At 69.5% G+C, this 55,915-nt stretch carries 52 protein-coding genes and 1 pseudogene (1 of these 53 running past the window's edge); 26 read left to right on the top strand and 27 right to left on the bottom strand.

Going from position 1 to position 55,915, the window contains the following annotated elements:
• Positions 1-272: the 3' end of a hypothetical protein gene (locus tag ASG60_RS08350; RefSeq protein WP_056384981.1), read on the top strand. Its footprint begins 493 nt before the window's first position; the window shows 272 of its 765 coding nt (coding positions 494-765); its start codon lies off the left edge, out of view; its stop codon occupies positions 270-272.
• Between the two features lie 246 nt (positions 273-518).
• Entirely contained in the window at positions 519-1,439 is a 921-nt protein-coding gene (locus ASG60_RS08345) for a hypothetical protein (protein ID WP_056384979.1), read from the top strand.
• 272 nt (positions 1,440-1,711) lie between these two features.
• Here ASG60_RS08345 and ASG60_RS08340 read toward each other — a convergent pair whose 3' ends face one another.
• A complete protein-coding gene (locus ASG60_RS08340) occupies positions 1,712-3,427 on the bottom strand; it encodes a DEAD/DEAH box helicase (RefSeq protein WP_056169822.1) in 1,716 nt (571 codons plus the stop codon).
• A 282-nt stretch (positions 3,428-3,709) separates the two neighbouring features.
• Here ASG60_RS08340 and ASG60_RS08335 point away from each other — a divergent pair, with 282 nt between their 5' ends.
• Positions 3,710-4,831, top strand: coding sequence for a calcium:proton antiporter (locus ASG60_RS08335; protein ID WP_056169819.1), 1,122 nt, complete (start codon positions 3,710-3,712; stop codon positions 4,829-4,831).
• 13 nt (positions 4,832-4,844) lie between these two features.
• Positions 4,845-5,933, top strand: a complete 1,089-nt coding sequence (locus ASG60_RS08330; protein ID WP_056384977.1) for an NAD(P)/FAD-dependent oxidoreductase — start codon at positions 4,845-4,847, stop codon at positions 5,931-5,933.
• Positions 5,934-5,943: 10 nt separating this feature from the next.
• Here ASG60_RS08330 and ASG60_RS08325 read toward each other — a convergent pair whose 3' ends face one another.
• The 3 genes from ASG60_RS08325 to ASG60_RS23415 form a co-directional block, all read right to left on the bottom strand.
• A complete protein-coding gene (locus ASG60_RS08325) occupies positions 5,944-6,651 on the bottom strand; it encodes an FAD-binding oxidoreductase (protein ID WP_056384975.1) in 708 nt (235 codons plus the stop codon).
• A 1-nt stretch (position 6,652) separates the two neighbouring features.
• Positions 6,653-7,258, bottom strand: a complete 606-nt coding sequence (locus ASG60_RS08320; protein ID WP_056384974.1) for a sulfite oxidase-like oxidoreductase — start codon at positions 7,256-7,258, stop codon at positions 6,653-6,655.
• A gap of 76 nt (positions 7,259-7,334) precedes the next feature.
• On the bottom strand, positions 7,335-7,499 hold the full coding sequence (locus tag ASG60_RS23415) for a YqaE/Pmp3 family membrane protein (protein ID WP_244472960.1): 165 nt from the start codon (positions 7,497-7,499) through the stop codon (positions 7,335-7,337).
• Positions 7,500-7,702: 203 nt separating this feature from the next.
• On the opposite strand from ASG60_RS23415, the gene ASG60_RS08315 reads away from it, so the two are divergent.
• Complete coding sequence (locus ASG60_RS08315; RefSeq protein ID WP_162238642.1) at positions 7,703-8,572, top strand: DUF2336 domain-containing protein; 870 nt, start codon at positions 7,703-7,705, stop codon at positions 8,570-8,572.
• A 43-nt stretch (positions 8,573-8,615) separates the two neighbouring features.
• The gene (locus tag ASG60_RS08310; protein WP_056384972.1) at positions 8,616-9,362 is read left to right on the top strand and encodes a hypothetical protein; all 747 of its coding nucleotides are present in this window, start codon (positions 8,616-8,618) and stop codon (positions 9,360-9,362) included.
• 51 nt (positions 9,363-9,413) lie between these two features.
• Here the strand turns inward: ASG60_RS08310 and ASG60_RS08305 are convergent, their stop codons facing one another.
• From ASG60_RS08305 to ASG60_RS08285, 5 genes are all read right to left on the bottom strand, one after another.
• Positions 9,414-10,670 carry a DUF4167 domain-containing protein gene (locus ASG60_RS08305; RefSeq protein WP_056384970.1) on the bottom strand — a complete coding sequence of 419 codons (1,257 nt, stop codon included), beginning with the start codon at positions 10,668-10,670 and terminating at the stop codon, positions 9,414-9,416.
• Between the two features lie 488 nt (positions 10,671-11,158).
• Positions 11,159-12,025, bottom strand: coding sequence for a peptide chain release factor N(5)-glutamine methyltransferase (prmC, locus tag ASG60_RS08300; RefSeq protein WP_156398841.1), 867 nt, complete (start codon positions 12,023-12,025; stop codon positions 11,159-11,161).
• 25 nt (positions 12,026-12,050) lie between these two features.
• On the bottom strand, positions 12,051-13,136 hold the full coding sequence (prfA, locus tag ASG60_RS08295) for a peptide chain release factor 1 (protein WP_056169796.1): 1,086 nt from the start codon (positions 13,134-13,136) through the stop codon (positions 12,051-12,053).
• An 81-nt stretch (positions 13,137-13,217) separates the two neighbouring features.
• Positions 13,218-15,479 carry a phosphoenolpyruvate--protein phosphotransferase gene (ptsP, locus tag ASG60_RS08290; RefSeq protein ID WP_056169793.1) on the bottom strand — a complete coding sequence of 754 codons (2,262 nt, stop codon included), beginning with the start codon at positions 15,477-15,479 and terminating at the stop codon, positions 13,218-13,220.
• Between the two features lie 164 nt (positions 15,480-15,643).
• Positions 15,644-16,879, bottom strand: a complete 1,236-nt coding sequence (locus tag ASG60_RS08285) for an aspartate kinase (RefSeq protein WP_056169790.1) — start codon at positions 16,877-16,879, stop codon at positions 15,644-15,646.
• A 206-nt stretch (positions 16,880-17,085) separates the two neighbouring features.
• Here ASG60_RS08285 and ubiG point away from each other — a divergent pair, with 206 nt between their 5' ends.
• The 3 genes from ubiG (at position 17,086) to ASG60_RS08270 (ending at position 19,496) form a co-directional block, all read left to right on the top strand.
• Entirely contained in the window at positions 17,086-17,829 is a 744-nt protein-coding gene (ubiG, locus tag ASG60_RS08280; protein ID WP_056384966.1) for a bifunctional 2-polyprenyl-6-hydroxyphenol methylase/3-demethylubiquinol 3-O-methyltransferase UbiG, read from the top strand.
• A 47-nt stretch (positions 17,830-17,876) separates the two neighbouring features.
• Positions 17,877-18,449 carry a YbhB/YbcL family Raf kinase inhibitor-like protein gene (locus ASG60_RS08275; protein WP_056169785.1) on the top strand — a complete coding sequence of 191 codons (573 nt, stop codon included), beginning with the start codon at positions 17,877-17,879 and terminating at the stop codon, positions 18,447-18,449.
• Positions 18,450-18,521: 72 nt separating this feature from the next.
• Positions 18,522-19,496 (top strand): NADPH:quinone oxidoreductase family protein, encoded by a 975-nt coding sequence (locus ASG60_RS08270; RefSeq protein WP_056304417.1) that lies wholly within the window; start codon positions 18,522-18,524, stop codon positions 19,494-19,496.
• Between the two features lie 21 nt (positions 19,497-19,517).
• Here ASG60_RS08270 and ASG60_RS08265 read toward each other — a convergent pair whose 3' ends face one another.
• From ASG60_RS08265 to ASG60_RS08250, 5 genes and pseudogenes are all read right to left on the bottom strand, one after another.
• Positions 19,518-20,531: an adenosine kinase gene (locus ASG60_RS08265; RefSeq protein ID WP_056384964.1), complete on the bottom strand. Its 1,014-nt coding sequence runs from the start codon at positions 20,529-20,531 to the stop codon at positions 19,518-19,520.
• Positions 20,532-20,633: 102 nt separating this feature from the next.
• Positions 20,634-21,023, bottom strand: a pseudogene (locus ASG60_RS08260) (Uma2 family endonuclease); the annotation flags it as partial.
• A gap of 14 nt (positions 21,024-21,037) precedes the next feature.
• A complete protein-coding gene (locus tag ASG60_RS23850; protein ID WP_347379656.1) occupies positions 21,038-21,199 on the bottom strand; it encodes a hypothetical protein in 162 nt (53 codons plus the stop codon).
• 46 nt (positions 21,200-21,245) lie between these two features.
• Positions 21,246-21,536, bottom strand: a complete 291-nt coding sequence (locus ASG60_RS08255; RefSeq protein ID WP_056169773.1) for a hypothetical protein — start codon at positions 21,534-21,536, stop codon at positions 21,246-21,248.
• An 89-nt stretch (positions 21,537-21,625) separates the two neighbouring features.
• Entirely contained in the window at positions 21,626-22,555 is a 930-nt protein-coding gene (locus tag ASG60_RS08250) for a protein-methionine-sulfoxide reductase heme-binding subunit MsrQ (RefSeq protein WP_056384962.1), read from the bottom strand.
• Positions 22,556-22,747: 192 nt separating this feature from the next.
• Here ASG60_RS08250 and ligA point away from each other — a divergent pair, with 192 nt between their 5' ends.
• Both ligA and ASG60_RS08240 read left to right on the top strand, forming a co-directional pair.
• A complete protein-coding gene (gene ligA / locus ASG60_RS08245) occupies positions 22,748-25,210 on the top strand; it encodes an NAD-dependent DNA ligase LigA (protein WP_056384960.1) in 2,463 nt (820 codons plus the stop codon).
• A 22-nt stretch (positions 25,211-25,232) separates the two neighbouring features.
• Positions 25,233-26,138, top strand: coding sequence for a 3'-5' exonuclease (locus ASG60_RS08240; protein WP_056384958.1), 906 nt, complete (start codon positions 25,233-25,235; stop codon positions 26,136-26,138).
• Positions 26,139-26,141: 3 nt separating this feature from the next.
• On the opposite strand, the gene ASG60_RS08235 is transcribed toward ASG60_RS08240, so the two are convergent.
• Positions 26,142-26,663 (bottom strand): hypothetical protein, encoded by a 522-nt coding sequence (locus ASG60_RS08235; protein WP_056384956.1) that lies wholly within the window; start codon positions 26,661-26,663, stop codon positions 26,142-26,144.
• A gap of 168 nt (positions 26,664-26,831) precedes the next feature.
• Between ASG60_RS08235 and ASG60_RS08230 the strand changes: the two genes are divergently transcribed.
• Positions 26,832-27,947, top strand: a complete 1,116-nt coding sequence (locus ASG60_RS08230) for a PA0069 family radical SAM protein (RefSeq protein WP_056384954.1) — start codon at positions 26,832-26,834, stop codon at positions 27,945-27,947.
• Here ASG60_RS08230 and ASG60_RS08225 read toward each other — a convergent pair.
• The 3 genes from ASG60_RS08225 to ASG60_RS08215 are packed head-to-tail and all read right to left on the bottom strand — an operon-like array spanning position 27,898 to position 30,518.
• On the bottom strand, positions 27,898-28,551 hold the full coding sequence (locus ASG60_RS08225) for a ribonuclease HII (protein WP_082483426.1): 654 nt from the start codon (positions 28,549-28,551) through the stop codon (positions 27,898-27,900). The two genes, ASG60_RS08230 and ASG60_RS08225, sit on opposite strands and share 50 nt — an antisense overlap.
• Positions 28,552-28,608: 57 nt before the next feature.
• Complete coding sequence (locus ASG60_RS08220; RefSeq protein WP_056384952.1) at positions 28,609-29,697, bottom strand: glycosyltransferase family 1 protein; 1,089 nt, start codon at positions 29,695-29,697, stop codon at positions 28,609-28,611.
• The gene (locus tag ASG60_RS08215; RefSeq protein WP_056260488.1) at positions 29,694-30,518 is read right to left on the bottom strand and encodes a UDP-2,3-diacylglucosamine diphosphatase; all 825 of its coding nucleotides are present in this window, start codon (positions 30,516-30,518) and stop codon (positions 29,694-29,696) included. The genes ASG60_RS08220 and ASG60_RS08215 overlap by 4 nt, the downstream gene beginning before the upstream one ends.
• Positions 30,519-31,258: 740 nt before the next feature.
• Here ASG60_RS08215 and ASG60_RS08210 point away from each other — a divergent pair.
• The 9 genes from ASG60_RS08210 (at position 31,259) to ASG60_RS08170 (ending at position 42,333) form a co-directional block, all read left to right on the top strand.
• Positions 31,259-32,467 carry an aminotransferase class V-fold PLP-dependent enzyme gene (locus tag ASG60_RS08210; protein ID WP_056169756.1) on the top strand — a complete coding sequence of 403 codons (1,209 nt, stop codon included), beginning with the start codon at positions 31,259-31,261 and terminating at the stop codon, positions 32,465-32,467.
• Positions 32,468-32,557: 90 nt separating this feature from the next.
• Positions 32,558-33,496 carry a D-2-hydroxyacid dehydrogenase gene (locus ASG60_RS08205; protein ID WP_056384950.1) on the top strand — a complete coding sequence of 313 codons (939 nt, stop codon included), beginning with the start codon at positions 32,558-32,560 and terminating at the stop codon, positions 33,494-33,496.
• A 143-nt stretch (positions 33,497-33,639) separates the two neighbouring features.
• Positions 33,640-34,500, top strand: coding sequence for an NADP-dependent methylenetetrahydromethanopterin/methylenetetrahydrofolate dehydrogenase (locus tag ASG60_RS08200; RefSeq protein ID WP_056169750.1), 861 nt, complete (start codon positions 33,640-33,642; stop codon positions 34,498-34,500).
• Between the two features lie 3 nt (positions 34,501-34,503).
• On the top strand, positions 34,504-35,130 hold the full coding sequence (gene fchA, locus ASG60_RS08195) for a methenyltetrahydrofolate cyclohydrolase (RefSeq protein WP_056169748.1): 627 nt from the start codon (positions 34,504-34,506) through the stop codon (positions 35,128-35,130).
• Between the two features lie 249 nt (positions 35,131-35,379).
• A complete protein-coding gene (locus ASG60_RS08190; protein ID WP_056169743.1) occupies positions 35,380-36,573 on the top strand; it encodes a malate--CoA ligase subunit beta in 1,194 nt (397 codons plus the stop codon).
• An 18-nt stretch (positions 36,574-36,591) separates the two neighbouring features.
• Positions 36,592-37,485: a succinate--CoA ligase subunit alpha gene (gene sucD / locus ASG60_RS08185; RefSeq protein ID WP_056260480.1), complete on the top strand. Its 894-nt coding sequence runs from the start codon at positions 36,592-36,594 to the stop codon at positions 37,483-37,485.
• Positions 37,486-37,781: 296 nt separating this feature from the next.
• Entirely contained in the window at positions 37,782-40,541 is a 2,760-nt protein-coding gene (locus ASG60_RS08180) for a phosphoenolpyruvate carboxylase (RefSeq protein ID WP_056384949.1), read from the top strand.
• Positions 40,542-40,675: 134 nt separating this feature from the next.
• Entirely contained in the window at positions 40,676-41,650 is a 975-nt protein-coding gene (locus tag ASG60_RS08175; RefSeq protein WP_056169734.1) for a CoA ester lyase, read from the top strand.
• Between the two features lie 248 nt (positions 41,651-41,898).
• Positions 41,899-42,333, top strand: a complete 435-nt coding sequence (locus ASG60_RS08170) for a heme-binding protein (RefSeq protein WP_056169732.1) — start codon at positions 41,899-41,901, stop codon at positions 42,331-42,333.
• A gap of 106 nt (positions 42,334-42,439) precedes the next feature.
• Here ASG60_RS08170 and ASG60_RS08165 read toward each other — a convergent pair whose 3' ends face one another.
• Positions 42,440-43,324 carry a porin family protein gene (locus ASG60_RS08165; protein ID WP_056169729.1) on the bottom strand — a complete coding sequence of 295 codons (885 nt, stop codon included), beginning with the start codon at positions 43,322-43,324 and terminating at the stop codon, positions 42,440-42,442.
• A gap of 236 nt (positions 43,325-43,560) precedes the next feature.
• On the opposite strand from ASG60_RS08165, the gene ASG60_RS08160 reads away from it, so the two are divergent.
• On the top strand, positions 43,561-43,740 hold the full coding sequence (locus ASG60_RS08160) for a hypothetical protein (protein ID WP_056169726.1): 180 nt from the start codon (positions 43,561-43,563) through the stop codon (positions 43,738-43,740).
• A gap of 9 nt (positions 43,741-43,749) precedes the next feature.
• On the opposite strand, the gene ASG60_RS08155 is transcribed toward ASG60_RS08160, so the two are convergent.
• The 5 genes from ASG60_RS08155 to ASG60_RS08135 form a co-directional block, all read right to left on the bottom strand.
• The gene (locus ASG60_RS08155; protein ID WP_056385280.1) at positions 43,750-44,496 is read right to left on the bottom strand and encodes a molybdopterin-binding protein; all 747 of its coding nucleotides are present in this window, start codon (positions 44,494-44,496) and stop codon (positions 43,750-43,752) included.
• A 117-nt stretch (positions 44,497-44,613) separates the two neighbouring features.
• Positions 44,614-44,790, bottom strand: coding sequence for a DUF3606 domain-containing protein (locus ASG60_RS08150; protein ID WP_156398840.1), 177 nt, complete (start codon positions 44,788-44,790; stop codon positions 44,614-44,616).
• Positions 44,791-44,940: 150 nt separating this feature from the next.
• Positions 44,941-46,371: an MATE family efflux transporter gene (locus ASG60_RS08145; protein WP_156398839.1), complete on the bottom strand. Its 1,431-nt coding sequence runs from the start codon at positions 46,369-46,371 to the stop codon at positions 44,941-44,943.
• Positions 46,364-48,253: a monovalent cation:proton antiporter-2 (CPA2) family protein gene (locus ASG60_RS08140; RefSeq protein WP_056384947.1), complete on the bottom strand. Its 1,890-nt coding sequence runs from the start codon at positions 48,251-48,253 to the stop codon at positions 46,364-46,366. Before ASG60_RS08140 ends, ASG60_RS08145 begins: the two co-directional genes overlap by 8 nt.
• A gap of 172 nt (positions 48,254-48,425) precedes the next feature.
• On the bottom strand, positions 48,426-48,743 hold the full coding sequence (locus ASG60_RS08135; protein WP_056260476.1) for a DUF1127 domain-containing protein: 318 nt from the start codon (positions 48,741-48,743) through the stop codon (positions 48,426-48,428).
• Between the two features lie 123 nt (positions 48,744-48,866).
• Between ASG60_RS08135 and ASG60_RS08130 the strand changes: the two genes are divergently transcribed.
• From ASG60_RS08130 to thrB, 3 genes are all read left to right on the top strand, one after another.
• Positions 48,867-50,270 carry a PLP-dependent aminotransferase family protein gene (locus ASG60_RS08130; RefSeq protein WP_056384945.1) on the top strand — a complete coding sequence of 468 codons (1,404 nt, stop codon included), beginning with the start codon at positions 48,867-48,869 and terminating at the stop codon, positions 50,268-50,270.
• A 100-nt stretch (positions 50,271-50,370) separates the two neighbouring features.
• Positions 50,371-51,372: a 4-hydroxy-3-methylbut-2-enyl diphosphate reductase gene (gene ispH / locus ASG60_RS08125; RefSeq protein WP_056260472.1), complete on the top strand. Its 1,002-nt coding sequence runs from the start codon at positions 50,371-50,373 to the stop codon at positions 51,370-51,372.
• Positions 51,373-51,459: 87 nt separating this feature from the next.
• Positions 51,460-52,425 carry a homoserine kinase gene (thrB, locus tag ASG60_RS08120; protein WP_056384942.1) on the top strand — a complete coding sequence of 322 codons (966 nt, stop codon included), beginning with the start codon at positions 51,460-51,462 and terminating at the stop codon, positions 52,423-52,425.
• 13 nt (positions 52,426-52,438) lie between these two features.
• Here the strand turns inward: thrB and ASG60_RS08115 are convergent, their stop codons facing one another.
• Both ASG60_RS08115 and ASG60_RS08110 read right to left on the bottom strand, forming a co-directional pair.
• The gene (locus ASG60_RS08115) at positions 52,439-52,876 is read right to left on the bottom strand and encodes a nuclear transport factor 2 family protein (protein ID WP_056260468.1); all 438 of its coding nucleotides are present in this window, start codon (positions 52,874-52,876) and stop codon (positions 52,439-52,441) included.
• Positions 52,877-53,103: 227 nt separating this feature from the next.
• Positions 53,104-53,586, bottom strand: coding sequence for a peroxiredoxin (locus tag ASG60_RS08110; protein WP_056169705.1), 483 nt, complete (start codon positions 53,584-53,586; stop codon positions 53,104-53,106).
• Positions 53,587-53,750: 164 nt separating this feature from the next.
• Between ASG60_RS08110 and ASG60_RS08105 the strand changes: the two genes are divergently transcribed.
• Positions 53,751-54,359: a YqgE/AlgH family protein gene (locus ASG60_RS08105; RefSeq protein WP_056384940.1), complete on the top strand. Its 609-nt coding sequence runs from the start codon at positions 53,751-53,753 to the stop codon at positions 54,357-54,359.
• A gap of 118 nt (positions 54,360-54,477) precedes the next feature.
• Here the strand turns inward: ASG60_RS08105 and ASG60_RS08100 are convergent, their stop codons facing one another.
• The gene (locus tag ASG60_RS08100) at positions 54,478-55,464 is read right to left on the bottom strand and encodes a hypothetical protein (RefSeq protein WP_056384938.1); all 987 of its coding nucleotides are present in this window, start codon (positions 55,462-55,464) and stop codon (positions 54,478-54,480) included.
• Positions 55,465-55,915: the final 451 nt, after the last annotated feature.

Below are 55,915 nucleotides of genomic sequence, written 5' to 3'. Positions count from 1 at the left end.
CGACCGCGCCGATCCCCTCCGGTCTGGTTCCGTGCGCCCATCTCCATCCGCCACACCCGTGCCGCGACGCGAACGGGCGACCGATCGCGTTCGACCGCGCGCACCATGACGCGTTCCAGGCGCTGCTGACGTGCTGGGGCGATCCGGGCCGGGTCGCCCTCAAGGCCCGGCTCCTGGCGGGCGAGGCCTTGCCGAAGGGCGCCGACCGCGCGGACCGCGGCGTGGCCCGGGTGGTGGCGGCGCAGGCCGACTTCATCGAGCGAGCGTCCTAGCCGGGGGCGCGACGCACCTCTGCAAGATGGTGCCTGCGTCGTCCCGGGACGTGACGAAGACGAACCGCGATACCACTCCTTAAAGCCTCCGGACTAACACAGATCTAATCCGGGTAATCTCGGGCTTCGACTGTCGATACGGTGCCGGACATCTTCATGCCCCATTGTCGGGATCAGTTCACGGGCACGGCACCGCGTCATCGACCGGACGCGACCGCCGGGTGTGTTCGGGATGAGTCCACGCTGATGTCGATTGCCATCGATCCGACCGAGCGGCGCATCGCCGCCGAAGGGCGCGCGCCCGCCGAGCCCAAGGCACCATCGCGCGTCATGCGCGCCGCGCTGATCGCGGTTCTGGGCGGTGTCGGCCTCGTCGGCCTGTCCGCCGGGGCGTATTCGATGCTCTCGGGTCTCGCCGGCCCGCCGCCGTCCAAGGTCCGGATCGGGCGAATCTCGGCCGATTGGCCGGATTTGCGCGACGGCGTTCCTGCCCTGGCGTCGTCCCACCGGCCCTCGGGTCCGGTGCCGGCGGAGGCCGATCCGCTCCCGGTTCGAGCCGTCGTCGCGCCGGTCGAGGCCAAGGCCCAGGAAGCCAAAGCCTTCGAAACCAAAGCTCTCGAAGCCAAAGTCGTCGAAGCGAAGGCGCCCGAGACGAAAGCGGTCGAAGTCAAGCTTCTCCAGACCAAGCCTGCGGACGTGAAGGCTGTCGACACCAAGCCGGTTCAGGTCGCCAACATCGCGTCGCCTTTGAAGCTCGCGCGCCTGCCCCCCATCGAGAATGCCGCGACGGTGCCGTCCGCGCCCGCCGTCGCCCTCGTGGAGAAAGCCCGCACGGCCCCCCTCGTCGCCCCGACTCCCGTCGAGACCACCCGCGCCCGTGCCACGACCGGCGGCACCTTCGCGGCCCTTCCCCCGGCGTCGGCCGAAGCCGGGCCGAAAGCGAAGCCCGCCCCGGTCGTGGCACGGACCAAGCCCGCCGGCAAAACGGTACCGGGTGCCTCCGAAAAGGTCGCAGCCGCGCAACCGGCCCAGGCCGCAGAGCCGGAAGCCGAGGAGACCGAGATGTTCGGCATGAAAGTGCCGTCTCTGGCCCCCGTCGGACGCAAGCTCGTCGAAGGCGTCGAGGCCCTCGGAAACGCGGTCAAGCGCTTCCCCGAACAGTTCTGAGAACGACGTCGGCACAGGCCTGCTGTCATCGGGTACGATGAGTTCAGGCACCGAGCCACTGCAATCAATATCGTCCGCGTCGGCCCGAACCCCCGCGCATCGAAGTTGAAGGCGTTCGCCGTGGAGCTTCGGTCGGTTCGAAGGCCGGCTTCGAGGCCTCCGCGCGGGTCCTGCGGTTCAGGTCCGGAGGGGATCGAACGAGCACGACCCGGTGTCGGGACGTGCTCGCGAGGTGACGGTCGCTCACCGAAGAGCAGCCGGAGGGCCTCGGGCTACTTCGTCCGGGCGCGCGGCTTCTTGCCGATCTCGCGCTCGTGACGGGCGCCGCGCGGGCTCTTGAAGCCCTTGGGGCCGCTGGCCTCCTGATCGCTGCCGGGACCGTCCAAGAGCGCTTCCACCTGGATTTCGGGCGAGCCGTTCTTGGCAAAGGTCTGGGCGAAGCGGGACGCTGCGCCGCCGCGCACCTCGAACTTGGTCTCCCGATCGAAGATCCGGATGGCCCCGATCTCCTGGCGCCCGATGCTACCGCGTCGGGTCAGCATCGGCAGCAGGCGGCGCGGGTCGGCGTTGTCGCGCCGGCCGAGGTTGAGTCGGAACCAGACAGACGGACCTTCCGCGTCGATGCGGGCGGTGTCGGCGGGGTCGTAGACCGGCCGGGCCTTGCGCTCGGGGCCGGCGCCCGGATCGGTGACATCCTCGGGCTCGGGCAGGCGCGCCCGGTAGATTCGGGCCAGCGCCGCGGCGAGCTCCTGCGGCGTGCGACGGGCCAGCAGGGCCTCGCCCATGGCGACATCCTCCTCGGCCGGGGCATCGGTGAACAGTGGGTCCTGCCACATGCGTTCGCCGTCGAGGGCGCGGATCTCCTCGGCGGTGGGCGGGCCGGCCCACTCGGCGTTGACCTTTGCGATCATCAGCATCTGCTCGGCGCGGCGACGCTTGGAGGCCGGGATCAGCAGGACGGAGGTGCCTTTCCGTCCGGCGCGGCCCGTGCGGCCGGAGCGATGCTGGAGCACCTCGGCGTCGTGGGGCAGGTCGGCGTGGATCACCAGGCTGACAGTGGGCAGATCGATGCCGCGGGCGGCGACATCGGTGGCGACGCACACCTTGGCGCGCCCGTCGCGAAGGGCCTGAAGGGCGGCGTTGCGCTCGCCCTGGCCGAGTTCGCCCGACAGGGCCACGGCGGAGAAGCCGCGCTCGGTCAGCACCGCCTGGAGGTGGCGCACGGCGTTGCGGGTGTTGCAGAACACGATGGCGGTCGGAGCATCGGTGAAGCGCAGGGTGTTGACCACCACGTGCTCCAGCTCACGCGGCATCACCCGAACGGCCCGATAGGTGATGTCTTCGTGGCCGCGCTCCTGGCCCTTCACGGCGATGCGCAGGGCGTCGTTCTGGTAGCGCTCGGCCAGCGTCGCAATGGCTTTGGGCAGGGTCGCCGAGAACAGCAGCGTGCGCCGCTCCTTCGGGGTCACCGACAGGATGAATTCGAGGTCGTCCCGGAAGCCGAGGTCGAGCATCTCGTCGGCCTCGTCGAGGACGGCGACGCGCAGATCCTGGGTGGCGAGGTTGCGGCGCTCCAAGTGGTCGCGCAGGCGGCCGGGCGTACCGACGACGATGTGGGCGCCGTCGTTGAGCTGGGCGCGTTCGCGCCGCGGGTCCATGCCGCCGACGCAGGAGATCACCCGCGCGCCGGTCTCGGCGTAGAGCCACGTCAATTCACGCTCGACCTGGAGGGCGAGTTCGCGGGTGGGGGCGATGACCAGGGCCAGCGGCGCGCCGGCCGGACCGAAGCGCTCGGCACCGTCGAGCAGCGTGTCGGCGAAGGCGAGGCCGTAGGCAACGGTCTTGCCCGAGCCGGTCTGGGCCGAAACGAGGAGATCGCGCCCCTGCGCGGCGGCTTCGATCACCGCATTCTGGACGGGGGTAGGGTCTGCGTAGTCACGCGCGGCCAGAGCTCGGGAGAGCGGGGCCGGCAGGGTCGGAAAGGGCACTGAGGAGCCTTGCGGGCAAACAGGCTGGAACCCGCCGGGGATGGCCGCGCTAAGCGCGGATCGATCCCCCGGATGCGTGATTCCGGCCTCGATCGGTTACGGATACGGTGGCTTGTAGCCGGAACCGCGGCCATGCGCCATGTCTGCGCGCGCATGGGTGGTTTCCCGCACAGTTAAAGCTTGTCTTTCGGGCTTGGCCGTGGCCCCCGTGAGCCAGCCGCCCTGCGGGCGGTGCCGTCCGTCCCGATTGCGGCATGAGTTCGGACGTCCACAGGGGGAAAGATGGGGGCGGTGTTGCGTCTGGTCGTGGCGTGGGCGAGCGTCGCCGCGTTCTTCGTGTTCGGGCCCGCCTGGCTCGCCGACCTCGGATCGCCGCTCTGGGCCACGGGCCTGTTCCTGTGGCTGTTCCTCGTGATCCTGTGGGCGGCGTTCGGCGTGGTCCACGAGGCCGAGGAACTCGCCCATCGCCTCGGCGAGCCCTACGGCACCCTCGTTCTCACCCTCTCCATCGTGGTGATCGAGGTGGTCCTGGTGTCCGCCGTGATGCTGTCCTCGAAGGCGGTGCCGACGCTCGGACGCGACACGATGTTCGCCGTGCTGATGATCGTCCTCAACGGCATCGTCGGCCTCGGCCTGCTCATCGGCGGCCTGCGCCATCACCAGCAATCCTACAACCTGCAGGGCACGTCGGCCTTCCTGTCGGTGATCATCCCGCTCACCACCATCGCGCTGATCATCCCGAACTTCACCACCTCGACGAGCGGCGGCACCCTGACGCCCGTGCAGGCGATCTCGTTCTCGCTGTTCACCGTGTCGCTCTACGGGATCTTCCTGCTGATCCAGACCGGACGGCACAGCAGCTTCTTCATCCACGACGGCGGGCGGATCGCGAAATCGAACCCCGGCACCGTTGTGCCCGAAGCCGAGGCGCCCGAGGCGGACCGGCAGACGGCCGCGATCCTGAAGCACGTCGGTCTCCTCGTCGCCAACATCCTGCCCATCGTCCTGCTGTCGAAGAGCCTCGCGGCGATCCTGGACCACGGCATCGCGGCGCTCGGTGCGCCTTCGGCCCTCGGCGGCGTCCTCATCGCAGCCATCGTGTTCACCCCGGAGGGCATCAGCGCCCTGAAGGCGGTGGCGCGCAACGAGCTGCAGCGGGCGATCAACCTCTGCCTCGGCGCCGCGACCTCCACCGTCGGCCTCACGGTGCCGGCGGTCCTGGCCGTAGGCCTGCTGACGGGCCAGACCGTGGTCCTCGGCCTCGCGCCGACGGAGATGACGCTGCTCGTCGTGACCCTGATCCTCAGCACCCTGACGTTCTCGGGGCTGCGCACCACGGTGCTGGAGGGGGCCGTGCACCTCGTGGTGTTCTTCGTCTATCTGGTTCTGATCTTCAGCCCGTGATTCGGCGGACATCATGAGCGACATCCTCGTCATCGGCGCCGGCGTGGTCGGACTCGCCGTCGGTCGGGCGCTCGCCCTGCGGGGCCATGCCGTGGTGGTGGCGGAGGCCGAGGGCGGCATCGGCACGGGCGTGTCTGCGCGCAACTCCGAAGTGATCCATGGCGGGATGTACTATCCCGAGGGCTCGCTCCGGGCACGGCACTGCGTCGACGGCGCCCGGAGGCTCTACGGGTTCTGCGCCAGCCACGGCGTACCGCACCGCGCCTGCGGCAAGCTCATCGTCGCTACCGATGCGGCCGAGGGCGCCGCCATCGCGGCGATCCATGCGCGCGGGATCGCCAACGGCGTCGAGGGTCTGGCGCTCGTCGACGGGGCCGAGGCCCGCGCCCTGGAACCCAATCTCGCCTGCGTCTCCGCCCTCCACGCCCCCGGAACCGGCATCGTCGACAGCCACGCCCTCATGCTCGCCCTGCAGGGCGACATCGAGGATCGCGGTGGCGCCATCGCGTTCCACAGCCCGGTCGCGCGCCTGTCATGGGCGGACGGCGCCTGGGTCGCGACGGTGAACGGGGATGCGCTGCCGTTCGACGCCGTCGTCAATGCCGCCGGTCTCGGAGCACAGGCTATCGCGAAAGCAATCGACGGGTTCCCACCCGTCCGCATCCCGCGAAAGATCCTCGCCAAGGGGAGCTATTTCGGCTGCCTCGGCCGCCCGGCTTTCGCGCGGTTGATCTATCCGGCCCCCGTCGAGGGCGGGCTGGGCATTCATCTCACCCTCGATCTCGCCGGGCGCATGCGCTTCGGTCCCGATGTCGAGTGGGTGGAAACCGAGGATTACGCCGTCGATCCCGATCGCGCGCAAGCCTTCGCCCGTGCGATCCGCCGGTATTGGCCCGGTTTGCCCGAAGGGGTGCTGACCCCCGATTATGCCGGCATCCGTCCAAAGATCACCGGACCGGGCGAGCCCGCGGCGGATTTCGTCATCGACGGGCCGGCGCAGCATGGGCTGGACCGCCTCGTCCACCTGTTCGGCATCGAGAGCCCGGGCCTCACCGCGAGCCTGTCCCTCGCCGAAGAGGTCGCCGATCGGCTGTTGGCGTAGGAGATCGACGTCAGCCGCCGAAGCGTTCCGTCCGAATGGTGCCGGGCGCAAGACCGGCATCGACGAGGAGGTCGGCGGCCGTGTTCACGAACGGATTTGCGCCGCAGATGAAGGTGTGGCGCGGGCGCCCGAGGCGTTCGAGCGCCTGTCCGATGAGGGCGGCATCGATGCGCCGGCCGCCCTCGCCCGTCAGGTTCAGGATCCAATCGAAGCCGGGCTCGTCGCGGCGCCTCCGGTCGAGTTCGTCCTGGGCGATCGCCTCTGCCGCTTCGCGGACCGAATAGACCAGAAGGACCGGAACGTCGGGCGCCGCGATGGCCCGATGGCGCAGCATCGCCAGGAGCGGCACCACGCCCGAGCCGCCGCCGATGAGGAGCAGGGGGCCGCCATCCTCCGGTCGCCACACGAAGGCGCCCCCGATGGGACCGCGCAACGCCACGGTGTCGCCGACTTCCGCCACCCCGTCGAAGAACCCCGAGACCTCGCCCTCCGGCAGGCCCTCGACCATGAGTTCGACGATCCCGTCCGGGCTCGGCGCGGAGGCGATGGAGTAGCTGCGCTGAGCCTGGTAGCCGTCGGGTGCGGTCAGCCGGATATCGACGTGCTGCCCCGCGAGAGCCGGGCGGTCGAGCATCACGGCCAGCCGGAAGCACTTCACCCGCGGGGTCACCTGACCGATGCCCACGATGGTGGCATCCAGCCAGGGCAGAGGCTTCATCTCAGTCACCGGTGAAGCGCTGCTCGCGCCACGGGTCTCCGTACATATGATAGCCCCGCATCTCCCAGAAGCCACCCTCATCCTTCTGTGTGAAGCGCAGACCCTTGAGCCACTTGGCGCTCTTCCAGAAGTAAAGGTGCGGCACGAGGAGGCGCGCCGGGCCGCCGTGATCCGGCTCGATCGGCGCGCCGTCGTAATGGGTCGCCACCATGGCCCGGTCCCCGGTCAGGTCGGCGAACGGCACGTTGGTGGTGTAATCGTCGTATCCCTCCGCCAGGGCGAACGCCGTCGGCGCCGCGACGCCCGCATTCGCCAGAAGATCGTCGATTCCGACGCCCTCCCACGCCGTGTCGAACTTCGACCACTTCGTGACGCAGTGGATGTCGCCGCCCCAGCGCGTGCGCGGCAGGGCGTTGAATTCGTCCCAGGTCCAGATCTTCAACGGTCGCGATCCGGCCCGGAGGGTGAAGCGCCACGCGTCGAGATCGATCCGCGGATTCGGCCCGATCTGCAGAACCGGGAAATCCGCCGTGAGATATTGGCCCGGCGGCAGGCGCTCCCGCGTCGCCTCGGGCGGGCGTCGTCCGGTGAAGCCGCGTGTGCTCATGTCACCCTCGTTCGGGCTTTCGAAACCGCGCCTCCTTCCCCGTGCATCGGCGGGGAGGGCGCGTCGCGGCGCCGGATCAGCGGTCGCGCATGACGATCCACAGGGCGTGCACCATGCCCGGAACGATGCCCAGGACCGTCAGTAGGATATTGAGAAGGAACTGCAATCCGATGCCTGCCGTCATCAGGACGGCCAGGGGCGGCAGGAAGATGGCGAGCAGGATGCGAACGAGATTCGACACGATGTCTCCGGGACGTGATGGTGCCCGCGCAAGGGCGCGATAGCAACATTGCCGTTCCGACGATGGTTCCCGGTGGCTGTTTTTAAACATCTGCGTGCGATTTTGACGAACGGCGCGGCACACCCCGATAGGCTATGATCAAGACGCTCATCCACGAAATGGAACACGCCGTCACTATCGGAACACCCGATCAGCGTGCGGCGATGCTTCGCCGAATCACGGCTCTGTTTACCGATCACGCCGTCGCCCTGGGCGAGAGCGGGATCGAACCCTTCGATGCGATCATCCTTCACCTCGCCCGAAACGTCGAGGCCGCGGCCCGTTCGGCCCTCGCCGAGGAGATCGCCGATATCGCCAATGCCCCGCGCCGCGTCGTGCGCGACCTCGCCTTCGATCCGCAGATCACCGTCGCGGGGCCGGTCCTCGCCCGATCCGTGCGGCTCGACGAGGACGACCTGCTTCGGATCGTCAGGGAAGCCGGCCCATTGCATCTCGATGCGGTTTCGCGGCGACGGACCCTGAGCGAGCGGATCACCGACATCCTCGTCACGCGGGCGGCGACCCAAGCCGTGCGCCGGATCGCCGGGAACGAGACCGCGCACCTGTCGTCGACGGGATTCGGGACCTTGGTGGACTTGGCGGGGAAGGATCCGGTTCTGCGGGCGGTGCTCGATCTGCGCCGATCCATCCCCGAACTCCGCCGGATCGAAGCCCCGCCGCTCTCGCCGGCTTCCCCCGGGGGCGTCGATCTCGAGGAGAAGGCGATCGTCGCCCTCGTGGTACAGGGACGGGTGGACGATGCCCTGGCCGCCATCGCCCGCATCGCCGGGGTGCCGACCGAGATGGCGTCTCAGGCCCACCGTAATCCGGATCTCGATCCGCTTCTCTTTCTCCTACGGGCGTCCGATCTCGGGTGGGGGACCCTCAAGCACCTGATCCAGGCCCGGTCCGGCCGTCGCCTGTCGCCGGAGGACATGCGGGGGACCTTCGAGGCGTTCCAGGCCCTGTCGGTGGCCACGGCCCGCCGTTCGGTCCGCTTCACCGCGTCCAAGGGCCGGACCAAGGCCGCTTGACGCCGCGGCGCACGGGCTGCCACCCCTGGTCTCAGGAGGCGCCGTGCTGGTCGACCTGTTCCACTACCTGACGACCCCCGCCCCCTGGTCGCATCGCCGGCGGGGCTACCTGCGCGAGAGTGTCCTGCTCCTGTCCCGCTCGCGCCGGTGCCAGACGGCCTGGGAGCCGCATCTCACACGGGCCCGTGCCGTGATCATGCGGGCCTGCGAAGGTCTCCCTCGATATCGCACCGTCGTCGTTCTCGGCTCGGGCCTCCTCGACGACGTACCCCTGGACCACCTCGCCCGCCGCTTCACCCACATCCGCCTCGTCGATGCCGTGCATCCGTGGCCGACCCGATGGACGGTGCGCCACCGTCCCGACGTCACCCTGGTCACGGCCGATCTCACCCGGCCAGGGGCGGTTCCCGATCACGGGGGCGGGCCGGAGATCGATCTCGTGATCTCCGCCAACCTGCTTTCGCAACTGCCGATCCTGCCCGTCGACGGCTCCGGAGGGGCGGATCCGCAGCTCGGTGGGCGGATCGTCCGAGCTCATCTCGACGGCCTGTCCCGCCTCGCGGCGCGGGTCTGCCTCGTCACCGACGTCCTGCAGACCGAAGAGGACCGCGACGGCCGTGTGACCGACCGCCTCGACCTCCTCCACGGCGTTCCGCTTCCGACACCCGACGCGTCCTGGACCTGGGATCTGGCGCCATTCGGCGAGGCCGCGCGGGACCGCCGTCTCGTCCACCGCGTCCACGGCTACGCGGACTGGCATGCCGCACTCGGCGGCCCAGACCGGCCCTGAACGCGAAAAGCCGCCCAACGGGGGCGGCTTTCCAGAGCGATCGCGGCAAACTTATTCGGTGATCGGCGTCACATCGTCGGTACCGGCGGAGCCGGGCTCGGCCCCATCGGTCCCCTCGAAGCGGGCCCGGCGGCGACGGCGTGGCTTCGGAGCCGTCGGCGTTTCGTCGGGGGAGGACGGGGCCCCCTGCGGAGCGGCTTCCTCCGCCGTGCGGGGCTCGACGGGCCGTTCGGTGGGAACGGGACGCGGTGGCGTCATCAGAAAGGCCGGCAGGCCGGATACGTCCTCGGCCGGCGCACGCTCGGCCTCGTCGCGACGGCGGCTCCGCCGGGGCGGTGCATCCGCCACCCGGCGCGGCTCGGTCGGCTGGAAATCCGGCCGCGCGGACTCCGGACGGACAGGCTCCTGCCGCACGGGTTCGGGGCGGACGAAGTCCGGTCGCACCGGATCCTGACGGGCGGTCTCCTGCCGGACGAAGTCCTGACGCGGGGCCTCGTCGCGCCCGCCATCCTGCGGGGCCTCGGCGTTTCGATTGGATTCGAACCGCGCGCCGTTGTTGCGACGGCCATATTCCTGGCGCGGCTGCTCGTTGCGGGGCTGATCCTGCCGATCCCGGTCCTGGCGCTGCTGGTCCTGGCGCGGCTGGTCCTGGCGCGGCTGGTCCTGCCGACCGTAATCCGGTCGCTGGTTGTCCTGTCGCGAAGAATCCGGCCGATTGTAGTCCTGCCGCTGGCCGTCCTGCCGGGACCCGTCGGGGCGCTGGTTGTCGAAGCGCTGCGGACGGTCGTTGCGGTTGTTGAAGCGGTCGCGCCGGTCGTTGCGGTCGTTCCGGTTCTGGCCACCGTCCTGACGCGGATACTCCTGACGCGGCGAATCCTGCCTCTGGGACTCCTGCCTCTGGGACTCTTGCCGTCCCTCGTAGGCCGGCGGCTGATACGCCGGCTGGGGCTGCTGGCCGGGATCGGTGTAGTCGTCGTTGTAGGAATGGGCGGCGTAGCCGAGCGGTGCGCCCTGGTCGTCGCCACCATCCTCGTCGCCGTCGTCGTCGAAGCCGTTGCGGGCGTAGCCGCCGGCGGCCTGCTGACGGTTCTGCTCCTGCGCGCCCGAGATGATGCGAAAATAATGCTCGCCGTGCTGGAAATAATTCTCCGCCGCCACGGGATCGCCGCTCGCCTGCGCGTCACGCGCGAGCTGAGCGTATTTATCGGCGATGTGCTGGGCGGTGCCGCGAATCTTGACGTCCGGACCGTTCGATTCGTAGGACCGGGTCAGCGGGTTCGGACCCTTGGGGCGGTTGCGACCGCGCACCCGTCTGTTCTGGTTTGGTCTCATCGGTCTCGATTGACCCTCGTTCGTACGGGAGCTGGTGAGGCGGTCCGGGACCCGGCGGCCTTGAGCCGAAATCCGGCCCGGCCATGGTGACCCCGGGAGGGGGACCGTGTGATCCGGTTTGTCAGGTCCGCGATCGGAATCGGAATGCGCCGTGCTTGCCGTGTGTCCCGGTCCACCGAGGCTCGCGCTCGCGTTCAGGCGCTCTTCGGTTTTCAGGCTCGAAGTGACCAAGTTCCTGCGCGTCGTCTCACAGCGCGCCAACCTGATCGTGGGGAGATCGCTGAGGAGCGTCGCGGACTACGAGCCGGCACCATTCCTGCCACGATCCGTCTCGACGGATCGTTTTTCGATCTGACTGAGAGCCTAGCCGGTCGCCGCGACGGCAACAAGCATTTTTTCGCGGCACCCCCGGTTGTTCACGACGATTCTCGTCCGAGCGGCGCATCCCGTCCCCGACATCGCCATCACTTCGACGCGAACGCGACCACGCGGGCATGTCCAGCCAGGTCGTGGGTGATGCCGGCCGCCACGAAGCCACGCTCGCGGCCGAGGGTCAGCACGGCCTCCGCCTGGTCGTGGCCGACCTCGAACAGCAGGCTTCCGCCCGTCGCCAGCCGCACCGGCCCCCGCGCCACGTCATCCAGGATGCGCCGGTAGGCATCGAGCCCGTCGACGCCGCCATCGAGGGCCGCTGCCGGATCGTGGAGGCGGACTTCATCGGCCAGGGTCGCGATGACGCCGAGCGGGATGTAGGGCGGATTCGAGACGATGAGGTCGAACGCGGCCATCAGGCCCGCGCACCAGTCGGCACGCATGAAGGCGGCCCGGTCGCCGACCCCATTGGCCGTGGCGTTGGTGCGGGCCTGGATCAGGGCGCCTTCCGAGCGGTCGAGGCCGATGCCGAAGGCGTTGGCGCGCTCGGACAGCAGGGCAACGAGGATGCAGCCCGAGCCGGTTCCGAGGTCGAGGATGCGCAAGGGGCTTGTGCGGTCGGGATGGCGTCCGAGGGCCGCTTCCACCAGGGTCTCGGTGTCGGCGCGGGGCACCAGGGTCTCGGGCGCCAGTCCGAACGGGAGGCCCCAGAATTCCCAGGCGCCGACGATCCGGGCCACGGGTTCGCCCGCGAGGCGCCGGGCGAGGGCCTCCGATAGGGCCGCCGCGCCCGCCGGCCCGATGGGTTCGAAGCCACCGAGGATGAGCTCCGTCCCGCTGAGGCGGAGGACGTCGAGGACGAGGAAGCGGGCGTCGCTGTCGGCGATGCCGCCCTCGGCAAGGCATCGGGTCGCGTGCCGTAGGGCTTCCTGACGAGTCGTGCCCGCGATCAGAGACATGGTCGTGACCGGAGACATGGCCGGCTCAGGCCATGCCCTCCGCGGCGAGCAGCTCGGCCTGATGCTCCGTCACCAGCGCGTCGATCAGCTCGTCGAGGGCCACGCCCGCCAGCACTTCCTCGAGCTTGTACAGGGTGAGGTTGATGCGGTGGTCGGTCACCCGCGCCTGGGGAAAGTTGTAGGTGCGGATGCGCTCCGAGCGGTCGCCCGAGCCGACCTGCGACTTGCGGTCGGCGGCCCGCACCGCGTCCTTGGCCGTGCGCTCGGCATCGTAGAGCTTCGAGCGCAGGAGCTGCATCGCCCGGGCCCGGTTCTTGTGCTGCGAGCGCTCCTCCTGGACGAAAATCACGATCCCGGAGGGCAGGTGGGTGATGCGGATGGCCGATTCCGTCTTGTTGACGTGCTGGCCGCCGGCGCCCTGCGAGCGCATGGTGTCGATCTTCAGGTCGGCATCGTTGATGACGATATCGACCTCCTCGGCCTCGGGCAGCACCGCCACGGTGGCGGCGGACGTGTGGATGCGCCCCTGCGTCTCGGTGTCGGGCACTCGCTGCACTCGGTGGGCGCCGCTCTCGAACTTCAGGCGGGCGAACACGCCCTTGCCCTTCACCTCGGCGATGACCTCGCGGTAGCCGCCGACGGTGCCCTCGCTCTCGGAGATCACCTCGACCTTCCAGCCCTTGGCGTCGGCGTAGCGGCCGTACATCCGGAACAGGTCGCCGGCGAAGAGCGCGGCCTCGTCGCCGCCGGTGCCGGCGCGGATTTCCAGGATGGCGGATTTCTCGTCGGCGGAGTCCTTCGGCAGCAGGATGAGCTGCAGGGCGCGGTGCGCCGCCTCCAACCCGGCTTCCGCCTCGGGCTTCTCGTCGGCCGCCAGCGCCCGCATCTCGGAATCGCTGCCCGGCTCGTCCATCAGCGCCTGGATGTCGGCGAGGTTGGAGGCGGCGGCCCGGTAGGCGTGGATCGCCGCGACGACGCCCTCCAGCTCCGACAATTCGCGGGACAGCTGGACGAAGGTGTCGGAATCCGCCGAGCCCGCGCTGAGGGTCGCGGTGACGATGTCGTGGCGCGTCAGGATGGCGTCGAGACGGTCGGAAGGAATGGGGGTCATCGCCCGTGGGGTACTCTCACCAGTGTTTCGGGTCGGCGCGGTCGGTCCGGAGGGGCCAGGGTCGGAAACTCTGAAGGCCCGCTAGATAGGAACGCCGTGCGCCTTGGCGAAGGCGCTGAGCGCCGGCCGGAGGGTTGCGCCGTCGCCGGCGCGGGCCATCTCGGCGTCGATGACGGCCGCGATGGCGGCGGCGTCGAGGGCGAGCACCATGGCCTTCACCGGGCCGATGGCGGCCGGTGACATGGAGAGGTGCCGGAAGCCGAGGCCGATGAGGGCCATGGCCTCGAGGGGCTTGCCGCCGATCTCGCCGCAGACCGTGGCCGGGCAGCCGGCCGCCGCCGCCCGCTCGGCGATGAGCCGGAAGGCGCGCAGGGCCGGCACGCTCAGGGTGTCGAACCGGCCCGCCACCCGCCGGTTCTCGCGGTCGACGGCGAAGAGGAACTGCATGAGGTCGTTGGACCCCACCGACAGGAAGTCGGCGGCCCGCGCGATCTCGTCGATCTGGAACAGGAGCGAGGGCACCTCGACCATCACGCCGAGCTTGCAATCGCTCGGCAGCGGGTGGCCGTGGCGGCGCAGGTGCGCCTTCTCGCGCTCGACGATGGCCTTGGCGCGGGTGAACTCGTCCACCGTCGCCACCATGGGGAACATGATCTTGAGGGGTCGGCCCCCGGCCGCGCGGAGCAGCGCCCGCAACTGCACCCGCAGCAAAGCCGGCCGGTCGAGGCCGATGCGGATCGCCCGCCAGCCGAGCGCCGGGTTCTCCTCCTCGAGGGCCGGCATGTACGGCAGGATCTTGTCGCCGCCGATGTCGAGGGTGCGGATCGTCACCGGCAGGTCGCCGGTGGCGGTGAACACCGCCTCGTACAGGGTCTGCTGCTCGGCCGCCGACGGCATGCGCTGGGCGACCATGAACTGGAGTTCGGTGCGGAACAGGCCGATGCCGTCCGCGCCCGTCTCGGCCAGATGGGTGAGGTCGATGAGCAGACCGGCATTGAGCTGCAGGCCGATGGCGACCCCGTCGCGGGTCACCGCCGGCAGGTCGCGCAGGGCCCGGTACTGCTCCTGACGCTTGGCGCGGACCCGCACCATCTCGCCGTAGGCCGCCTCGATCTCGGGACCGGGCCGGACCTGGATCTCGCCCGTTGCGCCGTCGACGATGATGGCGTCTCCGGCGTCGCAGAGCGCCGTGGCGTTGGCGATCTCGCCCACCGCCGGGATGCCGAGCGCCCGCGCGACGATGGCGATGTGGCTCGTCGGGCCGCCTTCCTCCAGGACGACGCCGCGCAGGGCCGTGCGGTCGTAGTCGAGCAGGGCCGCAGGCCCCATGGAGCGGGCGACGAGGATCGCGTTCTCGGGCAGCACCCGGTCGCCGTTGCCCTCGTGGCCGATGAGGGTGCGCAGGAGCCGGTTGGCGAGGTCGTCAAGGTCGTGCAGGCGGTCGCGCAGATACGGATCGCTCTGGCGCATCATCCGGGCGCGGTTGTCCGACTGGACCCGCTCGACGGCGGCCTCTGCCGTCAGGCCCGACTGCACGGCCTCGCGCATCCGGCGCAGCCAGCCCTTGTCGTGGGCGAACATCCGCACGGTCTCGAGGACCTCGCGCGATTCGCCGGTGCCGATGCTGTCGCCGCGTTCCACGAGGTCGTCGATGGCGGAGCGGACTTCGCCGATGGCCTGTTCGAGGCGCTCGACCTCGCGGTCGAGGTTTTCGGCGATGAGCCGCTTCACCACGATGCGCGGCTCGTGCAGCACCACGTGCCCGAGGCCGATGCCGTCGGCGAGCGCCACGCCGCGCTGGCTCACGGCCCGCCGGGCCGCGGATCCGGCCCCGGGGGCCAGCGCCTGGAGTTCGCCCGAGGCGATCATCTCCGACAGCACCATGGCGGTGGTCTGGAGCGCCTCGATCTCCTCTTCCGAATAGACCCGGTAGGTCTTGTTCTGCACCACGAGCACGCCGAGCGTGTTGCCCGCGCGCAGGAGCGGCACGCCCAGGAAGGCGTGATAGGCCTCTTCGCCCGTCTCCGGCCGATAGGAGAAGGACGGGTGCGACTGGGCGTCGGACAGGGAGAGCGGCTCGGCCGTCTGCGCGATGAGGCCGACGAGGCCCTCGTCCGCGCGCATGCGGGTGAGATGGACCGCTTCGCGGTTCAGGCCCTCGGTGGCGAACAACTCGAGGGTGTTGTCGTCGCTCAGCACGTAGACCGAGCACACCTCCGCCACCACGTTGGCGGCGATCAGGGTGACGATCCGGTCGAGACGTGCCTGTGGACTGACCGGCTCCGCCATCGCTTCGCGGAGGCGGCGCAGCAGCAGGCGCGGTCCTCCAGGCGCAGCGGGCATGGTCCCTCGATCCGGCTTCGGTTCGAGGCGTGATCCGATCCGGCCGGATCGCGCCTCTCATTCCTTGTGTGTCGTGCCCTCAGACGAACCGGTATCCACTTCGTCGGACAGCGCGCTCACGCGGCATCACGCGCAAGAATCGTGCGCGCGATGGGCCAATGTGTTCAGGCCTGGTCGAGGCCGTATAGCGAGTGGAGCGTACGCACGGCAAGCTCCGTATAGGCGGAGTCGATCAACACGGAGAACTTGATCTCGGATGTCGTGATCGCCCGAATGTTGATGCCCTTCTCGGCGAGCGCCCGGAACGCCTTGGCGGCGACGCCCGCGTGGCTGCGCATGCCGACACCGATGGCCGAGACCTTCACCACGTCCGTGGCACCCTCGATCTGGGCGAACTCGATGACGCCGCTCTGGGCATCGAGGATCTGGCGCGCACGATCGTAATCGGCGGACGGGACCGTGAAGGTCATGTCCGTGGTGGACTGATCGCCCGAGACGGTCTGGATGATCATGTCGACGTTGATGTTGGCGTCCGCCAGGGGCCCGAAGATGGCGGCGGCGATTCCGGGGCTGTCCTTGACCTGGCGCAGCGTGATCTGCGCCTCGTCCTTCGAGAAGGCGATCCCGGTGATGATCTGCTGTTCCATGGTCTCGTCCTCGTCGCAGATGAGGGTTCCGGGGCGTGCGTTGTCGGGCGGGTCGAAGCTCGATCGCACCGTGGTCGGCACCCGGTGGACCATGGCGAGCTCGACGGAGCGGACCTGCAGGACCTTGGCGCCCAGGGAAGCCATCTCCAGCATCTCCTCGAAGGTCACGCGCTCCATGCGCCGGGCCTTCTGAACGACGCGCGGATCAGTGGTGTAGACGCCGTCGACGTCCGTGTAGATGTCGCAGCGCTCGGCACCGATGGCGGCCGCGATGGCCACCGCGCTGGTGTCCGAGCCGCCCCGGCCGAGGGTGGTGACCCGGCCCGTCGCCTCGTGCATGCCCTGGAAGCCGGCGATGACCGCGACCTCGCCGCGCTTGAAGCCAGCATCGAGGCGGGCGCCGTCGATGCCCTCGATGCGGGCCGAGCCGTGGGCGTCGGAGGTGAGGATCGGGATCTGCCAGCCCTGCCACGAGCGGGCTTTGAGACCGGCCTTGCGCAGGGCGATGGCCAGCAGGCCGGCGGTGACGAGTTCGCCCGAGGCCACCACGGCGTCGTACTCGGCCTCGTCGTAGATCGGGTTCGCGTCCTTGACCCAGGCGACGAGCTCGTTGGTCTTGCCCGACATGGCCGACACCACAACAGCGACCTCGTAGCCGGCCGCGACCTCGCGGGCGACGTGGGCCGCCACGTTGCGGATGCGCTCGACATTGGCGACGGACGTGCCGCCGAACTTCATCACCAAACGGGCCATGCAGCGTCCGCGTCGATTCTCGTGGAAAGGGAGCCGTGGTGCGGCGGGCCGGACAAACGCCCGCGTCGCTCTGCGGCTGTACCGGACAGGGCTTCGGCGGGTACAAGGGCTACCCGAGCGTGTCAACAATCGGGGCCGGTGGGCCGTGACCCATCCCCGGGACTGTTGTTCCACCGAACTTTTTTCCGCCCAATCAGACGGACCCGATGACCGGACCCACCTCATCCTCCATCGACCGCGACGAGGTCGCCCGCTTCGAGGCCATCGCGGCGACGTGGTGGGACCCGACCGGGCCCATGCGGGTGCTGCACCGCTTCAATCCCGTACGGCTGGCCTATATCCGTGACGCCGCCTGCCGGCATTTCGACCGGGATCCGAAAGCGCCGTTCCCCCTCGACGGCCTCGCCATCGTCGATGTCGGGTGCGGCGGCGGCGTGCTGTCCGAACCCCTCGCGCGCCTCGGCGCCCGGGTGACGGGGCTCGATCCGGCGCCGACCAACGTGAAGGTCGCCCAGGCGCACGCGGATGCGGCCGGCGTGAGCGTCGATTACCGGGCCCGCACCATCGAGAGCGTGGTGGCGGAGGGCGAGCGCTTCGACATCGTGCTGGCCATGGAGGTGGTGGAGCACGTGGTCGATGTGCCGGCCTTCGTCGCCACCGCCTGCGCGGCGGTGAAGCCCGGCGGGCTGCTGTTCTCCGCCACCCTCAACCGCACCCTGCGCTCGTACGCCCTCGCCATCGTGGGGGCCGAATACGTCCTCGGCTGGCTGCCGAAGGGCACCCACGACTGGGACAAGTTCGTGAAACCCCACGAACTCATCCGCGCCGTCGAGGACGGCGGCCTCGCGGTGACGGACACCACCGGGGTGGTGTTCAATCCGCTGGACGGCTCGTGGCGGGCGAGCCGCGACACGGCGGTGAACTACATGATCGCCGCGCGCCGCGCCTGAACTCCCGGCGGCCTCGCGTCGTTGACCGCGCGCAACCGGAGGCCGTCATGCTCGAGAAGATCCCCCACGCCGTCGGCGAGGCCCTGTCCGGCCTCAAGGCGGGCATCGCGGCGACCACCTACCACGCCGACTTTCCCGACACGCCCGCGACGGTGCGGCTGACGAGCCCGGCCTTCGCCGAGGGCGGGTCGATCCCAGCCCGTTTCACCGAGGACGGCGAGAAGACGTCTCCGCCCCTGGCCTGGGACAACCTCCCGCCGGGGACCGTCCGGGTCGCCCTCATCGTCGAGGACGCGGGCAGCCCGACGCCGCGCCCCCTCGTCCACCTCATCGCCTGGAACCTGATGCCGGAGGCCGGCCCCCTGACCGAGGGCGCGCTGCCGAGCCCCGGCGGGGCGCACCAGTCCCAGGATCTCGGCAAGAACAGCTTCCTTCAGGACCAGTGGCTGCCGCCCGATCCGCCCACCGGCCACGGGCCGCACGAGTACCTGTTCCAGATCTATGCCCTCGACGTGGCTCTCGCCCTCGACGCCTCACCGGGCCGGGGCGCCGTGATCGACGCCATGCGGGGCCATGTGCTCGCCAAGGGCTGCCTGACGGCGACCTACGCCCGGACCTGAATCGCATTTGGATGTTGCACCGCTCGGTCCGCCCGGTGCATGGGCGCACCGGGACAGGGACGGAGCGTTTCCATGAAGGCCTTGCTGTGCACCCGCCTCGGCGGCCCCGACGATCTCTCCCTGGAGGACATCGCCGAACCGGTGCCGGGGCCCGGCGAGGCCGTGGTGCGCATCACCCTGGCGGCGCTCAACTTCTTCGATACCCTCATCATCGCCGGGCGCTACCAGGTGAAGCCGGAGCTGCCGTTCTCGCCCGGCGGCGAGGCCGCCGGCGTGGTCGAGGCCCTCGGGCCGGATACGAAGGGGGTTTCGGTCGGCGACCGCGTCATCGTCCACCAGAAGTTCGGGACCTGCCGCGAGCGCATCGCGGTCTCGACCCGTCATCTCACGCCGATTCCCGATGCCGTCTCCGATGAGCAGGCCGCCGGCCTGACCATTACCTATGGCACGTCGCTCCACGCCCTGCGGGACCGGGCGAAGCTCCAGCCGGGCGAGACCCTGGCGGTGCTTGGCGCCTCGGGCGGCGTCGGCCTCGCGGCGGTGGAACTCGGCGCCATCATGGGCGCACGTGTCATCGCCTGCGCCTCGTCGCCGGAGAAGTTGAGGGTCGCCGAGGCGCACGGAGCCACGATGAGCGTCGACTACGCCGCCGACAACCTGCGCGAGGCCCTGCGGACCCTCACGGAGGACAAGGGCGTCGACGTGATCTACGATCCCATCGGGGGCGACTACGCCGAGCCGGCCCTGCGCTCGCTGGGCTGGAAGGGGCGCTACCTCGTCGTCGGGTTCGCCGCCGGCGACATCCCCCGTATCCCGCTGAACCTCGCCCTCCTCAAGGGCATCGACATCCAGGGCGTGCACTGGGGCGTGTTCGTCGATCGCGAACCCGAGGCGCATGCGCAGAACCAGCGCCAGCTCCTCGCCTGGGTCGCGGAGGGCCGTCTAACCGCCAAGGTCCATGGGGTCTATCCCCTGGCGGATTACGCCGAGGCCCTCGGGATCCTCAAGCGGCGCGAGGCCGTGGGGAAGGTGCTCCTGCGAATGTGAGCGCCTTCCCGTGGGATCGCCTCAGAGCAGGCCCTGCGCCTTGGCCAGCGCCACGAGGTCGTGCTGGGGGCGGGCGCCGATGTGCTGGATCACCTCCGCCGCGGCCAGGGCGCCGAGACGGGCGCTCGCGGCGTTGTCGAGGCCCCGCACATGGCCCGCGAGGAAGCCGGCGGCGAACAGGTCGCCCGCACCCGTGGTGTCCACCAGTTCGTGGACCGGGGAGGCCTCGACGCTGCGGATCTCGCCACCCTTGACCACCATGGCGCCGTCCGCCGAGCGGGTGACGAGGCCGAGGAGATGCTTGCCGCGGGCGTCGCGCTCGTCGCGCAGGGCCTTGAGGGCGACCTCCGCGTCGTCGGTCTCGTAAAGGCTCTGCAACTCGCCGATGTTGGCGAACAGGATATCGACGCTGCCGTCGCGGATGAGCCCGAGGAATTCTTCGCGATACCGGCCGACGCAGAAGGCGTCCGACAGGGTCAGCGCGACGGCGTTGCCGGCGGCGTGGGCGATCTGAACGGCCTTGCGGAACGCGTCCTTGGCGGCCGGCGGATCCCAGAGGTAGCCCTCGAGGTAGGTCACGCGCGCGTTGCGCACGGTGGCCTCGTCCACGTCGGCCGGGGACAGGTTCTGGCAGGCGCCGAGATACGTGTTCATGGTGCGCTCGCCGTCGGGCGTCACCAGGATGAAGCAGCGCGCCGTGGCAGGACCGTCGGTAGCGGCCGGCACGGTGTAGCGCACGCCCGTGGCCTTCAGGTCGTGGGCGTAGAGGCCCCCGAGTTCGTCGTCGCGGACCTTGCCGATGAAGCCGGTCTTCGCGCCGAGCAGCGCCGCGCCGACTGCGGTGTTGGCGCCGGAGCCGCCCGATACGATGGTGGCCGGCCCCATGGCGTTGAACAGGGCCTCGGCCCGCTCCTCGTCGATGAGCTGCATCGCGCCCTTCGGCACGCCCTGCTCGGCGAGGAACGATTCGTCCGCGCGGGCGATGAGGTCGACGATGGCGTTGCCGAGGACGAGGAGGTCGAGGGATTCGGGCATCTAACCGTCCAGTCTGGCCGGGGGAAAAGGATGCGCCGGGCTGTGGCACCAGCCCCGCCGGGGGTCAAGCGAGGGCGGCCGTCCCAACACTCCGTCCATCCCTCACGACTCGGCTAAGGGAGACTCGGTGAAGAGAGCGGCTCCCGTGAGGGTCGGGCCCGGTGGCTCGAGTTCGAGCCGCCCCGTGGAGGCGAGCCGCGTCTCGATCAGGTCTTCGGTTCCGCGCCGATGGTGAATGACCATGCGCCGCACCGGATCGACGATGAGAGAGTGCATCACGCTCGGCACCCGGAAATACCCGACAAGCTTCTGCGTGGTGTCGATCTGTCCGGTACTCGGGGACAGGACCTCGACGACTACGATGGGGGCCGGGGCCTGCGTGGCATCGGGCCCGAGGCGTTCGCCGCAATGCACCAGGGCGGCCGGCTCGAAGCAGGTTGCCGCATCCACCCGCCCCGTGATCCCGTCGGGCAGCATACGACAGGCAAGCCCGGCCTCTCGAAGGCCTACCCTGGGCGCGAGCTGGACGGAGAGGTCTCCACATACCGCATGCGCTGCGGGGCCATGGCGAAGACCTCTCCGTCGACGAGCTCGTAGCGGCCGGGCTGGTGCTGGGCCCAGGCCAGGAAGGCGTCGACATCCATGCCGGCTTTGGGCTGCGCGCTCATGGGCGACAGCCTCTCATGCGCCCCGAAGACTGCGAAGGCGCCGGTCTTACTGAAGCGCCTTCACCTCGCACTGCGCGTAGTCCGAGGCCGCCTTCACGTAGGCGTTCAGGCCCTTCACGTAGGCCTCCGCCAGGGGACGGTAGACGGCGATCTGGGCGTTGTAGGCCTTGATGGCGTCGTTGTAGCTGTAGGCTTCCCAGCCGGGGCAGCCGCCCTTGGCGTCGACGCAGGCCGGCTTCTCCGGGAAGGCGGGTTTGGTCGGCCGGGCGCTCACGGGCGGCGGTTCGGCGCGGGGGCACTCGGCGCGGGCCGCACCGACGGCGAGGAGGCAGGCCATGCCGGCCGCCCAGATTGTTTTCGTCATCGCGTCCCCCGAACCATCGGCACGGACTCATGCGGGAGGCCGGGCGCGGCCGCAAGCCGGCTTCAGCGCGCGGCCACCGCTTCGGCGGGCCGGCTCCGCACCGGTCGGGCCTCTGGTCCCGCGCCCCTGTCCGCACCCTTGCCCGCGCCTTTGCCGAACCGGTCCCAGATGCGGCGCGCGGCATCGATGACGGGCAGAACCAAACCGATGCCGAGCACCCACCAGGCCGGGCGGATCATGTCGGGAAAGGCGAGGTTGGCCTGGAGCACGCGCCCGGCCGGGATGCCGCTGGCGAGCCCGTACCACGCCGCCTCCAGTCCGGCGGTGGTGAGCGCCACCGCGACGGCGAGCCCCAGCAGGGTCAGGGGGTTGATGGGCCAGCGCAGGCGCTGCAGGGCGCGCCAGCCCATGAGGAGCAGGAAGGCGCCGGTCCAGAACACCGGGTCGGAGACGTCGATCTTGGCCTGCAGGAAGTAGTGGACGAGGCCGAGCACCGCGAGGGTGTAGACCGTCTTGTGCAGGCGCGGCCACGCCTTGCCGAGTCGCCTGATCATGCCGTCCGTGGAGGTCACGCCGAGGACCACGAACCCCACGAGGGCGACGAACCCGATGGTAAGGTAGATCCGACTGACGATCTCCGAGACCACCTTCGTCAGCACGAAGTTCTGATCGATCACGTAGAGCGCGAGGTGGATGAGCGCGTAGGCCAACACCGTCAGCCCGAGCATCCGCCGAACGAGGATCAGCTTCGGCCAGTTCGCCAGGCGCCGCAGGGGCGTGACGGCCAGGGACAGCAGCAGGAAACGCACGGCCCATTCGCCGGTGCCGTGCAGGAGCGCGGTGATGGGCTTGGCACCGAGCGCGTCCGCCGCATAGGCGCCGGCGAGCCAGAGGCCGGGCGCCAGGGCGAACAGGAAGACGCCGAGCTTGAGGCCCGAGAGACGTCCGGCGCGGTCGCGCCAGGGTGCGGAGATGGCGGGCAGGGCGGGCATGGCATGTTCCGAATGCGCGGCTGTCGGGGCGACCGGTGCCGCCGACGGTCCTATCTACGTGGCGAAGCGGGCCGAAGTTACGGCCGGCGACGTGCGGTCGCACACCCTGCCCGCGCCGTGCCGGGGGACGATGCGGCATCGAACGACGTGTTGTATGCCGGGCCGAACCGGTCCCCATCGCAGAAGCCCAGCATGCCCGCATCGAAGCCCGCCGCCGACAGCCTCGACGACCTGACGCCGGAGACGGCGCGCGGTGAGCACGCCTCCCTTTCCGAGCGCATCGCCGAGGCCGACCGCCTGTATCACCAGGAGGACGCGCCGGAGATCTCGGACGCCGAGTACGACGCCCTGCGCCGCCGCCTGGAGGACATCGAGGCGCGGTTCCCGGACCTCGCCGGCACGGGGGCGGCGAGCACCTCCGTCGGCGCCAAGCCGTCGGAGAAATTCGCCAAGGTCCGGCATGCCGTGCCGATGCTGTCCCTCGGCAACGCCTTCGCGGATGCGGAGGTCGAGGAGTTCGTCGCCCGGGTGCGCCGGTTCCTGAATTGGCCCGAGGGCGAGACGCTGGCCTTCACCGCCGAGCCGAAGATCGACGGATTGTCCCTGTCGCTCCGCTACGAGGGCGGCCGCCTCGTCACCGCCGCGACGCGGGGCGACGGCGAGACCGGCGAGGACGTCACCCGCAACGCCCGCGTGGTGGACAGCATCCCCGAGACCCTCTCGGGCGACGACGTGCCGGAGATCTGCGAGGTTCGGGGCGAGGTCTACCTCTCACACGCGGATTTCGCGTCCATCAACGCGCGTCAGGAGGCCGCCGGCAAGGCCCTGTTCGCCAACCCGCGCAACGCCGCCGCCGGGTCCCTGCGCCAGCTCGATCCCGAGATCACCCGCTCGCGGCCGCTCAAGTTCTTCGCCTACGCCTGGGGCGAGATGTCGGCCCTGCCTGAGGAGACCCAGTCCGGGATGATCGGAGCGTTCGGGCGCTGGGGACTGCCGGTCAACGACCGCACGAAACGCTTCACCGATGCGCAAGCGATGATCGCCCATTACCGCGGCATCGAGGCCGCGCGGGCGGATCTCGGCTACGACATCGACGGCGTCGTCTACAAGGTCGACAGCCTCGCCCTGCAACGGCGGCTCGGCTTCGTCTCGCGCTCGCCGCGCTGGGCTTTGGCCCACAAGTTCGCGGCCCAGAAGGCGCTCACGGTGGTCGAGGGGATCGAGATCAATGTCGGCCGCACCGGCTCCCTCAATCCCCTGGCCAAGCTGCGGCCGGTGACGGTGGGGGGCGTCGTGGTGTCGAACGCCACGCTCCACAACGAGGGCTACGTCCAGGGGGTTGGCGGCGACGGGGAAAAAATCCGCGACGGCCGCGACATCCGCGTCGGCGACACGGTGGTGGTGCAGCGGGCCGGCGACGTGATCCCCAAGGTCATGGACGTGGTGCTCGACAAGCGCCCTGCGGACGCGACGCCCTTCGTCTTCCCCGACCATTGCCCCGCCTGCGGCAGTCGGGCGATCCGGGAGATCAACCCGCGTACGGGCAAGCCCGACGCTGTCCGGCGCTGCACCGGCGGCCTGATCTGCCCCGCGCAAGGGGTGGAGCGCCTGAAGCACTTCGTCTCGCGCAACGGCTTTGACCTCGAAGGCTTCGGCCAGACCTACATCGAGGTGCTGTTCGAAGCGCACGTCATCAAGCAGCCGGCCGACCTGTTCCGCCTCGATTTCGCGGAGCTGAAGGCCGCCATCGTGGCCCGCCGCGAAGCCCTGTCCGCCGAGCGCCGGGCCGAGGGCGCACCGGCCCCGAAGAAGCCGACGAAGAAGAAGGGCGAGGAGGAGGACAAGGCGATCCACAACCTGCTCGCCGCCGTCGAGGACCGCCGCCGCCTGCCCCTCAACCGCTTCCTGTTCGCCCTCGGGATCCCCGACATCGGCGAGTCCACGGCCAAGGCCCTGGCGAAACGCTTTCCCGACATGGCCGCCCTGATGGGTGGGGTCGCGGCGGCGGCCGCCGCCCAGGCGGGGCCGGACTGGATCGAACTCTCGTCGCTTCCGCGCATCGGCCCGACGACGCGCGACCGCCTGCTTGAGGTCGGCTACCCCCGCGAGACCTCCGATGCGGAGGAGGGCGAGGCTGGGGTGGAAGCCGGCGAGGCGCCCGGCCGCATCCGGCTGTCGGCGCCCCAGCGCGCGAGCCTGCTCGCCCATTACGGCGACGCCGATGCGGCGGCCGCCGGGATCGCCCGGGCCGCGTCCCAGCGCCCGGGCGACGCCTACCGGCACTTCGCCGACGACGCCGAGATCGGTCCGGTGGCGACGGATTCCCTCATCGCGTTCTTCGGCGAGCCGCACAACGACGCCGCCGTGCGGGCCCTCCTCGAGGCCGTCACCACGGAACCCATGGCGGCACCCGTGACGGCGACGGCCTTCGCCGGCAAGACCGTGGTCTTCACCGGCTCCCTCGAACGCATGACCCGCAGCGAGGCCAAGGCCACGGCCGAGCGCCTGGGCGCCAAGGTCTCGGGTTCGGTCTCGGCCAAGACCGACCTCGTGGTGGCCGGGCCCGGCGCCGGCTCCAAGCTCAAGGACGCCGAGAGGCACGGCGTGGAGGTGGTGAGCGAGGAGGCCTGGCTCGCCCTCGTGGCGAGCGCTTGAGGTGGCTTCCAGCGCGGCTTACATGACGCGCATCGCCTCGGGCGCGCGGGGCACCAGCTACTTGACACCGATTCTTGCCCTCGACTTCGAGACCGCGAACGAGCGTCGCGACAGTGCCTGCGCCGTCGGTCTCGCCTGGATCGCGGACGGGGCGGTGGTGCGCCGGGAATCGCGGCTGATCCGGCCGCCGGACTTGCGGTTCTCCCCCGGCAACATCCGGGTCCACGGTATCGTGCCGGCGGATGTGCGGACGCAGCCGACGTTTCCCGAGGTGATGGCCGAGTTCCTGCCCGACCTGGCGAGCGGCCTCGTGCTCGCCCACAACGCCGGCTTCGACATGGGCGTCCTGCGCGCGTCGCTGGTCGCCTACGGCCTGCGGCCGCCGGCCTTCTCTTACCTCTGCACCGTTCAGATCGCCCGCCGGGTGTTTCCCGCGGAGGAGGGCTGCGGCCTCGGCAAGGTCGCGGCGCGCCTCGGCATCCGGTTCGAGCACCACGATGCCGGCGAGGACGCCTATGCGTGTGCCGAGATCGCCCTGGCGGCCATGCGCCGGACCGGCGCGCCCGACATCTTCGGCTTGTCCCGCGCCATCCGGCTGCCGATCACCACGGTGCCGGAAGGGCCGGACCGCGTCCTGCCGCCGCGCGCCGGCCCGGGACCGTCGTCCGATTGCGCCCGGTCGGGGCCGCGCCTCCCGCCGCCCCTGAGCTTCACCGTCAAGGGCTCGCGCGGCGACCGCTACGCCATCACCCTGGAGGACCGAGCCACGGGCCTGCGCCTGCGCTGCACCTGCATGGCGGGGCGCTACGGCACCGCGTGCCGCCACGTCGCGGCGCTCCTCGTCGGCGACATCACCGACCTGCTGTCCGGCAACCACGACGATGTCGAGCGCCTGCGTTTGCGCATGGAGGCAGCCGCCGAATCCTGATCCTCAGGAGCGTTCGAGGCGGGCCGGCAATTTGCGGACCTTCACCCGTCGGACGAAGCGCGGACCGGCGAGAAGGCGTTCGCGCCGCACCAGATCGCCGGGGCGCGGCGCGCCGACGCCGATGACGCCCTCGCCCCGGGCGGCGAGGCGGGCCGGCAGACCCGCATGCGGGCGGCGCAGGCGGCCCAGGGTGACGTCCGGTCGGGCGGTGCCGATGAAGCGGTCCAGGATGCGGATCCAGCCCTCGGCGGGCACGTCCCCGGCCTCCAAACAGAGCACCCATTCGCGCCGGGCCGCCTTGGCCCCGGCCGACCACGCCGAGCCGCCGCGCGGGCGCAGGACGAGCTTGGCGCCGGTGGCCTCCGCCACGGTGTCGATCGCCGTGCTGTGGCTGGGCGCGACGATGACCGCATCGCCGACGAGCCCGGCGGCGACGCCGGCCACGAGGGCGCCGAGGGTGTCGGCGAGCCGATCGACCGCATCAAGATCGGTCGGCCGCGCCACATGGATCAGAGCGGAGATCATGCCCGCGCATACCGCATTTTTCCCCGGACTGAAGCCGGTCACCGGCCCGGTTTCCTGCCCGGACTGCGCAGGGCCCGACCCAGAAGCCGCTTTGCCCGCAATATGTGCAACATCTCGCGATGATGTTCATGATATGTTCGATTCGGCGGCGGGTGATGAAGGATCGGCATGGAGACGGAGTCGCCGGACGCGGACACAGGGGAGGGCGCGCGGCGCCTCGCCACGACGACGCGGCCGAGCGACGCCCGGCGTGGACGCGGCGCGACGGCCAATCCCACCGGACGATTCGAGACTATCAGCCGCGATATCTTCGACGATGGATGGGAGGCCGACGCCCCGGCGCCCCTGCGCACGGTGGTGACGGCCGAGCGCGCCCGCAGCCTCATCACCCGCAACACCTCGCCGGACATCTCGTTCGATCGCTCGATCAACCCCTATCGCGGCTGCGAGCATGGCTGCGTCTACTGCTTCGCCCGGCCCAACCACGCCTATGTCGGTCTCTCGCCCGGGCTCGATTTCGAGACGCGGCTGTTCCACAAGCCGGATGCGGTGAAGCTCCTGACCTCCGAATTGTCGGCGCCGGGCTACCGGCCCGCCACCATCGCCCTCGGCACGGCGACGGACCCGTACCAGCCCATCGAGCGCGAGTACCGCCTCACCCGGGGTATCCTCGAAGTCCTCGCCCGGTTCCGGCATCCCGTCGGGATCGTCACCAAGTCGAACCTCGTGGTACGCGACCTGGACCTCCTCGCTGATCTCGCCCGCGACGATCTCGTGAAGGTGGCCGTCTCGGTCACCACCCTCGATCCCGACCTCGCCCGCCGGCTGGAGCCGCGCGCGCCGCACCCGAAGAAGCGCCTGGAGGCCATCGAGCGCCTGAGTGCCGCGGGAATTCCCGTCATGGTCATCGCCGCCCCGGTGATTCCCTCGCTCAACGACCACGAGATCGAGGCGATCCTGACGGCGGCCCGCGAACGCGGCGCGCGGGAGGCGAACCACGTGCTGCTGCGCCTGCCGCTGGAACTCGACGCCCTCGTGGACGACTGGTTCGCCGAACACTATCCGGGGCGGCGCGCCCACGTGATGTCCCTGGTGCGCCAGGCGCGGGGCGGGCGCGCCTACGACGCCACGTATGGCCGGCGCATGGTCGGAGCCGGTGCCTATGCTGACCTCATCGTGCGCCGCATGCGCCTCGCCCGCCGCCGCCTCGGCTACCCGGAAGAACGTCTGAAGCTCAGGACCGATCTGTTTGTCCGGCCGACGGCGCAGCTGTCGCTGTTCTGAAATCGGTCTCGGGTCCGTAGGCTCTGGTGAAGCTGCAGCGGTGATGGGCCGAGCGGCCCAGTGTCGCGAGGCCGGCGAGGTGCACCTTGGTGCCGTAGCCGACATTGCTGTCCCAGCCATAGGCGGGGTGGCGCCGGGCGAGGGCGCGCATGGCCGCATCCCGTACGGTCTTCGCCACGATGGAGGCGGCGGCGATCTGCGGCACGAGGCGGTCCCCGCCGACCACCGGACGGCATCGTTCGACGTCCGGGATCGCGTCGCGGCCGTCGACCAGCACCGGGGCGTCGAGTCCGAGGCGATGGACCGCCCGCGCCATGGCATCGAGGGTGGCGCCCCGCACGTTGATGCGGTCGACGAGCGCCCGCGACCCGGCGGCCAGGGCCACGCGCGCATGGGCACGGATCAGGGGGGTGAGGCGCTCGCGTTCGGCCCGCTTCAGGCGCTTCGAATCGTCCAGCGCCGCCAGGATCTCGCCCGGGAACGCGTGCGGGTCGAACCACACCGCCGCCACGACCACGGGTCCGCACAGGGCGCCGCGTCCGACCTCGTCGCAGCCGATCACCGCCGGATAGTCTTTCGCGAGGGCAGCGTCGAAGGGGAGCATCGGGGTGAACACGGTGTCGGGAATGGGGCGGGACCCTGCCAGTCCGGCCCGCCCGAGTCACCACGCCGGTGCGTCGGTTCCTGTGCCCAAACCGATGGTCCTGCTCGGTGTGCCGTGGCGCGCCTGCGGGCCTGCCGTGCCGTGGGCGGCGGCGATGTTGGCGTAGAATTGCCGTGCGCTCTCGGCCCAGGTGTAGCGCAGGGCCTGCGCCCGGCATCGGTCGCGCGGGATGGTCAGGGCGGCAAGCGCCGCCTTGCGCAGGTCGGGGTCGAGGACGCCCGCATCCGTACCCCCAATGACGTCGAGGGGGCCGGTGACCGGGTAGGCCGCGACGGGCACGCCGCAGGCCAGGGCTTCCAGGAGCACGATGCCGAAGGTGTCGGTGAGACTCGGGAACACGAACACGTCGGCGGCGGCGTAGACCGCCGCCAGGGCCGCGCCCGTGCGGGTGCCGAGGAAGTGCGCGTCGGGGGCGAGCGCGGCGAGGCGCGCCCGGTCCGGTCCGTCGCCCACCACCACCTTCGAGCCGGGCAGGTCGAGGGACAGGAAGGCGGCGATGTTCTTCTCCACCGCGAGGCGCCCGACGAACAGGAAGATCGGCCGGGGCAGGCCCGCGAGGGGATCGGGCGCCCCTGCGTCGGGCCGGAACAGGTCGGTGTCGACGCCCCGGGTCCAGCGCATGAGGTTGGTGAAGCCGCGGGCGGCGAGATCGCGTTCGAGGGAGGGTGTGCTCACCATGGTGCCGCTGGCGGCGCCGTGGAACCGGCGCAGCCAGGCGTAGCTCCACGATTCCGGCACGGGGGCGCGGGCCGCGAGGTATTCGGGAAACCGGGTGTGGTAGCTCGTGGTGAACGGACGGCGATGGCCGAGGCAGTAGCGCCGGGTGGCGTAGCCGACGGTGCCCTCCGTGGCGATATGGACATGGGTCGGCCGCAGACCGTCCCAGCGGCGCGCCACCGCCGCGCGGGTGGCGCAGGACAGGCGGATCTCCGGGTAGCCCGGCAGGGGCACGGAGACGAAATCCGCGTGGGTGAGAAACACCGTGTCGATGCCGAGGCCCGCGCCCGCCGCCGCCATGTGCTCGAGGGAGCGCACGACGCCGTTGACCTGCGGGTGCCAGGCATCCGTTGCGATGAGGAGCCTCACGCGACGGCCCGGGCGCCGTCGGGCCGCGGCCCGGCGAACTCGGCGTCACGGGCCTCCCGGGCCCGCACCAGGCTCGGATAGTGCAGCACCTCCATGGTGCCGTCGTAATGCTCGACGATGGCGGTGCAGGATTCCACCCAATCCCCGGTGTTGAGGTAGGTGAGCCCGCCGATGGTGCGGTTGGCGGCGTGGTGGATGTGACCGCAGATCACCCCGTCGGCGCCGATGCGCCGGGCCTCGGCGCTGAGCAACTCCTCGAACTTGCCGATGAAGTTGACGGCATTCTTCACCCGCAGCTTGGCCCAGGCCGAGAGCGACCAGTAGGCCAGCCCGAGGCGGCGGCGCAGGGTGTTGAGGTGGGTGTTGACGAACAGCGCCGCCGTGTAGGCACCATCGCCGAGATACGCCAGCCACCGGGCGTGGCGCACCACCATGTCGAACTGGTCGCCGTGGATCACGAGGTAGCGCTTGCCGTCCGCCGCCACGTGGAGGCGCTGGTCGGCGACCTCGATGCCCCCGAAGGTCATGCCGATGTAGTCGCGCAGGAATTCATCGTGGTTGCCCGGAACGTAGATGAGGTTCGAGCCCTTGCGGACCTTGCGCAGGAGCTTCTGAACCACGTCGTTGTGGCTCTGGGGCCAGTACCAGCCGGACTTGAGCTGCCAGCCGTCGACGATATCGCCGACGAGGTAGATCTCGTCGGCATCGTAGTCGCGCAGGAACTCGAGCAGCAGGGCCGCCTGGCAACCCTTGGTGCCGAGGTGCATGTCCGACAGGAACAGGGTTCGGACGCGGATGGTCGTCTCCGGATCTTCGCCCATGGTGGTCTCCGAGCAGCTCTGCATCGGACCGAGCCAAACCGGATTCCCGTATCACTTTGATGACGCCGGCCGGCCCCGGGGGAGGGGCGCCCTGCCGTGCGGCACCGCATCGCAAGCCTTTCTGGACTATAAAATTATTTGACGTTTCGCGAAGTTTTTCGGGTTTTCCTTCCTGCGTGAAGGCAGGCATAGTCGCCGCAAGATGCCCCACCGGACCGCGCGAGACATCGTGTGTCCGGAGCCCCGAGAGGTGAAGAAGGGCAGCGACATACGGGGCAGGATGGCGCCTGCACGGCCTGGGGAAGCGCGGTTTCGCGAGCGCGCCCCGGCCTGGAGAACGGCTTGAGATCGTCGGACCCGTTTCACGGCTGTCCGCGCGTTTCGATGCGTCCGCGCATCGCGGCGCAGGTCTCGAGCGCCCGCAGCCCATCGACAGCACGGTGCCTCGCTCCCGACGGGATCGGGGTCTCCGTCATGAGGCCGGCTCCTCCGGGGTCGGCTGCCTGAGGGTAAGCATTACCTGAGGGCAAGTATCGCCTGAGGGTAAGTGGGCCCGACCGGGTTTCCGGCGGGTCCGCGAGCGCGTAGGAGCCTGCCCACCCGAGACGGCTGCCTGAACCGGGCCGGCCTCTCGTCATCGATCCACCCGGAAGGGCGGCCCAAACGGGCAGATCTTCCGTCACTGAACCAGGTGTGTCGCACGGATCGCGCGCACTTCTTTGAGAACCGGAGACATCATCATGGCAGCAACGAAACGGCCGGGTCGCAACCACCTCTTCGTTCCTGGCCCGACGAACATCCCCGATCGCGTCCTGCGGTCGATGGTGGTGCAGTCCGAGGACCATCGCTCGGTGGACTTCCCCGCCCTGACCAAGCCCCTGTTCGAGGACACCAAGGCGGTGTTCGGCTCGACCAAGGGCACCATCTTCCTGTTCCCGGCCTCCGGCACCGGCATCTGGGAATCGGCGCTCACCAACACCCTGTCGCGCGGCGACAAGGTGCTGACCGCGCGCTTCGGCCAGTTCAGCCTGCTCTGGGTCGACATGGCCGAGCGCCTCGGCCTCGACGTCATCGTGCAGGACGAGGAGTGGGGCACGGGTGCGGACCCGGAGAAGATCGGCGAGGCCCTGCGCGCCGACAAGAACCACGAGATCAAGGCCGTCATGGTCGTCCATAACGAGACCGCCACGGGCGTGACCTCGGATATCGGCGCCGTGCGCAAGGCCATCGACGCGGCCGGCCACCCGGCCCTGCTGTTCGTCGACGGCGTGTCGTCGGTCGGCTCGCTCCCCTACAAGATGGACGAGTGGGGCGTCGACTGCGCCATCGCCGGCTCCCAGAAGGGCCTGATGCTGCCCGCCGGCCTCGGCGTGATCTGCGTCAGCGAGAAGGCCCTCAAGGCGGCCGAAGCCTCGGCCGGCAAGAACGACCGCCTCGCCCACGTCTACTTCGACTGGGCCGACCACCAGAAGCAGAACCCGGCCGGCTACTTCCCCTACACCCCGTCGCTGCCGCTGCTCTACGGCCTGCGCGAGGCCCTGGCCTGCCTCAACGAGGAAGGCCTCGAGAACGTCTACCACCGTCATCACGTGCTCGGCGAGGCGACCCGCCAGGCCGTCGCGGCCTGGGGCCTGAAGACCTGCGCCAAGGAGCCCAAGTGGAACTCCGACACGGTCACCACCATCGTGGTGCCCGAGGGGATCGACGGCGCGGCGATCATCAAGCACGCCTATGTCCGCTACAACCTCGCGCTCGGCGCCGGCCTGAACAAGCTCGCCGGCAAGGTGTTCCGCATCGGTCACGTCGGCGACCTCAACGAGCTGTCGCTGCTCGGCGCCATCGCGGGTGCCGAGATGGCCATGCTCGACCACGGCGTGAAGGTCACGCCCGGTTCCGGTGTCGCCGCCGCGTCGAGCTACCTGCGCGAGAACCCCCTGGCCAAGGCCTGATCCGACAATCGCCGGGGCGATCCTTCGCCCCGGCGACCCCATCGACCACGCTGCTGCCGGCGGTTCGGCCGGAGCGACCTGAGGGCTTCCATGACGAAGAAGATCGTGTTCCTCGACCGCGAGTCCCTCGACGCCAAGGTTCGGGAATTCAATTTTCCGCACGATTACGTCGAGTACGAGTCGACCTGGACGCCCGAGGAGATCGTCGAGCGCCTGAAGGGGGCCGAGATCGCCCTCATCAACAAGGTGCCGATGCGCGCCGACGTGTTGAAGCAGCTGCCCGACCTGAAGCTCATCGCCGTCGCCGCCACCGGCACCGACGTGGTCGACAAGGCGGTCGCCAAGGAACGCGGCATCACCGTCGTCAACATCCGCAACTACGCCTTCAACACCGTGCCCGAGCACGTGATCGGCCTGATCTTCGCCCTGCGCCGGGCCATCGTGCCCTATGCCAATTCCGTTCGCCGGGGCGACTGGGCCAAATCCACCCAGTTCTGCTACTTCGACTATCCGATCCACGACATCGCCGGGTCGACGCTCGGCATCGTCGGCTACGGGGCGCTGGGCAAGTCCATCGCCAAGCGGGCGGAAGCGCTCGGCATGAAGGTCATCGCCTACGACGTGTTCCCCCAGGAGGGGCTGGTCGATTTCGAGACCATCCTCACCCAGTCCGACGTCATCACGCTGCACGCGCCGCTGACGCCCGAGACCCGCAACATGATCGGCCGCGAACAGCTCGCAAAGATGAAGAAGCACGCGCTCATTATCAACACCGCGCGCGGCGGCCTCGTCGACGAGGAGGCCCTGGCCGAGGCCCTTCAGAACGGCACCATCGGAGGCGCGGGCTTCGACGTGGTGATGACCGAGCCGCCCAAGAACGGCAACATCCTGTGCGAGCTCGACCTTCCGAACCTCATCGTGACCCCGCACGTGGCGTGGGCGAGCAAGGAGGCCATGCAGATTCTGGCCGACCAGCTCGTCGACAACGTCGAGGCCTTCGTCGCCGGCAAGCCGCAGAACGTGGTCTAGGTCGCCGGCCTTGCCGATGGATGGGCGCGGGCTCTCTCTCCTTCTTGGAGAGGGAGCCCGGCGTGCCCTCCGGTGACGAGACGAGAATTCAGAATCAAACGCCAACCGCGCCCGAGCGCGGACAAGCATAGGGATCGACAAAAATGAAAAAACTGCTGTTCCAATTCGACACCGATGCCGTGCCGAGCGTGTTCGACGTGGTCGTCGGCTACGATGGCGGCGCCGATCACATCACCGGCTACGGCAACGTGACGCCCGAGAACGTCGGCGCCCTGGTCGACGGCACGATCTATACCCGCGGCGGCTCCGAGAAGAAGTCCACGGCGATCTTCGTCGGCGGCGGCAGCATGGCGGCCGGCGAGGCGGTGCTGAACGCGGTCAAGAAGCGCTTCTTCGGCCCGTTCCGCGTCTCGGTGATGCTCGATTCCAACGGCTCCAACACCACCGCCGCCGCTGGCGTCGCACTGGTGCAGAAGGCCGCCGGTTCGCTCCAGGGCAAGAAGGCCGTCGTGCTCGCCGGTACCGGCCCCGTCGGCATGCGCTCGGCCGCGCTCCTGGCCCAGGAAGGCGCCACCGTGATCCTGTGCGGTCGCTCCCTCGACAAGGCCCAAGCCGCCGCGGACCAGATCAACAAGCGCTTCAAGGTCGAGATCTCGGCCGCCGCGACTCCGGACGCCGCCTCTCGCGCCGCCATCGTCAAGGGCCAGAACCTCGTGTTCTCCGCCGGCGCCATCGGCATCGAGCTCCTGTCGGAAGCCGACTGGAAGGACGAGGCCAGCATCGAGTTCGTGGCCGATTACAACGCCCAGCCGCCCCTCGGCTTCGGTGGCATCGACGCCATGGACAAGGGCAAGGAACGCCACGGCAAGAAGGTGTTCGGGGCCCTCGGTATCGGCGGCCTGAAGCTCAAGCTCCACCGCGCCTGCGTCGGCCAGCTCTTCGACAGCACCGAGCAGGTCCTCGACGCCGAGGAGATCTACGCCCTCGCCAAGAAGATGGCCTGAGCCATGGCTGCCGACGCGACCATCCAGACCTTCCTCGACGGGCTCGCGAGCTCGGCCCCGACCCCGGGCGGCGGCGGTGCCGCCGCCATCCACGGCGCCATGGGGGCCGCACTTCTCAGCATGGTGTGCAACCTCACCATCGGGAAGAAGAAGTACGTCGAGGTGGAGGGCGAGCTGAAGGAGATCCTCGGACAATCCGAGGCGCTCCGGGCCGAGCTCACCCGCATGATCGCCGACGATGTGGCGGCCTTCGACGCGGTGATGGGCGCCTACGCGCTGCCAAAGGCGACGGACGAGGAGAAGGCTGCGCGGGCGGAGAAGATCCAGGCGGCCCTCAAGGTGGCCACGGACGTGCCCCTCGAGTGTTGCCGGGCCTGCCGCAAGGTCATCGACCTCGCCCAGCCCGTCGCCGACAAGGGCAACCTCAACGTCATCTCCGATGCCGGTGTCGCGGTGCTGTCCGCCCATGCGGGCCTGCGCAGCGCGGCGCTCAACGTCTACGTCAACGCCAAGGGCCTGGACGACCGTGCCTTCGCCGACGCGCGTCTCCAGGAACTCGAGACCCTGCTGGGCTCGGCTGGTCCGCTCAATGAGTCGATCTACGAGATCGTGAAGGCCAAGGTGAACTGATCCTTCGCGATGCGGGACGCCGATCGTTCCGCATCGCACAAAAGAACGCGGGGGATTACTTCACGCAAAGCTTGACGCCGCGACCCTAACGCCAAGGTGAGTCGTCGCGTTTGCTGAAATCCAGAAGCATTCCAACTGCCTTCAAGGCAGACTCAACGAGAATGTAAAAAAATATAAACGGCAAGACCCTTTTCGCGAAGTGAAATTTACGAGAAGGTCCGCCCCGAGGAAACGTCGAGGAGATCGCACATGGACGTTCACGAGTACCAAGCCAAGGAGTTGCTCGCTGGCTTCGGCGTGGCGGTTCCCAAGGGCGCGGTGGCCTTCAGCCCCGATCAGGCGGTCTACGCCGCCACCGAGCTCGGCGGTTCGTTCTGGGCCGTGAAGGCGCAGATCCACGCCGGTGCCCGCGGCAAGGCCGGTGGCATCAAGCTGTGCCGGACCTACAACGAGGTCCGCGATGCCGCCAAGGACCTCCTCGGCAAGCGCCTCGTCACCCTGCAGACCGGTCCCGAGGGCAAGCCGGTGCAGCGCGTGTACATCGAGACCGCCGACCCGTTCGAGCGTGAACTCTACCTCGGCTACGTCCTCGACCGGAAGGCCGAGCGGGTCCGCGTCATCGCCTCCCAGCGCGGCGGCATGGACATCGAGGAGATCGCCGCCAACGAGCCCGAGGCCCTGATCCAGGTGGTCGTCGAGCCGGCGGTGGGCCTGCAGCAATTCCAAGCCCGCGAGATCGCGTTCCAGCTCGGCCTCAACATCCGCCAGGTCTCGGCCGCCGTGAAGACGATCATGAACGCCTACCGGGCGTTCCGCGATTGCGACGGCACCATGCTGGAGATCAACCCCCTCGTTGTCACCAAGGACGACCGGGTCCTGGCCCTCGACGCCAAGATGTCCTTCGACGACAACGCCATGTTCCGCCGGCGCAACATCGCCGACATGCACGATCCCTCGCAGGGCGACCCGCGCGAGGCCCAGGCCGCCGAGCACAACCTCTCCTATATCGGCCTCGAGGGCGAGATCGGCTGCATCGTCAACGGCGCCGGTCTGGCCATGGCCACCATGGACATGATCAAGCACGCGGGCGGCGAACCGGCGAATTTCTTGGACGTGGGTGGCGGTGCCAGCCCTGATCGCGTCGCGACGGCGTTCCGCCTCGTCCTCTCAGACCGCAACGTCAAAGCGATCCTCGTCAACATCTTCGCCGGCATCAACCGCTGCGACTGGGTCGCCCAAGGCGTCATCCAGGCGGCGCGGGAGGTGAAGATCGATGTACCGCTCATCGTCCGCCTCGCCGGCACGAACGTCGAGGCCGGTCAGAAGATCCTGGCCGAGAGCGGCCTCGACCTCATCACCGCCAACAGCCTGTCCGACGCCGCCGCCAAGGCCGTCGAGGCCTGCGCTGCCGCCAAGGCCGGCTCGGCCGCGCGCGCCAACTGAGAACGGGGAGGATACGTCATGAGCATTCTGATCGACGAGAAGACCCCGATCATCATTCAGGGCATCACGGGCGACAAGGGTACCTTCCACGCGAAGGAGATGATGGAGTACGGCTCCAACGTCGTCGGCGGCGTCACTCCCGGCAAGGGCGGCAAGACCCATCTCGGCGTGCCGGTGTTCAACACCGTCAAGGAGGCCGTGGAGGCCACGGGTGCCACCACCTCCATCACCTTCGTGGCCCCGCCCTTCGCAGCCGACGCCATCATGGAAGGCGCGGATGCGGGCCTCGCCCTCATCTGCTCCATCACCGACGGCATTCCGGCCCAGGACATGATGCGGGTGAAGCGGTATCTCCGACGCTACCCCAAGGACAAGCGCACCATGGTGGTGGGCCCGAACTGCGCCGGCATCATCTCGCCCGGCAAGTCGATGCTCGGTATCATGCCCGGCCACATCTACCTGAAAGGCAATGTCGGCGTGATCTCGCGCTCGGGCACCCTCGGGTACGAGGCCGCCGCGCAGATGAAGGAAGAGGGTATCGGCATCACCACCTCGGTGGGCATCGGTGGCGACCCCATCAACGGCTCGTCCTTCCTCGATCACCTCGCCCTGTTCGAGCAGGACCCGGAGACCAAGGCCGTCCTGATGATCGGCGAGATCGGCGGCCCGCAGGAGGCCGAAGCCTCCGCCTGGATCAAGGAGAACATGTCGAAGCCCGTCATCGGCTTCGTCGCCGGCCTCACGGCGCCGAAGGGTCGCCGCATGGGCCACGCTGGCGCCATCATCTCGGCCACCGGCGATTCGGCCGCCGAGAAGGCCGAGATCATGCGCTCCTACGGCCTCACCGTGGCCCCGAGCCCCGGCGAGTTCGGCTCCACGGTGGCGCAGGTGATGCGTAAGCTGGCGGCGTGAGCGCATGAACCCTCCCCCCTCTGCGGGGAAGGGTGGGCGCGGAGTGGCCGGGAGAGGGGAGCGACCTCTTCGAACGGGGTACACCCCTCTTGTGGGACTTCGTCCCGGCCCGACCCCCTTCGCGGGCCACCTTCTCCCGCAGAGGGGTGAAGGAACCCGCGTCGGCGGTCATGCCCAAAAAAACCGACCCTTGATCGTTCCGGCGGCCGGTCCCATGCTACCGGGTCGGCCGCACCCCCATCGAACGCCTCCGTCGCGGTCGATCGGCACAAACTCCTTTCGAGGTGGCCTTGTCCATGACGGATACCCTTCACGCCCCGGTCGGCCCCATCGACCACACCTTCGCGCCGCCGGTCATCACCGGCACCTCGTCGAAGGAGGCCCTCGACATCCTGTTCCGCGCCCTCGTGGAAGTGGCGCGCCGGCACGAGCCCGAACTCGAGGACGTGCTGCACGGCCGCGCCAACATCTCCGACTTCTCGCCCGAGCTCCTCGCCCGCGCGCTTCAGGTGCAGGGCATCTGGTTCCAGCTGCTGTCCATCGCCGAGCAGAACGCCGCCATGCGCCGGCGCCGGCAGGTCGAGCGCACCAAGGGCCGCGAGGCGTTGAGCGGGAGCTTCCATGCCGTCCTGGCCGAGGCCGCCCAGAACGGCATCAAGGCGCCGGAGATCCACGGTCTCCTGAAGGACCTGCGCATTCGCCCGACCATCACGGCCCACCCCACCGAGGGCAAGCGCGTCACCGTGCTGGAGAAGTTCCGCCGCATCTATCTCGTGCTGCGCGAGCTCGAATTGCCGCGCTGGACCGAGCGCGAGCGCAACGGCCTGATGAACGAGTTGCGCGACCAGATCGAGCTCGTCTGGATGACGGGCGAACTGCATCTCGAGAAGGCCACCGTCGAGCGTGAGGTCGCCTGGGGCCTGCACTTCTTCGACGAGACCCTGTTCGAGATGCTGCCCGAGGTGCTCTACTCCCTGGAGGAGAGCCTGGCGCAGTACTATCCGGACGAGAAGTTCGAGGTGCCGCCGTTCTTCCAGTTCGGTTCGTGGATCGGCGGCGACCGCGACGGAAACCCCTACGTCACCGCGTCGGTCACCCGCGCCACCCTGCAGCGCAACGCCCTGGCGTCGCTCCGGCGGTACCGCGACGGCGTCACGGCGCTGGGCCGCACTCTGTCGCTCACCGAGCGCTCGCTTCCGGTGCCGGCGACATTCAAGGCCGAACTCGCGCAGCTCCTGGCCGAGAGCGGCGACGGCCGCGCCATCGCCAGCCGCAACCCGGGCGAGGCCTATCGCCAGTTCCTCACCTGCATCCTGCGCAAGCTGGAGGCCACCATCCGGCGCAACGAGGGCCAGCGTTCCACCGGCCCGGATTATCCGAGCGCCGACACCCTCATCAACGACCTGCGCACCCTGGAGCAGGGGCTGGCCGACGCGAAATGCCCATCGCTGGCCACCGACCTCGTGCGCCCCGTACGCCGCATGGTCGAGATCTTCCGATTCTCGACGGTCCGACTCGACCTTCGCGAAAACACCACGCGCACGACGAAGACGCTTCATGCCCTGTGGGCCGAGGCCAACGGCCAGAACAAGACGCCGCCGGACCTCGACTCGCCCGAGTGGAAGAAGTGGCTCCTCGACGAGCTTGCGAAGCCCCGCAAGGGTGAGCGCTCGTTCGAGGGGCTGCCCGACGACGCTCGCGAGACCCTGGAGACCTTCGCGCTCGTGGGCGAGATGCGCGAGCAGCTCGACCGTGAGGCCTTCGGCTCCTTCGTCCTGTCGATGACGCGCTCCGTGCCCGACATCCTCGGCGCCTACCTGCTCGCCAAGGAGGCCGGCAACTTCCTCGACGCCGCCGGTACCGAGATCTGCTGCCTACCCATCGTGCCCCTGTTCGAGACCATCGACGACCTGCGCGCCGCCCCGGCCATCATGAAGGAGCTCTTCGGGATCCCCGTCGTGCGCCGCTCGACCCGCTGGCAGGGCGGGGTGCAAGAGGTGATGATCGGCTACTCGGATTCGAACAAGGACGGCGGCTTCGTCGCCTCGAACTGGGAGCTGTACAAGGCGCAGGGCAAGCTCACCGACCTCGGCAAGGCCTCGGGCGTCCCCATCGCATTCTTCCATGGCCGCGGCGGCTCCGTGAGCCGCGGCGGGGCGCCCACCGCGCGGGCCATCGCGGCCCAGCCGCCGGGCTCCATCAACGGGCGGTTCCGCACCACGGAGCAAGGCGAGGTCGTCTCGTTCAAGTACGCCAACCGGGGCACCGCCGCCTACCAGATGGAGCTTCTCGCCTCCTCGGTGTTCGAACACGCCCTGAAATCCGAGCGGGAAGCCGCGAAGATCCCCCGCAACGAGTTCGACGATTGCCTGGAGGCGTTGTCCGGCGCCTCGCGCGCGGCCTACGTCAACCTGATCCAGCACCCGGATCTGGTCACCTATTTCGGTGCCGCGAGCCCGCTGGACGAGATCGCGCTCCTCAACATCGGCTCGCGCCCGGCCCGGCGCTTCGGTGCGCGGTCCCTGTCGGATCTGCGGGCGATCCCGTGGGTGTTCGCCTGGTCCCAGAACCGTCACGTCATCACCGGATGGTACGGGGTCGGGTCGGGGTTGAAGAGTTTCCTCGACGTGCGTGGGGCGCAGGGCGAAGCGCAGCTCAAGCGCCTGTTCGCCGAATCGAAGCCCTTCCGTCTCATCCTCGACGAGGTCGAGAAGACCCTGCTGATGGTCGATCTCGAGATCGCCCGGGATTACGCCGGCCTCGTCCCCGACGCGGGCGCCCGCGACAGCATCTTTCCGCTCATCGAGGCCGAGTACGCGCTCACCCGGGAGATGTGTCTGCGGGTCAGTGGCGACTCCGAACTCGCCGCGCGCTTCCCCCTGTTCCGCGATCGCCTCAACGGGCGCCTGCCGACCATCAATCAGGTCAGCCGCGAGCAGGTGGAGCTCCTGCGCCGCTTCCGCGCGGAGGAGGACGAGGACAAGCGCGAGGCGGTGAAATCCGCCCTGCTGCTGTCCATCAACTGCATCGCCGTCGGCTTCGGCGCGACGGGCTGAGAGGTTTCACCAGGATACCGGGGGCCGTTCTTGGCCTTCGGACCGCGCGCGAGCGCACACCCCTCCGTCTGGTGCCACGCGTCGCCGCGTTGCATCATCGGCCAGAACACCACCCCCAGAGGAAGGAAACACCCATGAGCTTTACCCTGATCCAGCAGGCGACACCCCGCCTTCACCGCTCGGAGCTCGCCGTTCCGGGTTCCAACCCGACCTTCATGGAAAAGTCCGCCAGCTCGAAGGCCGACGTGATCTTCCTCGACCTCGAGGACGCCGTCGCCCCCGACGACAAGGAGCAGGCCCGCAAGAACATCATCCAGGCGCTCAATGAGATCGACTGGGGCACCAAGACCATGATGATCCGCATCAACGGTCTCGACACCCACTACATGTACCGCGACGTGGTCGACATCGTCGAAGCCTGTCCGCGCCTCGACATGATCCTGATCCCCAAGGTCGGCGTCGCCGCCGACGTCTACGCCATCGACGTGCTGACCACCCAGATCGAGCAGGCCAAGAAGCGCGAGAAGAAGATCGGCTTCGAGGTTCTCATCGAGACGGCGCTGGGCATGGCCAACGTCGAGGCCATCGCCCAGTCCTCGCCGCGCCTCGAAGCCATGTCGTTCGGTGTGGCCGATTACGCCGCTTCGACCCGCGCCCGCGCCCAGGTCATCGGCGGTGTGAACCCCGATTTCTCGGTGCTCACCGACAAGGACGAGGCCGGTAACCGCCAGACCCATTGGCAGGACCCGTGGCTGTTCGCCCAGAACCGCATGCTGGTCGCCTGCCGCGCCTACGGCCTGCGCCCCATCGACGGTCCTTTCGGCGACTTCTCCGATCCCGACGGCTACGTCTCGGCGGCCAAGCGCTGCGCGGCCCTCGGCTTCGAGGGCAAGTGGGCGATCCACCCGTCGCAGATCGATCTCGCCAACGACGTGTTCACCCCGTCCGAGGCCGAGGTCACCAAGGCGCGCCGCATCCTGGTCGCCATGGAAGAGGCCGCCAAGGCCGGCCGCGGCGCCGTCTCCCTCGACGGCCGCCTCATCGACATCGCCTCGATCCGCATGGCCGAAGCGCTGATCGAGAAGGCCAACGCGATGAGCGCGAAGTAAGGTTTCCTCGCGATACGACCGACATGCAGAATGGCCGCTCCCGAGAGGAGCGGCCATTCTCATGTCGGATAGGAAACGTCAGGCTCCACGCTCTTCAGCCGTGTCGGCGAAAAGCTCACGAGGACTGTCGAACGCAACGGGCTCCCTCTCCGTTCAGAAGAGGGAGCCCGCGGCCAACATCCGAAAGATGTCCTTCGACGAGATCGCCCGCATCGCGGTCGAGATTCCAAAGAACCGGAGATAACCCCATGCACGTGACCATCGAAGACGCCCACAAGGCCATCGAGGCCGCCCGCGCTAAGGCCGTCGAGCTCGGCACCCAGATGTGTATCGCCGTCGTGGATTCCGGCGGCAATCTCAAGGCGTTCTACCGGATGGACGGCGCCTGGGTCGGCTCCATCGACATCGCGCACAAGAAGGCCAAGACCTCGGTGTTCTTCGGCATGATGACCGGCCAGATCGGGGCGCTGTCGCAGCCCGGCGGCCCGCTCTACGGCATCGAGCATTCCAACGACGGGCTGATCACCTTCCCGGGCGGCATCCCGATCGTGGACAAGGACGGCGAGATGTCCGGCGCCATCGGCGTCAGCGGCTCGACGGTGGAGAACGACCACGCCGTGGCCCTCGCGGGTGCCAGCGCCATCGGGGCGACGGAATTGCCGGCGCATCCCTGGCGCACCTGAGCGGGCGCTCTTCCGACACCGCCCAACGGACAAGGCCCCGCTCGCGAGAGCGGGGCCTTGTCGTTTTCCGCATCGGCGATCCGGAGGGACCGCCGGATAGTCAGGCTCAGAGGCCGCCGAACTTGTAGTTGAATCCGGCCTTGACGATGCTGCCCTCGGTGTTGAAGCGCGAGGTGTAGGAGCCGGTGGCGGCGGTGAGGCCGGTGGTGTTCACGGTGATGTTGCGGCTGCCGAGGTCGTAGCGCAGGTACTCGGCCTTCAGGGTCACGGCGCTGGCGCCGAGGAGACCGCCGAGGAAGTTGAAGCGGTTGAGGAAGCTGTCCGTGGGGATCGCGTACTCGATGCCGCCGCCGTAGACGTAGCCGGTCTCCATGCCGTTGAACTTGCCGGCATAGGCCAGTGCGCCGGCCGGATTGAAGAAGCCGGCGCTGTAGTTGACGTTGCCGTAGGCGAAGCCGCCGGTTCCGTAGACGAGGAACCGGTCGAACGCGTAGCCGAGGCGGCCCGTGACCGTGCCGAGGTAGTCGAGGCGCTGGCGCAGGTTGCTCGGATCGGCGGCGGTGTTCACGCCGGGGATGACCGGACCGAAGTAGCTGTAGCTCTTGCTGATGTCGGTCCAGGTCACCTCGGTGGCGGCGCCGACGACGAAGCCCGAGCCCGGAGTGAACTGATAGTTGTAACCGATGCCGCCACCGACGTTGCCGATGCCGTCCTGCTCGGAGCGGAAGGTGCCTGCACGACGACCCTGGGCGACGTTCAGCTGCGTGTTGGTGATGCCGCCGGTGCCGTTGTTGTTGCCGGTGGTGCGGATCGTCTGGCGGTCGCTGAAGGCGTAGGAGCTGTGGGTGCCGAGGTAGAAGCCGGTCCAGGTGAAGACCGGCACGGCGGTGAACACCGGCGGCGGCGCCGCACGACGCGGCAGATCGGCGGCGGACGCGCTCGACACGGCGAGGATCGCTGCGGTGCCGGCCAGGAGGAGCTTGGCGAACATGGGAATGGGTTCTCGGCGATGGGCTGAAGGCTGCGCGGAGCTTAACCCTGGGCTGCGCCACCCACCTATGACCGCGGCGCAACACCAAGCGCTGGAATGCGACCGGGCCTTCCGTAAGCTCCCCGCACCGATCACGAAATCGGCATCGGCCGAACGCCGTTTCACGCCACGACAACGCCCGGTTAAGCCCATCTCGCTATCACCCGGGAGAACCCCGAGCCGTGACAGGAGCGACGATGACACGGGACAAACTCGCCGCCGAACTGAAGCGTATCGCGACCGAGCAGGTCAGCGACATCGAGCGCGCGGTCAAGGACGGCCACAAGACCATCGCGCTGAACGAGATCGCCGACCTCAACCGTCACCTCAAGGCCCTGGCCGCAGCGGTGAAGGCGAAGCCGGCGTTGCGAGCCTGACAGGCGCCGTCAGGCGCCCGCGTCCGCCCGCAGACGGGCGACCAGGGCCTCGACATCCGCCCTGGCCGCGTCGAGGGCTTGCGGGTCCCTGCCCCGGACTACGATCCGGTTGGTGAAGCCGGTCGGGGTCATCGACGGATAGGATCCGATGGACACGCCCGCATGCGCCTTGGCCAACTCTCCGAGGGCGCCCGCATAGGTGCCTTCGGGCAGTCCCGCCTCGATGGTGTGCGACAGGACGCGGGCGCCCGTCTCCAGGGTCGGTCCGATGGAATCCAGCATCGCCTGCATGATCGCCGGCACGCCCGCCATGACGAAGACGTTGCCGAGGCGGAAGCCCGGTGCCTTCGAGACCGGATTGGCGATGAGGTCGGCGCCGGCCGGGATCCGGGCCATGCGCAGGCGGGCCTCGTTGAGGTCTTCCGGCTTGTGCCGCTCCAGCAGCATCGCGACGGCGCGCTGGTCGACGTCGATGGAGACCCCGAAGGCGGCGGCGACGCTATCGGCGGTGATGTCGTCGTGGGTCGGGCCGATGCCGCCGGTGGTGAAGAGGTAGGTGTGGCCCGCCCGCAGGGCGTTCACGGCCTCGACGATGCGGTCCTGCTCGTCCGGGACGATGCGGACTTCGCGCAGGTCAATCCCGACGGCCGTGCAGTAATCGGAGATGGTGCCGATATTCCGGTCCTTGGTCCGGCCGGACAGGATTTCGTCGCCGATCACGAGGATGGCGGCGGTGATGGGGGTGGATACGGTCATGGCGGTCCGGAGGCGCTGAGGGAGCGGTGCCGGATCGACGTAGGGCAGGGGCGGGCGGACCGCCACTCGCGAGTAAGGGACGCCCGCTCCGGCGTCTCCTTCGTCGGCCGGATCGACCTATTTGTGGAAGTAGCTCGTCAGCGTGGAGATGCGCGAACCGACGATGTGGACGGCCTTGCGCAGGCGATCCTCGGACACGCCGAGGCGGGTGGCCATGCTCGAGCGGGCCTGGGTGTCGTAGATGTCGAGGTGGGTCTTCTGGGCTGGCTGGGCGGAGATCCGATCGGCGATCATGGTCAAACCCTGAGGATGGAAGAACTGGCTCCGTGTCTCGTCGGAGATCGAAGTCTGAACGTGGCCCGAAGGGTTTTGTTTCCGGCGCGTGACGGGATGCAGCGGTTTTTCAACAGGGCCCGCCCGGCCCTCCACAGGGCCGCCCGGCCCTCAGACGAGGACCCCCGACTGGGCCGGTCCGGCGGCGAGGGAGGCGTCCGTGCTCGCCAGGGACTCCTCCGGTTCCGGGGCCGGAAGGGCGGCCGCCCGGGCCTCCAGGGTGGCGACCGTGCGGAAGGCGAGGGCGATGCCGGCGAGGCCGAAGAACACCGAGCCGAGGCCGACCCCCGCGATGACGCCCCGGGGACCGTAGAGATGTGCGCCGAGCAGGGCGGGCGGAACGGTGCCGAGGGTGGCCCGGCCCCAGTTCAGCACCGTCGAGTAGAACGGGAAGCCGAGGTTGTTGAACGAGGCGTTGGCCAGGAACAGCAGCCCGGTGAAGAACCAGACCCCGCCGCTGACGAGGCAGAAGAACCCGAACAGGTCGGCGGCCACCCCCTGCAGTTCGAACAGTCGCGTCAAGGGCTCGCGGGCGAGGAACAGCGCCGCCCAGACCACCAGGACGTAGGCTCCCGTCACGAGGGCGCCGTCGCGCAGGACACCGCGCATCCGGTCGAACCGGCCCGCCCCCCAGTTCTGTCCGAGGATCGGCCCGATGGAGCCGGAGAGGGCGAACAGGCCGCCGAAGGCCACGGGGGTGAGGCGGTCGATGACCACGTTGCCCGCGATGGCGACGGCCCCGAACTTCGCCAGCGCATGGGCGATGAAGGCGCTGGCGACGGACGGGGCGAGGTTGGTCAGCACCGCCGGCAGGGCGATGCGGAACACGATGGGCGCGTCGGCGACGATGTCGGCGACCCGCGGCCGGGCGAGCATGCGGAACCGGCGCACGCCCCACAGGCCGACGAGGGCGAAGGTGGCGCGCGCCACGCAGGTGGTGATGGCGGCGCCGTCCACCCCGAGGCCGGCACCGAAGATGAGGAGCGGATCGAGTCCGGCGGTGACGAGGGCGCCGGCCAGGGTCACCAGCATGGCCTGACGCGCGGCCCCGACGGCGCGCAGGAGCCCGGAGAACATCATCCCGGGCCCCATGAGGAGGTTCGACGGCAGGGTGATCCAGAGGAAGCGGGTCGCCACCGGCAGGGTTTCGGCATCGGCGCCGATGGCCGTGAGGAAGACGGGCAGGAACGGCAGCATCGCCACGACGAGGACGCCCGAGACGAGGATGCCGTGGATGGTGCCGGAGGTGGCCAGGCGCCGGGCACCCGCTTCGTCACCGGCCCCGATGGCCCGCGAGACCAGGGCCCCGGCGGCGATCATCAGGCCGATGTTGATGGCGATGGCAAAGAACTGGACGATGGTGGCGAAGCCCACCGCCGCCGTCAGGGTCGGATCGCCGAGCTTCGACACGTAGAGCAGCGACAGGAGGTCGACGACGAACAGGGCCATCAGGCCGACGGACCCGGTGGCGCTCATCACCACCACGTGGCGCAGGATCGAGCCGCTGACGAAGCGGGCCGCCGCCGGGTTCGTTTCAAGCATCGGAGGGAACGTCCCGGACTTCGAGGGTATGGGCTGCGGCCTCGCGGGCCTTGGCGCCGATGATGTCGCGGGTCTCGGCGTTGAGGGCCCGCGACGGGCGCTGCGGTTCGGTGAGCGGTTCGGGCTTGATCTGCGCCGCACCGCGCATCCAGCTCGCGGCATCCGGCAGGGCGCCCGCCTGCTGCAGGACGAGGCGGGCGACGTCGCGCTTGCGCACGTCCTCCGCGATGGCGGCGGCCGCATCGGGCGCGACGCCGAGGCCCTCCAGGGTGGCGCGGCCGAAGCCGAGGGCGGAATCCACGGTCTCCCGCAGCTGGAAATCGACGTCCCGGTTCATGAGCTCCACGGCGTGCATGCGGTCGTAGGCCCGCACATAGGTCCGCACGCTGGAGAATTCCTCGTGGACGATGTCGACGATCTTCAGGGCGGCCTCCGGCTCGTCGACGCAGACGCACAGGAGTTCGACCCGGCCGATGCCGGCAGCGCGCAGCACATCGAGGCGGGTGCCGTCGCCGTAGAAGATGCGGAAGCCGAAGCGCGAGGCGGAGCGGATCTGCTCCACGTCCTTGTCGATGACCGTGACGCTGATGCCTTCGGCGAGGAGCACCTGGGTCAGGATCTGGCCGAAGCGGCCGAAGCCGACCACGAGGACGCGGGCTTCCGTGTTCTCGATGGTATCGGGCGTCAGGTCGGGTTCGCGGCGGCGGCGCGCGAGGGCGCTGTCCAGGGCCTTGGCCGCCACCGGGCCGACCAGCATGGTCAGCGCCGCGAGCGCGATGGCGAATCGTCCGCTCGGTCCGTCGATGAGGCCGAGCTCGCCGCCCACCGGCAGGAGCACGAAGGCGAATTCACCGGCCGGCGCCAGGATCGCACCCCCGCGCACGGCGTCGAGCCAGTTCGAGCCGAACAGCCGGAACAGGCCGGCGACGAGGCCGACCTTGATCAGGATGGCGCCTGCGGTGGCACCGAGCAGCCACGGCCACTCGGCTTTCAGCAGGCCGCCGTCGATGGACATGCCCACGCTCATGAAGAACAGGCCGAGCAGCATGCCGCGGAACGGCTCGATGTCGGCCTCAAGCTGATGGCGGAAGTTCGATTCGGCGAGGAGCACGCCGGCCAGGAACGCCCCCATGGCCATGGACAGGCCGACATGCTCCATCAGCATGGCGGTGCCGAGCACCACCAGGAGGGCGGCGGCGGTCATCACCTCGCGGGCGCCGCTGGCGGCGAGGAGGCCGAAGAACGGGTTGAGGCCGTAACGGCCCACCAGGACCACGGCGAGGATGGCCGCGCCCACGGTGCCGGTCGATTGCAGGGCGGTGAGGAGCCAGCCGTCGCCCCCGCCGCTCCCGGTGGAGGCGAGCAGCGGCATCAGGGCGAGGATCGCCACCACGGAAATGTCCTGGAACAGCAGCACCGCGAAGGCGCGGCCGCCATAGGGCGTGCCGAGGTCGCCGCGCTCCTCCAGGAGCTGCAGGGCGACGGCGGTCGCCGACAGGGCGAGCGCGATGCCGATGACGAAGGCGGCCGATGGCGTCAGGCCGAACAGGAAGCCGATGCCGGCGAGCACCAGGGTGCAGACGAAGAGCTGCGCCGCCCCGAGGCCGAAGATGTCGCGCCGCATGGAGACAAGGCGGGAGATCTGGAGTTCGAGGCCGACGATGAACAGCAACAGCACCACGCCGAGTTCGGCGACGCTCGCCGCCGTCTCGGGCTCGGCGATGAGGGAGAAGCCGAACGGGCCGATGATCACGCCGGCCACGAGGTAGCCGAGCACGGCGCTCTGGCCGATGAGCCGGAAGATCGGCACGCCGATCACCGCCGCCGACAGGAACGTCAGCACGGGCGGCAGGAAGCTGACGTGGGTCGCGGCGCTCGCCATGGGGGTCCTGGCTGGAGATGGCCGGTCCCGATCGAACCGATCGTGGCGATCACGGACGCTGAGGCAGCGCCGTCTTAGACCACCTCCGCCGGGATCGCCATTCGGCCCCCGACACCGAATGCGGGCCCGGAGCCGTCCCCGTGCGAATCGGCACCCACATCGGCAGCCTCGCTCAGGCCCGCCGCGCGGCCTTGCGTTCCTCGCGGCGGGCGAGAAGCAGGGTGGTGGAATCGCCGTCTTGGCGCAGGGCGGCGGCATCGTGCAGGTCCTGGCGCACCAGCCCGATATCCTTCAGCTCGCGCTCCGACATGGCCCCGAGCTGACGCAGGATCCGGGCGTTGATGGCGGCGCGCGAGACCCCGGCGGCCAGCTTTGCGACGCCGGCGGCAGCGGCGGCCCATGCCCGGTGCAGGACAGGGTCCCGGTCCCCGGCGGACTGCCGGGCCGCGACCGTCGCCCCTCCAGAATTCCGTATCATCGTACCGGTCATGACCCCGCTCCCGTCGTCTGGCGCGACCCTGGCGCCCGGGGGCTGTTCGGGACAGGGACAGTGCCGTACGCTTCGCCAGAATTGTCCGGCAGGAAGTGCCGTACAGATCGAAAGACAGTGCCGATGAAATCCCGCGCGCCGAGCCCGCCGACCCTGGTCGAGACGGTGACCCAGGCCATCGCCGAGCGCATCGCGAGCCGCCAGCTCGCACCCGGAGCCCGCCTGCCCTCCGTGCGGAGCTTCGCCGAATCCATGGGCGTGTCGAAATCGACCGTGGTGGAGGCCTACGACCGGCTCGGTGCCGAGGGCGCCATCGTGGCGCGGCGGGGCTCGGGCTTCTACGTCGCCGGCAAGACCCGCCCGCTATGCCTCAAGACCGTGGGGCCGGAACTCGACCGGGCCGTCGATCCCCTCTGGATCACCCGTCAGTCGATGCAATCCGGCCCGGACCTGCTGAAGCCCGGCTCGGGATGGCTGCCGACGGCGTGGATGCCGGGCGACGCGATCCGCCGCGGCCTGCGCCACCTCGCCCGAGAGGGCACGCGCAGCCTCGTCTGCTACGACCAGCCCCTGGGCCTCGCCCCGCTTCGCGCCCAGATCGCGCGCCGGATGGAGGAGAAGGGCATCGTCGCCGATGCCGACCAGATCCTCCTGCTCGATTCGGCGACGCAGGCGGTCGACCTCCTGTGCCGCTTCCTCCTGGCGCCGGGCGACACGGTGGTGGTGGATGACCCCTGCTACTTCAACTACCACGCGCTCCTGCGCGCCCACCGGGTCACGGTGGTCGGGGTGCCGTTCACGCCCACGGGGCCGGATCTCACGGCCCTGGAGACGCTCCTGTCGGAGCACCGTCCCCGATTCTACCTGACGAACTCGGCCCTCCATAACCCCACGGGCGCGACCCTCGCCCCGGCCATCGTCCACCGGGTGCTGCGCCTGGCGGAGGCGCACGACACCCTGATCATCGAGGACGACATCTTCGGCGATCTCGAGCCCGAACCGGCGCCCCGGCTCGCCGGTTTCGACGGGCTCCAGCGGGTGATCCAGGTCGGCAGCTTCTCGAAGACCCTGTCGGCCTCCGTGCGCTGCGGCTTTCTCGCCGTGCGGCCGGACTGGATCGAGCCCCTCGTCGATCTCAAGCTCGCCATGAGTCTCGGCAACGGCCACCTCGCCGCCCTGCTCATGCATCGCCTGATCACCGACGGCACCTATCGCCGCCACCTTTCGGAGATTCGCGAAAAGCTCGCCCGCGATCGTGGCCTCGCGGCGCGGCGCCTGGAAGCGGCAGGCTTGACGCTCTGGACCGAGCCGCGCGGCGGCCTGTTCCTGTGGGCCGCCCTGCCGGAAGGCCTCGATTCGGGCGACGTCGCCCGCCGCGCGCTCGGCCAGGGCGTGGTGCTGGCGCCGGGGGCGGCGTTCAGCACCTCCGGGGCGGGTACGCCCTTCCTGCGCTTCAACGTCGCCCATTGCGCCGAACCGCGAATCTTCTCGGTGCTGGACGCGGCGATGCAGGGTGGGCCTGCATGACACGCTCGACAGGTTTGATACGCCCGCCCGTGCCACAGGGACGGTTTTCGGCTATGAGCGGTTGACAGGGGCGGCCCAGCCTCGCCACATCCCGGCTATCATGAGCGAAGCAATCCCGACCACCCAGACCGCCTCCGCCAGCGCGGAGAAGCCCCCCCTGGAGATTCTGCTCTGCGCCCCGCGCGGGTTCTGCGCCGGCGTGGTGCGGGCCATCGACGTGGTCGAGCGCGCGCTCGCCATCTACGGACCGCCGGTCTACGTCCGGCACGAGATCGTCCACAACAAATACGTGGTCGAGAGCCTGAAGCGCAAAGGCGCCGTGTTCGTGCGTGAGCTCGACGAGGTGCCGGACGGCTCCGCCCCGGTGATCTTCTCCGCCCACGGCGTCGCCAAGACCGTCCCGAACAACGCCGATTCGCGCGGGCTCACCACCATCGACGCCACCTGCCCCCTGGTGACCAAGGTTCACCGCGAGGCCGAGATCCACCACAAGCGCGGCCGCCACGTTCTCCTCGTGGGCCATTCGGGCCATCCCGAGGTGGTCGGCACCATGGGCCAGTTGCCCGCCGGCTCCATCACCCTGGTGGAAGACCTCGAGCAGATCGCCGCCCTAGAGCCTGAGAGCCGCGACAACCTCGCCTGGGTGACGCAGACGACCCTGTCGGTGGACGACACCCACCACATCGTCGAGGCCCTGAAGAAGAAGTTCCCGACCATCACCGGGCCGCACAAGGACGACATCTGCTACGCCACCACCAACCGCCAGGAGGCGGTGAAGCAGGTGGCCCCCCTCGTCGATGCCGTGATCGTCGTGGGCTCGTCCAACTCCTCGAACTCGCAGCGCCTGCGCGAGGTCGCCGAGCGCGTCGGCTGCCCGATCACCCGCCTCGTGCTGCGCGCCGAGGAGATCGACTGGGAGGCGTTCAAGGACGTGCGCCGCCTCGGCCTCACCGCCGGCGCCTCGGCCCCGGAAGTGCTGGTGGAAGAGATCATCGACGCCTTCGCCGCCCGCTACACCGTCACGGTGGACACGGTCTCGACGGTGGTGGAGGACATGTCCTTTCCGCTGCCGCGCGAACTGCGCAGCGAAGCCGCCGAGTAGACGCGGCCTTTCCATCGATTCGACCAGCAGGGGCGCCCATCGGCGCCCTTGTTCTTTTTGAACCCCCAACCTTCGAGCGAACCGCCCGTGGCCGTCTACACCGAGGTCTCCGACGAGGCGCTGACCCGCTTCCTCAGCGCCTACGACATCGGCACCCTGCTCTCGTACAAGGGCATCGCTGAGGGCGTCGAGAACACCAACTTCTTCGTACACACCACGGCCGGCGCCTACATCCTCACCCTGTACGAGAAGCGGGTGCGCCTGGACGACCTGCCGTTCTTCCTCAACCTCATGGAGCATCTCGCCGCGCGCGGCCTCGCCTGCCCGCTGCCGATCCGCAACCGCGCCGGCGTGGCGCTCGGCGAACTCTGCGGCCGTCCGGCGGTGATCGTCAGCTTCCTCGAAGGCGTTTCGGTCAAACGGCCGAATCCCGACCATTGCCGCGCGCTGGGCGGGGCGCTGGCGGGCCTGCACGCCGCCGGCAGCGATTTTCCCATGCGGCGCGACAACAGCCTCTCGGTCGAAGCCTGGGGTCCGCTGTTCCGGGGCGCCGAACCCCAGGCCGACGGCGTGGCGCCGGGCCTCGCCGAGCGGGTGCGCGGCGACCTCGCGGTTCTCGAAGCCGGCTGGCCGCGCGGTCTGCCCTCGGGCGTGATCCACGCCGACCTCTTCACCGACAACGTGTTCTTCATCGGCGACGACCTGTCGGGCGTCATCGACTTCTACTTCGCCTGCACCGACGCCTTCGCGTACGACCTCGCGATCTGTCTCAACGCGTGGTGCTTCGAGGCCGACGGCACTTTTGACTGCGACCGGGGCGCAGCCCTCATCGCCGGGTACGAGACCGTCCGGCCCCTGACCCCGCCAGAGGTCGCCGCCCTGCCGATCCTGTGCCGGGGCGCGGCCCTGCGCTTCCTGCTGACCCGCCTGGTCGATTGGCTGAACGTGCCGCCGGGCGCCCTGGTCCAGCCGAAGGACCCGCTGGAATACGACCGCCGCTTGACGTTCCACCGCACGGCGACACGGGCCGAGGATTACGGGCGCGGCGCCTGATCGGGGCCGTGCTTCAGTTCCAAGTGTGCAGCACCGTCCGCCACCCGTCACCCTGGCGCTCCAGGACGTTGACCCAGTTTCCGCTGAACACCTTGCGGGCGCCGCCGTCCCCGGGGCCGCTCGCCTCCCAGCGTCCGCTGGCGAGGAGGAGGTCGCCCTTCGCTTTCGCCGACTGGACCGTCACCTTGTGATCCGCGAACCCCTTCGACTTCAGATTGGTGAAGTAGGCCTGGATGCTCGGGCCGCCCGAGAGCGGCGCCCCCTTCGTGACGACTTCGGCGTCGGTGCCGTAGAGCGTCGTCAGTGCGTCCATATCCCCGGTGTTGAAGCTCTGGTCCCAGCGGTCGGCCGCCGCCTGGGCCGTGGCCTTCGGATCATCCGCGAAGGCCGGCGCCGACATCGCGAGGCCAGCCATGAGGACAATGGCACAGGTTTCGGAACGGAAGGGCATGGCGTTCTCCCTATCGAAAGCTCGGTTGATTCCCGAAACGACAGTGTCCGCCTAAAATTCGTATCTTGAAAGCTTGATAAGAGCTGCGGCATATCTTTTGGCCGGTCCGGTCGCCTCGTCGGCGAAAACCATATCCAGGCGACGGCACAGACCTCGAATGCAGGGAGGCATGAAAAAGCCCGGGGGATCACCCCGGGCCCGCATGGTCTCGGTGGGTGACCGAAGCGTCAGATCACCTTGAGCAGCGCGTCGACGCCGGAGATCTCGGTCTTGGCCGGCGAATCCTCGACGTTGAGCACCCGCACGACGCCGTCCTCCACCAGCATGGCGTAGCGCTTCGAGCGCGGCCCGAGGCCGAAGCCCGTGCCGTCCATGTCGAGGCCCAGCGCCTTGGCGAATTCGGCGTTGCCGTCGGCGAGGAATTCGAGGGCTTCGGCACCGCTGGCCTTCTGCCAGGCATCGAGGACGAACACATCGTTGACGGAGGTGATCGCCACGGCATCGATGCCGCGTGCCTTGATCTCGGCCTGCTTCTCGACGAAGCCCGGCAGGTGGTTGCGGTGGCAGCTCGGGGTGAACGCCCCCGGAACGCCCACGAGGACGACCCGACGCCCCTTGAACACGTCGTCCGTGGTCCGGGCCTCGGGGCCGTCCTTGCCGCTGACGCGGAACGTGACCTGGGGCAGGTGGTCGCCAACCTGGATCGTCATGGGTGATCTCCTGCGGGCGTCGCGCCCGTACGTCCCTGCCGTCTATCGCGCGGGCTCCCGCGTGTCGAGGCAACCGCGACGGCCGTGCACACGCGGCCGAACGCCTTGCTGCGCCTCTCGGATTTGCGCCTTGGACAAGGGCACCGACGGGCGTAGCATGGGCTATGCAGTCATCACGGTCCCAGTCGGGTGATCCCGCCTCCCTCGAAGGCCAGTTCCTGGTCGCCATGCCGGGGCTCACGGATGCGCGCTTCTCGCGCTCGGTGATCTATCTCTGTGCCCACTCGGCGGATGGAGCCATGGGCATCATCCTGAACAAGCCGGTTCAGAACCTCAACATGCCCGACCTGCTGATCCAGCTCGAGATCGCCACCGAACTCGACGCCATCCGCCTGCGCGAGCGGGTCGGCCACATGCCCGTGCTCATGGGCGGCCCGGTGGATGCCAAGCGCGGCTTCGTGCTGCACACGGACGATTTCCACATCGACCAGTCGACCCTGATCATCGACGACGGCATCTGCCTCACCGCCACCGTCGATATCCTGCGGGCCATCGCCAACGGCGCCGGTCCCGCCAGCGCCGTCCTGGCGCTCGGCTATGCCGGATGGCAGGCCGGCCAGCTCGAGAACGAGATCCTGGCCAACGGCTGGCTCACCTGCCCGGCCGACCCGGAGCTGATCTTCAACACCGCCCTCGATGCGAAGTACGAACGCACCCTGCGCGGCATCGGCATCGACCCGGCCATGCTGTCGATGGATGCCGGCCGCGCCTGAATCAGGGTCCGAAGGGCGAGCCCCTCGCGGGTCAGGGCAAGAGTTTTGAGAAACCGGCCCTGGTTCTTCGTCGGTCTCTGCCCGGCACCCGCCAAAGGGATGATCCCTCTCGAAACCCCTACTCCGGAAAAGCCGGCGCGCCGCCGGCATCCGGGTTCATTCCCTCGACGGACGGTTGCGGCTTGCGGCGCGGCCGTGGGGCGGCGGCCGCCGTAGGGGCGGCGCTGGCGGTGTTGACGCCGAGGCGGGTGGCGAGCGCGAGGGCTCGGCCTTCGGTGAAGCGCAGATTGCAGAAGCCGTGCGCGCCTTCCCGGGCATAGGTCCGGCACAGCTGCTCGCGGTCGGACGAGAACGCCGCCTGCTCGGTGACGATGGGGCGGACGTCCTGTCCGCGCGCCCGCTGGGTCATGAGCTTGTAGTTCTCACGGACCGCGCGGTCGGCCGTGCCGCGCGCGCCGTCGAATTCGGCCGCCCGCGGGATCAGGGTCGCGGCGGCTGGCCCCCACAGGCCCGCCGGCGTGGTGGCGCAATCGGCGGCCGCCACGGTGCAGATCTGCGTGGTCCCGAGCGATGTCACCAGCACACCGCCGTCCACCACCTCGAAGCGCAGGGGGCAGGTGGCCCCGGCGGCTTCGAAGCGGGCGAGTCCGTCGGGTCGCCCTTCGGCCGTGAGGGTCGCGGGCGTGCCGCCGTTCCACGGCACCGTGCAGCTCTCGCTCGGCTGGGACACCTTGGTGCCCGGCAGGATCATGCGGGCGATCGTGCCGCCCCCGGTCTTTTCCAGCTTCAGGCTGCCGTTGAGGCCGTTGTGCATCAGCTCCTGGCCGACGACGTTGTCCTCCGTCGGCGCCTTGAGAACCACGGGCTGCTTCGGAGCCGCCGGCGCGCGCGGCACCTCCGCCGTCGGCGCATCTCCCGGGGCGCCCGGAGGCGGCGCGATGGGCGAGCCCGGCTGGACGCCGCCCGGGACGCCGCGGGGCGGAACCGGCGGCTTGGCGGCGCGCCCGATCCCGAACAGCTCCTCGAAGAAGTTCTGCGCGGCGGCCGGGCTGGGTGCGGCGAGCAGCAGGGGTGCGAGGAGGAGGGCGCGGGTCAACGGGGGCATCGGGACTTTCCGGCTGTGGGAACTCGCCGGCCGCGGGAGCTCGCCGGCCGCAGGAACTGCGAGATCAACTCGCGGACGAACACGGCCACACGTCAGCCTACCATGGGGGCCATGGCTTGAACGTGGCGCCGTTACAACAGAATCGCGGCGGCGGGCCGTGGGAATTCGCGTCGTCGGCCGGGATCGTGCCGCTGCGAGAACGGGATAACGCCCTCGGGCGCGATCCGCTCCGGGGGCGCGCCCGGTTCCCCCGGGTCGTTTCCGGTTCGCCTTGCGGCTCCGCATCCCCCTTCTTATATCCGGCGGGACGCGGGATTAGGACCCGAGCCTGAGCGTTTCGCGACGTTCGGCCCGGGCGCGATCCGGCTCGCCAATCTCAGTTTTTCACCGCCATGGGCCGAGCTGCTTCGGGGCTCGGCGGTCTGCTTGACCAAGCACAACAGAGGGATCC

It is taken from the genome of Methylobacterium sp. Leaf469, assembly GCF_001424745.1.
Taxonomy (GTDB): domain Bacteria; phylum Pseudomonadota; class Alphaproteobacteria; order Rhizobiales; family Beijerinckiaceae; genus Methylobacterium.
Note: the sequence above shows the minus strand (reverse complement) of the source record. Positions and strands in the feature narration are given on the sequence as shown.

Excerpts from the sequence above, each read along its gene's own strand:
- ASG60_RS08345 (WP_056384979.1), top strand. The coding sequence starts at position 519 with ATGTCGATTGCCATCGATCCGACCGAGCGGCGCATCGCCGCCGAAGGG.
- ASG60_RS08335 (WP_056169819.1), top strand. The coding sequence starts at position 3,710 with ATGGGGGCGGTGTTGCGTCTGGTCGTGGCGTGGGCGAGCGTCGCCGCG.
- ASG60_RS08330 (WP_056384977.1), top strand. The coding sequence starts at position 4,845 with ATGAGCGACATCCTCGTCATCGGCGCCGGCGTGGTCGGACTCGCCGTC.
- ASG60_RS08325 (WP_056384975.1), bottom strand. The coding sequence starts at position 6,651 with ATGAAGCCTCTGCCCTGGCTGGATGCCACCATCGTGGGCATCGGTCAG.
- ASG60_RS08320 (WP_056384974.1), bottom strand. The coding sequence starts at position 7,258 with ATGAGCACACGCGGCTTCACCGGACGACGCCCGCCCGAGGCGACGCGG.
- ASG60_RS08315 (WP_162238642.1), top strand. The coding sequence starts at position 7,703 with ATGCTTCGCCGAATCACGGCTCTGTTTACCGATCACGCCGTCGCCCTG.
- prmC (WP_156398841.1), bottom strand. The coding sequence starts at position 12,025 with ATGTCTCTGATCGCGGGCACGACTCGTCAGGAAGCCCTACGGCACGCG.
- prfA (WP_056169796.1), bottom strand. The coding sequence starts at position 13,136 with ATGACCCCCATTCCTTCCGACCGTCTCGACGCCATCCTGACGCGCCAC.
- ptsP (WP_056169793.1), bottom strand. The coding sequence starts at position 15,479 with ATGCCCGCTGCGCCTGGAGGACCGCGCCTGCTGCTGCGCCGCCTCCGC.
- ASG60_RS08285 (WP_056169790.1), bottom strand. The coding sequence starts at position 16,879 with ATGGCCCGTTTGGTGATGAAGTTCGGCGGCACGTCCGTCGCCAATGTC.
- ubiG (WP_056384966.1), top strand. The coding sequence starts at position 17,086 with ATGACCGGACCCACCTCATCCTCCATCGACCGCGACGAGGTCGCCCGC.
- ASG60_RS08275 (WP_056169785.1), top strand. The coding sequence starts at position 17,877 with ATGCTCGAGAAGATCCCCCACGCCGTCGGCGAGGCCCTGTCCGGCCTC.
- ASG60_RS08270 (WP_056304417.1), top strand. The coding sequence starts at position 18,522 with ATGAAGGCCTTGCTGTGCACCCGCCTCGGCGGCCCCGACGATCTCTCC.
- ASG60_RS08265 (WP_056384964.1), bottom strand. The coding sequence starts at position 20,531 with ATGCCCGAATCCCTCGACCTCCTCGTCCTCGGCAACGCCATCGTCGAC.
- ASG60_RS23850 (WP_347379656.1), bottom strand. The coding sequence starts at position 21,199 with ATGAGCGCGCAGCCCAAAGCCGGCATGGATGTCGACGCCTTCCTGGCC.
- ASG60_RS08255 (WP_056169773.1), bottom strand. The coding sequence starts at position 21,536 with ATGGCCTGCCTCCTCGCCGTCGGTGCGGCCCGCGCCGAGTGCCCCCGC.
- ASG60_RS08250 (WP_056384962.1), bottom strand. The coding sequence starts at position 22,555 with ATGCCCGCCCTGCCCGCCATCTCCGCACCCTGGCGCGACCGCGCCGGA.
- ligA (WP_056384960.1), top strand. The coding sequence starts at position 22,748 with ATGCCCGCATCGAAGCCCGCCGCCGACAGCCTCGACGACCTGACGCCG.
- ASG60_RS08240 (WP_056384958.1), top strand. The coding sequence starts at position 25,233 with ATGACGCGCATCGCCTCGGGCGCGCGGGGCACCAGCTACTTGACACCG.
- ASG60_RS08235 (WP_056384956.1), bottom strand. The coding sequence starts at position 26,663 with ATGATCTCCGCTCTGATCCATGTGGCGCGGCCGACCGATCTTGATGCG.
- ASG60_RS08230 (WP_056384954.1), top strand. The coding sequence starts at position 26,832 with ATGGAGACGGAGTCGCCGGACGCGGACACAGGGGAGGGCGCGCGGCGC.
- ASG60_RS08225 (WP_082483426.1), bottom strand. The coding sequence starts at position 28,551 with ATGCTCCCCTTCGACGCTGCCCTCGCGAAAGACTATCCGGCGGTGATC.
- ASG60_RS08215 (WP_056260488.1), bottom strand. The coding sequence starts at position 30,518 with ATGGGCGAAGATCCGGAGACGACCATCCGCGTCCGAACCCTGTTCCTG.
- ASG60_RS08210 (WP_056169756.1), top strand. The coding sequence starts at position 31,259 with ATGGCAGCAACGAAACGGCCGGGTCGCAACCACCTCTTCGTTCCTGGC.
- ASG60_RS08205 (WP_056384950.1), top strand. The coding sequence starts at position 32,558 with ATGACGAAGAAGATCGTGTTCCTCGACCGCGAGTCCCTCGACGCCAAG.
- ASG60_RS08200 (WP_056169750.1), top strand. The coding sequence starts at position 33,640 with ATGAAAAAACTGCTGTTCCAATTCGACACCGATGCCGTGCCGAGCGTG.
- fchA (WP_056169748.1), top strand. The coding sequence starts at position 34,504 with ATGGCTGCCGACGCGACCATCCAGACCTTCCTCGACGGGCTCGCGAGC.
- ASG60_RS08190 (WP_056169743.1), top strand. The coding sequence starts at position 35,380 with ATGGACGTTCACGAGTACCAAGCCAAGGAGTTGCTCGCTGGCTTCGGC.
- sucD (WP_056260480.1), top strand. The coding sequence starts at position 36,592 with ATGAGCATTCTGATCGACGAGAAGACCCCGATCATCATTCAGGGCATC.
- ASG60_RS08180 (WP_056384949.1), top strand. The coding sequence starts at position 37,782 with ATGACGGATACCCTTCACGCCCCGGTCGGCCCCATCGACCACACCTTC.
- ASG60_RS08175 (WP_056169734.1), top strand. The coding sequence starts at position 40,676 with ATGAGCTTTACCCTGATCCAGCAGGCGACACCCCGCCTTCACCGCTCG.
- ASG60_RS08170 (WP_056169732.1), top strand. The coding sequence starts at position 41,899 with ATGCACGTGACCATCGAAGACGCCCACAAGGCCATCGAGGCCGCCCGC.
- ASG60_RS08165 (WP_056169729.1), bottom strand. The coding sequence starts at position 43,324 with ATGTTCGCCAAGCTCCTCCTGGCCGGCACCGCAGCGATCCTCGCCGTG.
- ASG60_RS08160 (WP_056169726.1), top strand. The coding sequence starts at position 43,561 with ATGACACGGGACAAACTCGCCGCCGAACTGAAGCGTATCGCGACCGAG.
- ASG60_RS08155 (WP_056385280.1), bottom strand. The coding sequence starts at position 44,496 with ATGACCGTATCCACCCCCATCACCGCCGCCATCCTCGTGATCGGCGAC.
- ASG60_RS08150 (WP_156398840.1), bottom strand. The coding sequence starts at position 44,790 with ATGATCGCCGATCGGATCTCCGCCCAGCCAGCCCAGAAGACCCACCTC.
- ASG60_RS08145 (WP_156398839.1), bottom strand. The coding sequence starts at position 46,371 with ATGCTTGAAACGAACCCGGCGGCGGCCCGCTTCGTCAGCGGCTCGATC.
- ASG60_RS08140 (WP_056384947.1), bottom strand. The coding sequence starts at position 48,253 with ATGGCGAGCGCCGCGACCCACGTCAGCTTCCTGCCGCCCGTGCTGACG.
- ASG60_RS08135 (WP_056260476.1), bottom strand. The coding sequence starts at position 48,743 with ATGACCGGTACGATGATACGGAATTCTGGAGGGGCGACGGTCGCGGCC.
- ASG60_RS08130 (WP_056384945.1), top strand. The coding sequence starts at position 48,867 with ATGAAATCCCGCGCGCCGAGCCCGCCGACCCTGGTCGAGACGGTGACC.
- ispH (WP_056260472.1), top strand. The coding sequence starts at position 50,371 with ATGAGCGAAGCAATCCCGACCACCCAGACCGCCTCCGCCAGCGCGGAG.
- ASG60_RS08115 (WP_056260468.1), bottom strand. The coding sequence starts at position 52,876 with ATGCCCTTCCGTTCCGAAACCTGTGCCATTGTCCTCATGGCTGGCCTC.
- ASG60_RS08110 (WP_056169705.1), bottom strand. The coding sequence starts at position 53,586 with ATGACGATCCAGGTTGGCGACCACCTGCCCCAGGTCACGTTCCGCGTC.
- ASG60_RS08105 (WP_056384940.1), top strand. The coding sequence starts at position 53,751 with ATGCAGTCATCACGGTCCCAGTCGGGTGATCCCGCCTCCCTCGAAGGC.
- ASG60_RS08100 (WP_056384938.1), bottom strand. The coding sequence starts at position 55,464 with ATGCCCCCGTTGACCCGCGCCCTCCTCCTCGCACCCCTGCTGCTCGCC.